General features: G+C 34.4%; 40 protein-coding genes (1 of these 40 running past the window's edge). 16 read left to right on the top strand and 24 right to left on the bottom strand.

Annotation, left to right across the window (positions count from 1 at the left end; all coding sequences use genetic code 11):
* The 6 genes from rplA to AC1Q5Z_RS18585 all read left to right on the top strand — a co-directional run.
* A protein-coding gene (gene rplA, locus AC1Q5Z_RS18610) for a 50S ribosomal protein L1 (RefSeq protein WP_025572415.1) crosses the window boundary here: on the top strand, positions 1 to 638 show its 3' portion. The gene continues 52 nt to the left of window position 1, outside the view; 638 of the gene's 690 nt are visible here — the last part of the coding sequence; the start codon falls outside the window, past its left edge; the stop codon is at positions 636 to 638.
* A gap of 22 nt (positions 639 to 660) precedes the next feature.
* Positions 661 to 1,164, top strand: a complete 504-nt coding sequence (rplJ, locus tag AC1Q5Z_RS18605; RefSeq protein ID WP_091492767.1) for a 50S ribosomal protein L10 — start codon at positions 661 to 663, stop codon at positions 1,162 to 1,164.
* 92 nt (positions 1,165 to 1,256) lie between these two features.
* Positions 1,257 to 1,628, top strand: coding sequence for a 50S ribosomal protein L7/L12 (rplL, locus tag AC1Q5Z_RS18600; RefSeq protein WP_008466917.1), 372 nt, complete (start codon positions 1,257 to 1,259; stop codon positions 1,626 to 1,628).
* A 265-nt stretch (positions 1,629 to 1,893) separates the two neighbouring features.
* Positions 1,894 to 5,706, top strand: a complete 3,813-nt coding sequence (rpoB, locus tag AC1Q5Z_RS18595; protein ID WP_177210640.1) for a DNA-directed RNA polymerase subunit beta — start codon at positions 1,894 to 1,896, stop codon at positions 5,704 to 5,706.
* 259 nt (positions 5,707 to 5,965) lie between these two features.
* Positions 5,966 to 10,276 (top strand): DNA-directed RNA polymerase subunit beta', encoded by a 4,311-nt coding sequence (gene rpoC / locus AC1Q5Z_RS18590; RefSeq protein WP_345157485.1) that lies wholly within the window; start codon positions 5,966 to 5,968, stop codon positions 10,274 to 10,276.
* An 11-nt stretch (positions 10,277 to 10,287) separates the two neighbouring features.
* Positions 10,288 to 10,599 carry a DUF3467 domain-containing protein gene (locus tag AC1Q5Z_RS18585; protein ID WP_012024017.1) on the top strand — a complete coding sequence of 104 codons (312 nt, stop codon included), beginning with the start codon at positions 10,288 to 10,290 and terminating at the stop codon, positions 10,597 to 10,599.
* 318 nt (positions 10,600 to 10,917) lie between these two features.
* Here the strand turns inward: AC1Q5Z_RS18585 and AC1Q5Z_RS18580 are convergent, their stop codons facing one another.
* A complete protein-coding gene (locus tag AC1Q5Z_RS18580; protein WP_160781177.1) occupies positions 10,918 to 12,510 on the bottom strand; it encodes a peptide chain release factor 3 in 1,593 nt (530 codons plus the stop codon).
* 149 nt (positions 12,511 to 12,659) lie between these two features.
* The gene (locus AC1Q5Z_RS18575; protein WP_492446324.1) at positions 12,660 to 14,102 is read right to left on the bottom strand and encodes an alpha-amylase; all 1,443 of its coding nucleotides are present in this window, start codon (positions 14,100 to 14,102) and stop codon (positions 12,660 to 12,662) included.
* A gap of 488 nt (positions 14,103 to 14,590) precedes the next feature.
* Here AC1Q5Z_RS18575 and AC1Q5Z_RS18570 point away from each other — a divergent pair, with 488 nt between their 5' ends.
* The 4 genes from AC1Q5Z_RS18570 to AC1Q5Z_RS18555 all read left to right on the top strand — a co-directional run bounded on the left by AC1Q5Z_RS18570 (position 14,591) and on the right by AC1Q5Z_RS18555 (position 22,596).
* Positions 14,591 to 16,021: a peptidylprolyl isomerase gene (locus tag AC1Q5Z_RS18570; RefSeq protein ID WP_492446322.1), complete on the top strand. Its 1,431-nt coding sequence runs from the start codon at positions 14,591 to 14,593 to the stop codon at positions 16,019 to 16,021.
* Positions 16,022 to 16,099: 78 nt separating this feature from the next.
* Positions 16,100 to 17,053, top strand: a complete 954-nt coding sequence (locus AC1Q5Z_RS18565; RefSeq protein ID WP_177210634.1) for an AAA family ATPase — start codon at positions 16,100 to 16,102, stop codon at positions 17,051 to 17,053.
* A 379-nt stretch (positions 17,054 to 17,432) separates the two neighbouring features.
* Complete coding sequence (locus AC1Q5Z_RS18560; RefSeq protein ID WP_343589001.1) at positions 17,433 to 20,204, top strand: bifunctional aconitate hydratase 2/2-methylisocitrate dehydratase; 2,772 nt, start codon at positions 17,433 to 17,435, stop codon at positions 20,202 to 20,204.
* A 127-nt stretch (positions 20,205 to 20,331) separates the two neighbouring features.
* Positions 20,332 to 22,596 carry an aconitate hydratase gene (locus AC1Q5Z_RS18555; protein WP_488755127.1) on the top strand — a complete coding sequence of 755 codons (2,265 nt, stop codon included), beginning with the start codon at positions 20,332 to 20,334 and terminating at the stop codon, positions 22,594 to 22,596.
* A gap of 77 nt (positions 22,597 to 22,673) precedes the next feature.
* On the opposite strand, the gene AC1Q5Z_RS18550 is transcribed toward AC1Q5Z_RS18555, so the two are convergent.
* Both AC1Q5Z_RS18550 and AC1Q5Z_RS18545 read right to left on the bottom strand, forming a co-directional pair.
* The gene (locus AC1Q5Z_RS18550) at positions 22,674 to 24,074 is read right to left on the bottom strand and encodes a Kelch repeat-containing protein (RefSeq protein ID WP_492446320.1); all 1,401 of its coding nucleotides are present in this window, start codon (positions 24,072 to 24,074) and stop codon (positions 22,674 to 22,676) included.
* Positions 24,075 to 24,362: 288 nt separating this feature from the next.
* Positions 24,363 to 25,742, bottom strand: coding sequence for a Kelch repeat-containing protein (locus tag AC1Q5Z_RS18545; RefSeq protein WP_492446318.1), 1,380 nt, complete (start codon positions 25,740 to 25,742; stop codon positions 24,363 to 24,365).
* A gap of 245 nt (positions 25,743 to 25,987) precedes the next feature.
* Between AC1Q5Z_RS18545 and AC1Q5Z_RS18540 the strand changes: the two genes are divergently transcribed.
* Complete coding sequence (locus tag AC1Q5Z_RS18540; RefSeq protein ID WP_492446316.1) at positions 25,988 to 27,160, top strand: C40 family peptidase; 1,173 nt, start codon at positions 25,988 to 25,990, stop codon at positions 27,158 to 27,160.
* Here the strand turns inward: AC1Q5Z_RS18540 and AC1Q5Z_RS18535 are convergent.
* The 4 genes from AC1Q5Z_RS18535 to AC1Q5Z_RS18520 form a co-directional block, all read right to left on the bottom strand.
* Entirely contained in the window at positions 27,157 to 27,546 is a 390-nt protein-coding gene (locus tag AC1Q5Z_RS18535) for a response regulator (protein WP_278022584.1), read from the bottom strand. The two genes, AC1Q5Z_RS18540 and AC1Q5Z_RS18535, sit on opposite strands and share 4 nt — an antisense overlap.
* Positions 27,536 to 28,960, bottom strand: coding sequence for a sensor histidine kinase (locus AC1Q5Z_RS18530; protein WP_278022583.1), 1,425 nt, complete (start codon positions 28,958 to 28,960; stop codon positions 27,536 to 27,538). Before AC1Q5Z_RS18530 ends, AC1Q5Z_RS18535 begins: the two co-directional genes overlap by 11 nt.
* Positions 28,961 to 29,377: 417 nt before the next feature.
* Positions 29,378 to 30,136 carry a methyltransferase domain-containing protein gene (locus AC1Q5Z_RS18525; RefSeq protein ID WP_343589006.1) on the bottom strand — a complete coding sequence of 253 codons (759 nt, stop codon included), beginning with the start codon at positions 30,134 to 30,136 and terminating at the stop codon, positions 29,378 to 29,380.
* 180 nt (positions 30,137 to 30,316) lie between these two features.
* Positions 30,317 to 31,123 carry a hypothetical protein gene (locus tag AC1Q5Z_RS18520; RefSeq protein ID WP_198857511.1) on the bottom strand — a complete coding sequence of 269 codons (807 nt, stop codon included), beginning with the start codon at positions 31,121 to 31,123 and terminating at the stop codon, positions 30,317 to 30,319.
* A 407-nt stretch (positions 31,124 to 31,530) separates the two neighbouring features.
* On the opposite strand from AC1Q5Z_RS18520, the gene AC1Q5Z_RS18515 reads away from it, so the two are divergent.
* Entirely contained in the window at positions 31,531 to 32,940 is a 1,410-nt protein-coding gene (locus AC1Q5Z_RS18515; RefSeq protein WP_492446313.1) for an APC family permease, read from the top strand.
* Between the two features lie 75 nt (positions 32,941 to 33,015).
* On the opposite strand, the gene AC1Q5Z_RS18510 is transcribed toward AC1Q5Z_RS18515, so the two are convergent.
* From AC1Q5Z_RS18510 to dinB, 6 genes are all read right to left on the bottom strand, one after another.
* The gene (locus AC1Q5Z_RS18510; RefSeq protein WP_343589008.1) at positions 33,016 to 33,420 is read right to left on the bottom strand and encodes an MFS transporter; all 405 of its coding nucleotides are present in this window, start codon (positions 33,418 to 33,420) and stop codon (positions 33,016 to 33,018) included.
* A 156-nt stretch (positions 33,421 to 33,576) separates the two neighbouring features.
* A complete protein-coding gene (locus AC1Q5Z_RS18505; protein WP_198857508.1) occupies positions 33,577 to 34,038 on the bottom strand; it encodes a DUF1810 domain-containing protein in 462 nt (153 codons plus the stop codon).
* 161 nt (positions 34,039 to 34,199) lie between these two features.
* Positions 34,200 to 34,826: an alpha-ketoglutarate-dependent dioxygenase AlkB family protein gene (locus tag AC1Q5Z_RS18500; RefSeq protein ID WP_198857507.1), complete on the bottom strand. Its 627-nt coding sequence runs from the start codon at positions 34,824 to 34,826 to the stop codon at positions 34,200 to 34,202.
* 44 nt (positions 34,827 to 34,870) lie between these two features.
* On the bottom strand, positions 34,871 to 36,253 hold the full coding sequence (locus AC1Q5Z_RS18495) for an exonuclease domain-containing protein (RefSeq protein WP_343589009.1): 1,383 nt from the start codon (positions 36,251 to 36,253) through the stop codon (positions 34,871 to 34,873).
* 118 nt (positions 36,254 to 36,371) lie between these two features.
* Positions 36,372 to 39,425 (bottom strand): DNA polymerase III subunit alpha, encoded by a 3,054-nt coding sequence (locus AC1Q5Z_RS18490; RefSeq protein ID WP_492446310.1) that lies wholly within the window; start codon positions 39,423 to 39,425, stop codon positions 36,372 to 36,374.
* On the bottom strand, positions 39,425 to 40,606 hold the full coding sequence (gene dinB / locus AC1Q5Z_RS18485) for a DNA polymerase IV (protein ID WP_492446309.1): 1,182 nt from the start codon (positions 40,604 to 40,606) through the stop codon (positions 39,425 to 39,427). The genes AC1Q5Z_RS18490 and dinB overlap by 1 nt, the downstream gene beginning before the upstream one ends.
* A 90-nt stretch (positions 40,607 to 40,696) precedes the next feature.
* Here dinB and AC1Q5Z_RS18480 point away from each other — a divergent pair, with 90 nt between their 5' ends.
* Positions 40,697 to 41,470 carry an XRE family transcriptional regulator gene (locus AC1Q5Z_RS18480; RefSeq protein ID WP_026730406.1) on the top strand — a complete coding sequence of 258 codons (774 nt, stop codon included), beginning with the start codon at positions 40,697 to 40,699 and terminating at the stop codon, positions 41,468 to 41,470.
* A 215-nt stretch (positions 41,471 to 41,685) separates the two neighbouring features.
* On the opposite strand, the gene AC1Q5Z_RS18475 is transcribed toward AC1Q5Z_RS18480, so the two are convergent.
* The 6 genes from AC1Q5Z_RS18475 to kdpB form a co-directional block, all read right to left on the bottom strand.
* Positions 41,686 to 42,447: a phosphatase PAP2 family protein gene (locus tag AC1Q5Z_RS18475; protein WP_492446620.1), complete on the bottom strand. Its 762-nt coding sequence runs from the start codon at positions 42,445 to 42,447 to the stop codon at positions 41,686 to 41,688.
* Between the two features lie 137 nt (positions 42,448 to 42,584).
* Complete coding sequence (locus tag AC1Q5Z_RS18470) at positions 42,585 to 44,300, bottom strand: sensor histidine kinase (RefSeq protein WP_343589012.1); 1,716 nt, start codon at positions 44,298 to 44,300, stop codon at positions 42,585 to 42,587.
* Between the two features lie 88 nt (positions 44,301 to 44,388).
* Positions 44,389 to 45,513, bottom strand: coding sequence for a sensor protein KdpD (locus AC1Q5Z_RS18465; RefSeq protein WP_492446306.1), 1,125 nt, complete (start codon positions 45,511 to 45,513; stop codon positions 44,389 to 44,391).
* Positions 45,514 to 45,725: 212 nt separating this feature from the next.
* A complete protein-coding gene (locus AC1Q5Z_RS18460; protein WP_492446304.1) occupies positions 45,726 to 46,805 on the bottom strand; it encodes a porin in 1,080 nt (359 codons plus the stop codon).
* A 421-nt stretch (positions 46,806 to 47,226) separates the two neighbouring features.
* Positions 47,227 to 47,778, bottom strand: a complete 552-nt coding sequence (locus tag AC1Q5Z_RS18455; protein WP_492446303.1) for a K(+)-transporting ATPase subunit C — start codon at positions 47,776 to 47,778, stop codon at positions 47,227 to 47,229.
* Positions 47,779 to 47,872: 94 nt separating this feature from the next.
* Positions 47,873 to 49,930: a potassium-transporting ATPase subunit KdpB gene (gene kdpB / locus AC1Q5Z_RS18450; RefSeq protein WP_492446301.1), complete on the bottom strand. Its 2,058-nt coding sequence runs from the start codon at positions 49,928 to 49,930 to the stop codon at positions 47,873 to 47,875.
* Positions 49,931 to 49,999: 69 nt separating this feature from the next.
* Between kdpB and AC1Q5Z_RS18445 the strand changes: the two genes are divergently transcribed.
* Positions 50,000 to 50,359, top strand: coding sequence for a four helix bundle protein (locus AC1Q5Z_RS18445; protein WP_492446300.1), 360 nt, complete (start codon positions 50,000 to 50,002; stop codon positions 50,357 to 50,359).
* A gap of 101 nt (positions 50,360 to 50,460) precedes the next feature.
* Here the strand turns inward: AC1Q5Z_RS18445 and kdpA are convergent, their stop codons facing one another.
* The 4 genes from kdpA to AC1Q5Z_RS18425 form a co-directional block, all read right to left on the bottom strand.
* Positions 50,461 to 52,179, bottom strand: coding sequence for a potassium-transporting ATPase subunit KdpA (gene kdpA, locus AC1Q5Z_RS18440; protein WP_492446298.1), 1,719 nt, complete (start codon positions 52,177 to 52,179; stop codon positions 50,461 to 50,463).
* Positions 52,180 to 52,284: 105 nt separating this feature from the next.
* Positions 52,285 to 52,362, bottom strand: coding sequence for a K(+)-transporting ATPase subunit F (kdpF, locus tag AC1Q5Z_RS18435; RefSeq protein WP_073099479.1), 78 nt, complete (start codon positions 52,360 to 52,362; stop codon positions 52,285 to 52,287).
* 120 nt (positions 52,363 to 52,482) lie between these two features.
* Complete coding sequence (locus AC1Q5Z_RS18430) at positions 52,483 to 52,764, bottom strand: DUF7674 family protein (protein WP_008466868.1); 282 nt, start codon at positions 52,762 to 52,764, stop codon at positions 52,483 to 52,485.
* A gap of 201 nt (positions 52,765 to 52,965) precedes the next feature.
* Positions 52,966 to 54,312 (bottom strand): sigma-54-dependent transcriptional regulator, encoded by a 1,347-nt coding sequence (locus tag AC1Q5Z_RS18425; protein ID WP_343589019.1) that lies wholly within the window; start codon positions 54,310 to 54,312, stop codon positions 52,966 to 52,968.
* Positions 54,313 to 54,478: 166 nt separating this feature from the next.
* On the opposite strand from AC1Q5Z_RS18425, the gene AC1Q5Z_RS18420 reads away from it, so the two are divergent.
* The gene (locus AC1Q5Z_RS18420) at positions 54,479 to 55,693 is read left to right on the top strand and encodes a polysaccharide deacetylase family protein (RefSeq protein WP_343589020.1); all 1,215 of its coding nucleotides are present in this window, start codon (positions 54,479 to 54,481) and stop codon (positions 55,691 to 55,693) included.
* A gap of 93 nt (positions 55,694 to 55,786) precedes the next feature.
* The gene (locus AC1Q5Z_RS18415; protein WP_492446295.1) at positions 55,787 to 56,791 is read left to right on the top strand and encodes an LLM class flavin-dependent oxidoreductase; all 1,005 of its coding nucleotides are present in this window, start codon (positions 55,787 to 55,789) and stop codon (positions 56,789 to 56,791) included.
* Positions 56,792 to 57,671: the final 880 nt, after the last annotated feature.

Here is a 57,671-nt window from a genome sequence, read left to right as displayed (position 1 = left end):
ACAAATTATACTCTTTAAAAGATGCTGCTGCATTAATTAAAGTTGTTGCTTCTGCAAAATTTGATGAGTCTGTTGATATCGCAGTTCGTTTGGGTGTTGATCCAAGAAAAGCGAATCAAATGGTTAGAGGTGTAGTTACTTTACCTCACGGAACAGGAAAAGACGTTAAAGTATTAGCATTGGTTACTCCAGATAAAGAAGCGGAAGCTAGAGAAGCTGGAGCAGATCACGTTGGTCTTGACGATTACTTACAAAAAATTAAAGACGGTTGGACAGATGTTGATGTGATCATTACTATGCCTGCTGTTATGGGTAAATTAGGTCCATTAGGTCGTATTTTAGGACCTAGAGGTTTAATGCCAAACCCTAAAACAGGTACTGTAACTATGGATGTTGCTAAAGCTGTTCAAGAAGTTAAAGCTGGTAAAATCGACTTTAAAGTTGATAAAACTGGTATCGTACACGCAGGAATCGGTAAAGTTTCTTTTGGAGCTGAGCAGATTGTTGACAACGCACACGAAATTATTCAAACATTAATAAAACTTAAGCCAACTGCTGCTAAAGGTACATACATCAAAGGTATTCACCTTACAAGCACAATGAGTCCTGCTATCGCATTAGACCCAAAAGCAGTATAATTGGTAGTTAAAAATTTTTAGTATGACTAGAGAAGAAAAATCAATCGCGATTGAAAATTTAACTGCGCAGTTAGCTGGTACAAATATCATTTACATTTCTGATATTTCTGGTTTAAACGCAGAGACAACTTCAAACTTACGTAGAGCTTGTTTCAAAGCAGGTATCAAATTAGAAGTTGTAAAGAACACTTTGCTTGCAAAAGCAATGGAAGCTTCTGATAATGATTATGGTGATTTACCTACAGTTTTATCAGGTAACAGTGCTATCTTTATTTCTGATGTTGCTAACGCACCTGGAAAAATTATCAAAGATTTCCGTAAGAAATCTGATAAACCAGTTTTAAAAGGAGCTTACATCAATTCTGAAGTATATATTGGAGATAACCAATTAGATGCATTAGCTACAATTAAATCTAAAGAAGAGCTTATCGGAGAAATCATTGGATTATTACAATCTCCAGCTCAAAGAATTATTTCTGCTTTACAAAACAAATTCGCTGGAAGCGAAGAAGAAGGAGCAGAGTAATTATCGTAAGGGAGTTTACTTCCTTACTGCTTAATTAGCGCACAATAATTAAATTATATTTTTTACACAAATCATTTTAAACGATAGAAAAAATGGCAGATTTGAAACAATTCGCAGAACAATTAGTTAACTTAACAGTTAAAGAAGTTAACGAATTAGCAACAATATTAAAAGATGAGTACGGAATCGAGCCTGCTGCTGCTGCTGTAGTAGTTGCTGCTGGTGGAGGAGACGGTGCTGCTGAAGAAGCACAAACTGAATTTACAGTTGTATTGAAAGATGCAGGAGCTTCTAAATTAGCTGTTGTAAAATTAGTTAAAGAATTAACTGGTTTAGGTCTTAAAGAAGCTAAAGATGTAGTTGACGGTGCACCAAGCAACGTTAAAGAAGGTGTTTCTAAAGAAGAGGCTGAAGGTCTTAAAAAATCTTTAGAAGAGGCTGGAGCTACTGTTGAGCTTAAATAATTAAACTCAGTTTAAGAACTAGGTTTAGGTCTTGAGTTAACACTCAAAGGCCTAAACCATTTTTCGTATAATAAAATATATTAAGTTTTATTATCCCATAGTTTAAAATACGAAAAAGTTTTTGATCAATACGAAGAAAGAAAATTAGACTTAGTTTATAGAATTAATTTTTAAAGATGTATTGATTATAATAAGAAAGTATAGATTAAACAGTGTGTTTACACAAACAAAAATTACTTTTTTTTAATCAAAATTTTGTCCATTGATGATAACAAATCAGACTGAAAGATTGAATTTTGCCTCTACAAAAAATATCCCTGACTATCCAGATTTCTTAGATGTTCAGGTTAAATCTTTTAAAGATTTCTTTCAATTAGAAACGAAATCTGACGAAAGAGGCAACGAAGGGTTATACAATACCTTCATGGAAAACTTCCCAATTACAGATACAAGAAACAACTTTGTATTGGAATTCCTAGATTATTTTGTTGATCCTCCACGTTATACAATTCAAGAATGTATAGAGAGAGGTCTTACTTATAGTGTGCCTTTAAAAGCTAGGTTAAAACTATACTGTACAGATCCAGAACACGAAGATTTTGAAACTATTGTACAAGATGTTTATCTTGGAACAATTCCTTACATGACTCCTAGTGGTACTTTTGTTATTAATGGTGCCGAGCGTGTTGTAGTATCTCAATTACACCGTTCTCCAGGGGTTTTCTTTGGACAGTCATTCCACGCAAATGGAACTAAACTTTATTCTGCGAGAGTAATTCCTTTTAAAGGTTCTTGGATAGAATTCTCTACAGATATCAACAGCGTAATGTACGCTTATATCGATAGAAAGAAAAAATTACCTGTAACGACTTTATTCCGTGCTATCGGTTTCGAAAGAGATAAGGATATCCTTGAAATTTTCGACTTAGCTGAAGAAATTAAAGTTTCTAAAACTGGTATTAAGAAATATATTGGAAGAAGACTTGCTGCACGTGTATTGAATACATGGCACGAGGATTTCGTAGATGAGGATACTGGAGAAGTAGTTTCTATCGAGCGTAACGAAATCATCCTTGATCGTGATACAATTATCGACAAAGATAATGTTGAAGAGATCATCGATTCTAACGTTAAATCTATTTTGTTACACAAAGAGGATAATAACCAAGCAGATTATGCTATTATCCACAACACGTTACAAAAAGATCCAACAAACTCTGAAAAAGAAGCTGTAGAGCACATTTACCGTCAGTTGCGTAACGCTGAACCGCCTGATGAGGAAACTGCTCGTGGTATTATAGATAAATTGTTCTTCTCTGATCAACGTTATAACTTAGGTGAAGTTGGTCGTTACAGAATGAACAAAAAATTAGATTTAGATATCCCTATGGATAAGCAAGTGCTTACTAAAGAGGATATCATTACTATCGTTAAATATTTGATCGAATTGATCAACTCTAAAGCAGAGATTGATGATATCGACCACTTATCAAACCGTCGTGTTAGAACAGTTGGTGAACAATTGTCTCAACAATTCGGTGTTGGTTTAGCACGTATGGCTAGAACTATTCGTGAGAGAATGAACGTTAGAGATAACGAGGTGTTTACACCAATTGATTTGATTAATGCTAAAACATTATCATCAGTTATCAACTCTTTCTTTGGTACTAACCAGTTATCTCAATTTATGGATCAAACGAATCCATTAGCTGAGATTACACACAAAAGAAGACTTTCTGCACTTGGACCAGGTGGACTTTCTAGAGAGAGAGCTGGTTTCGAGGTTCGTGACGTTCACTATACTCACTATGGTCGTTTATGTCCGATTGAAACTCCTGAGGGACCAAACATTGGTTTGATTTCATCTCTTGGGGTTTATGCAAAAGTTAACGGAATGGGATTCATAGAAACTCCATATCGTAAAGTAACAAATGGTGTAGTTGATTTAGAAAGTACTCCAGTTTACTTAAGTGCTGAAGAAGAAGAAGGAAAAATGATTGCTCAGGCAAACATTGAAATGGATGAAACTGGTAAAATTACAGCTAGCAATGTAATTGCTCGTGAGGAAGGTGACTTCCCAGTTGTTGAACCATCTGTAGTTCATTATACAGACGTTGCTCCTAACCAGATCGCTTCGATTTCTGCATCTTTGATTCCTTTCTTGGAGCATGATGATGCGAACCGTGCGTTGATGGGATCTAACATGATGCGTCAGGCAGTTCCTTTGATCCGTCCTGAAGCACCGATTGTTGGTACAGGTTTAGAGCGTCAGGTAGCTTCTGATTCAAGAGTATTAATCAATGCTGAAGGGCATGGTACTGTTGAATACGTAGATGCTAACATCATTACTATTAAATACGATCGTACAGAAGACGAAAGAATGGTAAGTTTTGATGCTGATGAGAAAACGTACAACTTAATTAAATTTAGAAAAACCAATCAAGGTACAAGTATCAACTTGAAACCAATCGTAAGAAGAGGTGATAGAGTTGTTCCTGGTCAAGTATTGTCTGAAGGATATGCTACTCAAAATGGAGAATTAGCTTTAGGTAGAAACTTAAAAGTTGCGTTCATGCCATGGAAAGGGTATAACTTCGAGGATGCGATTGTAATTTCTGAAAAAGTAGTTCGTGATGATATTTTTACATCTATCCACGTTGATGATTATTCATTAGAGGTTAGAGATACTAAGTTAGGAAACGAAGAATTAACGAACGATATTCCTAACGTTTCTGAAGAAGCTACTAAAGATTTAGATGAAAACGGTATGATTAGAATTGGAGCAGAGGTTAAACCTGGCGACATTTTGATCGGAAAAATTACACCAAAAGGTGAATCAGATCCTACTCCAGAGGAGAAATTGCTTCGTGCAATCTTTGGAGACAAAGCAGGTGATGTAAAAGATGCTTCATTAAAAGCTTCTCCATCTTTACATGGTGTAGTTCTTGACAAAAAATTATTTGCAAGAGCCGTAAAAGATAAACGTAAACGTACTCAAGATAAAGATGCTTTAGGAGCTTTAGAAATGGAGTTTGAAACTAAATTTGTTGAATTAAAAGACAGATTAGTTGAGAAATTATTCTTGATCGTTAACGGAAAAACATCTCAAGGTGTAATGAACGATTTGGGTGAAGAAGTTTTACCAAAAGGTAAAAAATATACTCAAAAAATGCTTTACGCAGTAGAAGATTTTGCTCACTTAAGTAAAGGTCAATGGGTTGCTGATGATGCTACAAATAAAATGGTTAATGATTTAATTCATAACTATAAAATTAAGCTGAACGACTTACAAGGAGCTTTAAGAAGAGAGAAATTCACTATTACAGTTGGAGATGAATTGCCATCTGGAATCTTGAAATTGGCTAAAATCTATATCGCTAAAAAACGTAAGTTAAAAGTGGGTGATAAAATGGCGGGACGTCACGGTAACAAAGGTATTGTTGCTAGAATCGTTCGTCATGAAGATATGCCTTTCTTAGAAGATGGAACACCAGTAGATATCGTATTGAATCCACTTGGGGTACCTTCACGTATGAACATTGGTCAGATTTATGAGACTGTTCTTGGATGGGCGGGTATGAACTTGGGTAGAAAATTTGCTACTCCAATTTTCGACGGTGCTTCTCTTGACGAGATCAATGCTTTGACTGATGAAGCTAACGTACCACGTTTCGGACATACTTATCTTTATGATGGTGGAACTGGAGAGCGTTTTGCACAAAAAGCAACTGTGGGTGTAATTTACATGCTTAAATTAGGACACATGGTTGATGATAAGATGCACGCACGTTCTATCGGACCATACTCATTGATTACGCAACAGCCACTTGGAGGTAAGGCTCAATTTGGAGGTCAGCGTTTTGGAGAGATGGAGGTTTGGGCACTTGAGGCTTATGGAGCTTCTAGTACACTACGTGAAATCTTAACTGTTAAGTCTGATGACGTTATTGGTAGAGCTAAAACTTACGAGGCTATCGTTAAGGGTGAAACTATGCCAGAACCAGGTTTACCAGAATCATTCAATGTATTAATGCACGAATTGAAAGGTCTAGGTTTAGATCTTCGTTTGGAAGAATAATAAAAGTTTTGGAATCAGTCTCATTTTTTAATGGGACTGATTACTCATTTATAATAAGTTTTTAAAGATTTATACCCGTAACCCGTTCCGATTTTTTATAATAATGCAAGGCATTTTATAACTAGCGCTTCAAATAAGAATTTGAGGTTTAGAGAAGTAACCCGAGGTAGTAGCTGAATGATTAACTCTTATCTTTTTAAGAGTAGATTATAAATCTAAATTCAATTTTTTAATTGCAAATAAATCAATAGTAAAAACTATGATGAATAACAGAAACAATAATAAAGATAAGAATCCAGTAAAAAGATTTAACAAAATTTCTATTGGATTGGCTTCACCAGAATCTATCTTGAAAGAATCAAGAGGAGAGGTTTTAAAGCCAGAAACTATTAACTATAGAACTCACAAGCCAGAGCGTGATGGACTTTTCTGCGAAAGAATCTTCGGACCAGTAAAAGATTTCGAATGTGCTTGTGGTAAGTATAAAAGAATTCGTTACAAAGGTATCATCTGTGACCGTTGTGGTGTTGAAGTTACTGAGAAAAAAGTACGTCGTGATAGAGTAGGACACATCAACCTTGTTGTGCCAATTGCTCATATCTGGTACTTCCGTTCTCTTCCAAACAAAATTGGTTATATCCTTGGCCTTCCATCTAAGAAATTAGATATGATCATTTACTACGAAAGATACGTAGTAATCCAAGCTGGTATTGCTAAAAATGCAGATGGAGAATCTTTACAAAGATTAGATTTCTTAACTGAAGAAGAATACCTAAACATTTTAGATACTCTTCCGCAAGAAAATCAATATTTAGATGATTTAGATCCTAATAAATTTGTTGCCAAAATGGGAGCAGAGTGTATTATGGATTTATTAGCTCGTATTGACTTAGATGCTTTATCTTATGAATTAAGACACAGCGCTAACAACGAGACTTCTAAACAAAGAAAAACTGAGGCTTTAAAAAGATTACAAGTAGTTGAGTCTTTCCGTGAGTCTAACGAAAACCGCGAAAACCGTCCAGAATGGATGATTATGAAAGTGGTTCCAGTTATCCCGCCAGAATTACGTCCGCTTGTGCCACTTGATGGAGGTCGTTTTGCAACTTCAGATTTGAACGACTTATACCGTCGTGTAATCATCCGTAACAACCGTTTGAAAAGATTAATGGAGATTAAAGCTCCAGAAGTTATCTTAAGAAACGAGAAACGTATGTTACAAGAATCTGTAGATTCATTATTTGATAACACTCGTAAAGCTTCTGCTGTTAAAACAGAATCAAACAGACCATTAAAATCATTATCTGACTCATTAAAAGGTAAGCAAGGGCGTTTCCGTCAAAACTTACTTGGTAAACGTGTGGATTATTCTGCTCGTTCAGTAATTGTTGTTGGTCCAGAGTTAAAATTATATGAGTGCGGATTGCCAAAAGATATGGCTTCTGAATTATACAAACCTTTCGTTATTCGTAAATTGATTGAAAGAGGTATTGTAAAAACAGTAAAATCTGCTAAGAAAATCATTGACAAAAAAGAGCCAGTAGTTTGGGATATTTTAGAAAACGTAATTAAAGGACACCCAGTATTACTGAACCGTGCTCCTACTTTGCACAGACTTGGTATCCAAGCTTTCCAGCCAAAATTAATTGAAGGAAAAGCGATCCAGTTACACCCATTAGTATGTACGGCTTTCAACGCCGATTTCGATGGTGACCAGATGGCGGTTCACTTACCATTAGGACCAGAGGCTATTTTAGAAGCTCAATTATTAATGTTGGCTTCTCATAATATCTTGAACCCTGCAAATGGTGCTCCAATTACTGTACCTTCTCAGGACATGGTCTTGGGTCTATACTATATGACCAAAGAGCGTATTTCTACAGAAGATCACATTATTTTAGGTCAAGATTTGACTTTCTATTCTGCTGAAGAAGTAAACATTGCATTAAACGAAGGAAGATTGGAATTGAATGCTCGTGTGAAAATTAGAGCAAAAGATTTTAATGACGCTGGAGAATTAGTGTACAAAATTATTCAAACAACTGCAGGACGTGTATTATTTAACGAAGTAGTACCTGAAGCAGCTGGATATATCAATGACGTATTGACTAAGAAAAACCTTAGAGATATTATCGGACACATTTTAAGTGTGACTGATGTACCTACAACGGCAGCTTTCTTGGATAATATGAAAGATATGGGTTATAAATTCGCATTTAGAGGAGGTTTATCATTCTCTTTAGGTGATATTAGAATTCCAGAACAAAAAACGAAGTTAATTGCAGATGCTAGAGAGCAAGTTGAAGGTATCTCAACTAACTATAACATGGGTCTTATCACAAATAACGAGCGTTACAACCAAGTTATTGACGTATGGACTTCAGCAAATGCTCAGTTAACAGAGTTAGCAATGAAAAATATTAGAGAAGACCAACAAGGTTTCAACTCTGTATATATGATGCTTGACTCTGGGGCGAGGGGTTCTAAGGAACAGATTCGTCAGTTAACTGGTATGCGTGGTTTGATGGCTAAGCCTAAAAAATCTACTGCTGGTGGTGGTGAGATTATTGAAAACCCGATTCTTTCTAACTTTAAGGAAGGTCTTTCGATCCTTGAGTACTTCATTTCTACTCACGGTGCTCGTAAAGGTCTTGCGGATACGGCTCTTAAAACGGCCGATGCTGGTTACTTGACAAGAAGGCTTCATGACGTTTCTCAAGATGTTATTGTTAACATCGAAGATTGTGGAACTTTAAGAGGTGTTGAAGTTGCTGCATTGAAGAAAAATGAGGAAATCGTTGAATCTTTAGGAGAGAGAATTTTAGGACGTGTTGCATTACAAGACGTTATTAACCCTCTTACTAACGAAGTAATGGTTAAATCTGGAGAGCAAATCACTGAATCAATTATGAGAACTATCGAAGCTTCTCCAATTGAGAAAGTAGAAGTTAGATCTCCATTAACTTGTGAAGCTTTGAAAGGTATTTGTGCGAAATGTTACGGTAGAAACTTAGCTACTGGTAAGATGACACAAAGAGGAGAAGCTGTCGGAGTTATTGCAGCTCAGTCTATTGGAGAGCCAGGTACACAGTTGACACTTCGTACGTTCCACGTTGGAGGGGTTGCTGGAGGTATCTCTGAAGAGTCTAGTATTATTACAAGATTCGCAGGTAGACTTGAAATTGAAGATCTAAAAACAGTTAAAGGAGAAGATGGGGAAGGAAACTCTGTTGATATCGTAGTTTCACGTTCAACTGAGTTGAAATTGGTTGACGAGAAAACTGGAATTGTTTTAAATACACATAACATTCCTTACGGATCTAGTATTTTTGTTAACGATGGAGATACTGTTGCTAAAGGAACTGTAATCTGTAAATGGGATCCATATAACGGTGTAATTGTTTCTGAGTTTACTGGTAAGATTGCTTACGAGGATTTAGAGCAAGGACAATCGTTCATGGTTGAGATCGATGAGCAGACTGGTTTCCAAGAAAAAGTAATTTCTGAGGCTAGAAACAAAAAATTAATCCCAACTTTATTAGTTTATGGTAAAGAAGGTGAATTGATTCGTTCTTACAACTTACCAGTAGGTGCACACTTAATGGTTGAAAACGGTGAGAAAATTAAAGCAGGTAAAGTATTAGTGAAAATCCCACGTCGTTCTTCTAAAGCGGGCGATATCACGGGAGGTTTACCAAGAATTACTGAGTTGCTTGAGGCTCGTAACCCTTCAAACCCAGCAGTTGTATCTGAAATTGATGGTGTTGTATCTTTCGGAAAAATTAAAAGAGGTAACCGTGAGATCGTTATCGAATCTAAATTTGGTGAGATTAAAAAGTATTTAGTTAAACTTTCTAGCCAAATCTTAGTACAAGAAAATGACTTCGTAAGAGCGGGAGTTCCATTGTCTGACGGTGCAATTACACCAGACGATATCTTAAGAATTCAAGGTCCAGCTGCTGTTCAACAGTACTTGGTAAATGAGATTCAAGAGGTTTACCGTTTACAAGGGGTAAAAATTAATGACAAGCACTTTGAGGTAGTTATTCGTCAAATGATGCGTAAAGTAAGAGTTCAGGATCCAGGTGATACTTTATTCTTAGAAGATCAATTAATTCACACTAAAGATTTCATCGTTCAAAACGATAAATTATACGGTATGAAAGTGGTTGAAGATGCTGGAGATTCTTCAGTATTGAAACCAGGTCAGATTATTACACCTCGTGAATTGCGTGATGAAAATTCATTATTGAAACGAAATGATAAAAATCTTGTTGTAGCAAGAGACGTAATTACTGCAACTGCAACGCCAGTTCTTCAAGGTATTACAAGAGCTTCGTTACAGACTAAATCATTCATTTCTGCGGCTTCATTCCAGGAGACAACGAAAGTACTTAATGAAGCTGCAGTAGCTGGTAAAGTAGATGATCTAGAAGGACTAAAAGAAAATGTAATTGTTGGACACAGAATTCCTGCGGGAACTGGTATGAGAGAATACGATAACACTATCGTAGGATCTAAAGACGATTACAATGAAATGATGGCTAATAAAGAAGAATACATTTATTAATTAGGGAAACTATGAGTAATCCGAAACAACAACAAGAGCAAATTAACATTGAGTTAGACGAAACAATTGCAGAAGGAATTTATTCTAATCTTGCGATTATCAATCACTCATCATCAGAGTTTGTTTTAGATTTTGTAAGCATTATGCCGGGTATTCCTAAAGCCAAGGTAAAGTCAAGAATTGTCTTGACACCACAACATGCTAAAAGATTGTTAAGAGCAATAGGTGAAAACATCCACAGATTTGAAGCAGCTCATGGCGAAATCAAAGAAACGGAACAAGCGCCAATTCCGCTTAATTTTGGTCCTGCTGGACAAGCATAAATTTTAAAGCCCCTTTTTTAAGGGGCTTTTTTATTGGAATACAGAAATAAAAATGCAGTTTGTCTGATTTAATTTACTTTGGTCGACTAAATTTCGTTTCAACCGTGTTTTATCTTAATTTGGGATAGCCTAAAAAAGATTAAATTTTGAAATATAATGACTTAGTAAGGTTGATTTAATTCAAATTATAAAAAAGCGCTGATTTTAGAATTAGCGCTTTTTTTATGTAAACTTTTTTACTGGTATGAAAGAGAAGCTAAATAAAAAAGGCTGTTTAAAATTTTAAACAGCCTTTTTGTATTTATTTAAAGTTTAGATTTAATCAAACTCTGATGTAAAGTATAGTTTTACAGATGGATATTTGCTTTGCGTCATTTGAATTGTAAAATCAGAATCTGCTAAGAATACCAATTGACCATACTTATCGTGAGCAAGGAATTTTTGTTTGATACGTTTAAACTCTTTAAATTCTTCATTTTTAGCATCGTCAGGTTTTACCCAGCATGCTTTGTGTACAGGGAAGTTCTCGTAAGTACATTTTGCTCCGTATTCGTGCTCCAAACGGTATTGAATTACCTCATACTGAAGTGCACCAACAGTTCCGATAACTTTACGGTTGTTCATTTCTAAAGTAAACAACTGAGCGACTCCTTCATCCATTAACTGGTCAACTCCTTTTTCCAATTGTTTTGCTTTCATTGGATCAGCATTATTGATGTATCTAAAGTGTTCTGGAGAGAAACTAGGAATACCTTTAAAGCTCATGATTTCGCCTTCAGTTAGAGTATCTCCAATTTTAAAGTTTCCAGTATCGTGCAAACCTACAATATCACCTGGATAAGAAATATCAACGATTTCTTTTTTCTCTGCGAAAAAGGCATTTGGACTTGAGAATTTTAAATTTTTCTTTTGGCGAACGTGGTAATATGGTTTGTTTCTTTCGAAAGTTCCAGAAACGATTTTGATAAAAGCTAAACGGTCACGGTGTTTTGGATCCATATTAGCGTGGATTTTGAAAACAAATCCAGTCATTTTTTCTTCAGTAGGTTCAACTGTACGAGTTTCAGAATCTTTTGCTCTCGGAGATGGAGCAATTGTAATAAAACAATCTAACAACTCGCGAACTCCAAAATTATTTAAAGCAGAACCAAAGAATACGGGCTGGATTTTTCCATCCAAGTAATCTTGACGTTCAAATTTTGGATAAACCTCATCAATCAATTCCAATTCTTCACGAAGTTTATTTGCCGCTTTTTCACCAACAATTTTATCTAATTCTGGATTGTTTTGCACATCAGAAAAAGCAATTGTTTCTTCGATATTTTTACGACTGTCTCCGCTGAAAAGGTTAATGTTTTCTTCCCATAAGTTGTAAATTCCTTGGAAATCATAACCCATTCCAATTGGGAAACTTAAAGGAGTTACTTTTAAGCCTAATTTTTGTTCTACTTCATCCATTAGATCGAAAGCATCTTTACCTTCACGGTCTAATTTATTGATAAAAACAATCATTGGAATGTTACGCATTCTACAAACAGCAACTAATTTTTCTGTCTGCTCCTCAACCCCTTTTGCAACGTCAATCACAACGATTACGCTATCAACAGCAGTTAAAGTTCTAAATGTATCTTCAGCAAAATCCTTGTGTCCAGGAGTATCAAGGATGTTGATTTTTTTATCTTTATAATTAAAAGCAAGCACAGAAGTTGAAACCGAGATACCTCTTTGGCGTTCGATTTCCATAAAGTCACTAGTTGCGCCTTTTTTAATTTTGTTATTTTTTACAGCTCCTGCTTCTTGAATTGCACCTCCAAATAAAAGTAATTTCTCTGTTAATGTCGTTTTACCGGCATCGGGATGCGATATAATTCCAAATGTTCTTCTGCGTTGTATTTCTTTTAAAAAGCTCATATTTCGTATAAATAGGTTGCAAAAGTACTATTAAATTACGGCTTTATAAAAATATTCAGTTCTTAAATTTGGAAGTCTTTCTTCTAACTGGATTTTAAAACAAAAAAATAAGGCTGTTTTGCAACAGCCTTAAATAGTCATTTTTAAAATTACTGATTAATTGACCAAATTGAATATCCTTTTGGAGGACATTGTATTTTTACCCATTTGTCAGCCTGAGTAGTTGGATACCAAGTTGAGTTTCCTGTGAAATCTTTAATTTGAGTGTTTGCCCAGTTAGTCTGAATCCATCTTTCTTGCCAAACATCAGAGTTGTTAATGTAAACTACCAATCCCGGATTTCCGTTGTATCCATTTCTTCTTGCAACATATTCGTCATTATCAGAATATAAAATAGAGGTTGTTCCAGTTGCTTTATTGTTATGAATCCAAATTAAGTTGTTTAGTTTGTTTTTGTCTAGCCATTCCTCATAATCTCTGTAGAAAATAGTTGGATAACCTTCATGAGTTAAGATGTAAGAATAGGCTAGTAATTTGTTCCAAATTTCATCAGTATCGTGGTTGGTTACAAAAGTTACTGCTTTATACGGATTACGTTTCCACATCATATCATCATTCAATAAAGCCAAATTGTTTCCATCAAAGGCATCATTCATTTTATAGTAACAAGCAAAATCAAACACAGAACTGTTTGCATTATTAGCCCACCATTCAAGCGTATTTACGTTAGAATCCCAATATTCTCCAACAGAAAATCCACCTACGTTTGCATTCCAAGCATTTACAACCCAAGGGCCAAAACCTTTTACGTAGTCAAATCGCCATCCGTCAAATTTCATAGTGTTTTTATAATACTTACCAACACCATCAGCTCTAAGCCAAAGCCAATTTTGAACATTTGGTGCAGCGTGGCACAAATCTGGAAAACCTCCAAAAGATCCTTCGTCATTGCTTCCATAACTATTTTTGTAAAAATCATTATAGTTACGAGGAAATTTACCCGATGCTACTCCTGTAAAATTGGTCCAAGTATTTGTTCCAGTAAAAGGATTAGCTTCAGATTGCCCTCCACTATTATGATTGATTACGATATCGGCATACACTTTTATATTTTCATTGTGAGCTGCCGTAATTAAGCTTACTAACTCAGCTTTAGATCCGAATCTTGTTTCAGTGCTTCCATTTTGGTTGTAATCTCCAAAATCAAAATAATCTGTTGGGTCATACCCCATAGAAAAAGCTCCGTTTTGCGCTTTAGAAGCGGGTGGAAGCCAAATTGAGCCAATTCCAGCATTTCCCCATGCAGTTACTTTGCTGCTTACGGTATTCCACCAATTTCCTCCAGATGGAACATCCCAATAGAAAGCCTGCATCATAACGCCTCCGCCAGGATTGTCAACATATTTTCCTGTTGCAGAAGTACTCGAAACTCCTGTGCTAAAAGGTTTTCCGTCATGATGTGTAACATCAATTACTTTAAATTTTTGACTTTCAGCTTTTGCATCCGATTCATTGATTTCATTTTGAGAACACGAATACAATAGTCCGCTAAATGCCATAATAAGGCATAATTTTAAAATAGGTTTTTTCATAATAGATGTGGTTAAGTTAAATAGTGAGCTTTGTGATTCTTTAATTTGAAGCTCTAAAAAAGTAGATATTACTATTTTTAGACGCTCTAAATTGATAATTACGCATCTAAAGTAAATGTTTTTTGATTTAATTTTAATTTGTAAGAAAATAGTTCTTTACGAAAACGTTGTAGTGTTGAGAACTTTTTTTATAATGCTTATAATAAGCAGTTTATTTGCTGTTTAAAATCAAGATTTAAAGTCAATTAGAAAAATCCCTGTAAGTGAATTGAAAAAGCTGAAATAGATGATTTTGCAGATTGAAATCGAACTATCCTATAATTTTTTGTTAATAGTATATCCGATAGTTGGATTATGTAATTGAATTGTTATTTTTGTTCGTTATAAGTTACGAAAGAACTATACTTTAATTATTTATGTTTAACGAACATATATAGTTTCTGGGGGATTATCTAAAAAAGGCTTACATTCAAATAAAATTTAAAATAATGCTATTAAAAAAATTACAGCTAAAAACAATTGATTACAGGTTTGCACTAACAATTTGTTTTTTTCTTTTTTTTACTTCAGTCATCACAGCGCAAGAAGTTATTCCTGATGTTGTTGCTCAAAAGCCACTTGAAACTCCTTCTGGCGGAAAAATGAAAATTGACGGAATTATCGCTACAGTAGGAGATTATATCGTTTTAGATTCTGATATCGACAAAGGATTTTTAGAAATTACTGCACAAGGTGGATCTGTAAAGGATATTACAAGATGCCAGATGCTTGGTAAACTTTTGGAAGATAAATTATATGCTCACCAAGCAATTCAGGATAGTATTATTGTAAGCGATGCTGAAGTTAGAAGTATGATGGAGGAACGTCTTAATTATATGACACAGCAAGTTGGAGATATAAATAAAGTAGTAGAATACTATAAAAAAGGTTCTGTTGAAGAATTTAAAACTTATTTTGCTGATATCTTAAAAGAGCAGAAATTGGCTAGTGAGATGAGGGATAAGATTGTAAAAGATGTTGAGATTACTCCAGAGGAAGTACGTAATTTCTTTAAGAAAATCCCAAAAGATGAATTGCCAACTTTTGGAGCAGAAATGGAAGTTGCTCAGATCGTTGTTGAGCCAAAAGTTTCTAAAGAAGATAAGCAAAAAGTAATAGATAGATTAAATGCCATAAGACAAGATGTTCTTGAAGGTTCTAGTTTTGCTACAAAAGCAGTTTTATATTCTCAAGATCCTGGATCTGCTCCAAATGGAGGATATTACAAAATGACAAGAAAAACTCCTTTTGTGAAAGAATTTAAAGATGTTGCTTTTAGTTTACAGGCAGGAGAAATTTCGCAACCATTTGAAACAATTTACGGATTTCATATTATTATGGTAGAAAAAATTAAAGGGCAAGAAGTAGAGCTTCGTCATATATTGATTTCTCCAACTGTTTCAGAAGCAGCTTTAAAAGAAGCTAAAGAAAGAATTACAAATATTAGAAATAAAATTGTCAATAAAGAGGTGACTTTTGCCGAAGCTGCAAGAACAGAATCTGATGAAAAAGAAACTAGAGCAAACGGAGGAACATTGGTAAATCCAACAACACAAGATACTCGTTTTGAGTTGACAAAAATGGATCCAACTTTATATAGCCAAGTTTCAAATTTGAAAGGAGACGAAGTTTCTCAACCACTTTTAAATACAGATGATAAAGGTAAAAAGACGTATAAGTTAATTACGGTTACAAATAGAATTGACGAGCATACAGCTGATTACGCGAAGGATTATACTAAAATTAAAGAATTGGCATTAAAAGAAAAACAAATCAATGCAATCGCAAAATGGTTTGATGCTAAAATTAAAGACACGTATATCAAAATTATTGGAGAATATAAAGACTGTACGTTTGCAAACAATTGGTTGAAAAAATAAGTTTTAATAAATAAATAAAAAGAGTTAGTTTTATGAATTCATAGAATTAACTCTTTTTAATTTTAAATACATTTATAAATGTCTGACGTAGCAGCAATTCACAATTTAGTTCAAAAAAGAAACGAATTAAAAAAAGAAATAGCGAAAATTATTGTAGGGCAAGACGCCGTTGTAGATCAAATTTTACTTTGTATATTTTCTGGGGGACACGCACTTTTAATTGGAGTTCCAGGTTTGGCAAAAACCTTAATGATAAATACTTTATCTCAGGCTTTAGGGCTAGATTTTAAAAGAATTCAGTTTACGCCAGATTTGATGCCTTCTGATATTTTAGGAAGTGAGATTTTGGATGAAAATAGAAACTTCAAATTCATTAAAGGACCAATTTTTTCTAATATTATTTTGGCGGATGAGATAAACAGAACACCTCCAAAAACACAGGCTGCTTTGCTTGAAGCCATGCAGGAAAGATCGGTTACAATTGCAGGACAGCATCACAAATTAGATTTGCCTTATTTTGTTTTGGCAACTCAAAATCCTATTGAGCAGGAAGGAACTTATCCTTTGCCGGAAGCTCAATTGGACCGTTTTATGTTTGCTATTAAATTAGAATATCCAACTTTTGAAGAAGAAGTTCAAGTTGTGAAACGAACGACTTCTGATGTTAAAACAGAAATTAATCCGTTGTTTACTGCGCAGGAAATTATCGATTTTCAGCATTTAATTCGTAGAATTCCAGTTGCAGACAATGTTATTGAATATGCCGTAACTTTGGTGAGTAAAACGCGTCCTGATAATTCTTTGACAAACGATTTTGTAAAGAATTATTTAGACTGGGGGGCAGGACCAAGGGCTTCGCAAAATTTAATTCTTGCTGCAAAAGCACACGCAGCTTTTAATGGAAAGTTTTCGCCAGATATTGAAGACGTTCAAGCTGTGGCAACGGGTATTTTGAGGCATAGAATTATTAAAAATTATAAAGCTGATGCTGAAGGTATAACAGAAGAGGTAATTATTAAAAAACTAATGTAAAATCTAAAATTTGCATTTATAGAAATCCTGACAATTTATTGTCAGGATTTTTGTTTTCAGAGACTCTAAAAAGGTCTTCAAGATGACGTTTTAAATCCCAACTATAACGTTGTAATTACTTATTTAGAAAGATTCTTTGCGAAAATAGATGTAAAAACTTACTTGCTTTATAACATTGAATTTCGACTTTGTTAAAGAAAAGATTTTTAAATATTAATAATTCATTATTTTAATATTAAATTGATTTTTTAGCAAAAACAAGCACTGAAAATCGTTTTTTAACAATAATAATTTTTGAAAAGGCTTGTTCTATTAAATTTTTTTTAATTATCGTCTTTAATGCTTAAATTTGCCTCAAAAAAATAAATCCGCTTTTATTATGAATATTTATCAGGATTACATTCAAGAAATTGAAGAAAGAAAAAATCAAGGGTTGCACCCTAAACCAATCGATGGAGCTGAATTATTAAGCGAAATCATTTCCCAAATTAAAGATGCAGATAACGCACATCGCGAAGACTCTCTTAAGTTTTTTATTTACAATACATTACCTGGTACTACAAGTGCTGCAGGTGAAAAAGCAAAGTTTTTAAAAGAAATTATTCTTGGTCAATCAGTAGTAAAAGAAATCACTCCGGCTTTTGCTTTTGAGTTGCTTTCACACATGAAAGGTGGACCATCTATCGAAGTATTATTAGATTTGGCTTTAGGTAATGACGCTGCAATTGCAAAAGAAGCGGCGAAAGTACTAAAAACACAAGTTTTCCTTTACGAAGCAGATACAGATCGTTTGGTAGAGGCATTCAAAAATGATAATGCAATTGCAAAAGAAATCCTTGAGAGTTATGCTCAAGCAGAGTTCTTTACAAAACTTCCAGAAGTAGCAGACGAAATTAAAGTGGTTACTTTTATTGCTGGTGAAGGTGATATTTCAACAGATTTACTTTCTCCAGGAAATCAAGCTCACTCTCGTTCAGATCGTGAACTTCATGGTCAGTGCATGATTACTCCTCAAGCGCAACAAGAAATTAAAGCGTTACAAGCACAACATCCTGATAAAAGCGTAATGTTAATCGCTGAAAAAGGAACAATGGGAGTTGGTTCTTCTAGAATGTCAGGTGTAAATAACGTGGCGCTTTGGACAGGAAAACAAGCAAGCCCTTATATTCCATTCGTAAATATTGCTCCAATTGTTGGTGGAACAAACGGAATTTCTCCAATTTTCCTAACAACTGTTGACGTTACTGGTGGTATTGGTTTAGACCTTAAAAACTGGGTTAAAAAAGTTGATGCGGAAGGAAATGTTATTCGTAATGAAAATGACGAACCAATTCTTGAGCAAACTTATTCTGTTGCTACAGGAACTGTTTTAACTATCAATATTAAAGAGAAAAAACTTTATAACGGAGATCAGGAATTGATCGACATTTCTAAAGCATTTACTCCTCAAAAAATGGAGTTTATCAAAGCGGGTGGTTCTTATGCTATCGTATTTGGTAAAAAACTTCAAACATTAGCAGCTAAAGTTTTAGATATTGAGGCTCCGCTTGTATATGCTCCTTCAAAAGAAGTTTCTCACGAAGGACAAGGTCTTACAGCAGTTGAGAAAATCTTCAATAAAAATGCTGTTGGAATTGCGCCAGGTAAAGTATTACACGCTGGTTCTGATGTTCGCGTTGAAGTTAACATTGTAGGGTCTCAAGATACTACTGGTCTTATGACTGCTCAGGAATTAGAATCTATGGCAGCTACTGTGATTTCACCAATCGTTGATGGTGCTTACCAATCAGGTTGTCATACTGCTTCAGTTTGGGATAAAAAAGCGCAAGCAAACATTCCTAAATTGATGAAATTCATGAACGATTTTGGTTTGATCACAGCTCGTGACCCAAAAGGTGTTTATCATGCAATGACTGACGTTATCCACAAAGTACTTAACGATATTACTATTGACGAGTGGGCAATCATTATTGGTGGTGACTCTCATACAAGAATGTCAAAAGGTGTTGCTTTTGGTGCTGACTCAGGAACTGTTGCTCTTGCATTGGCTACTGGAGAAGCTTCAATGCCAATTCCAGAATCTGTAAAAGTTACTTTCAAAGGAGATATGAAAGGGTATATGGACTTCCGTGATGTTGTTCATGCTACTCAAGCTCAAATGCTTCACCAATTTGGAGGAGAAAATGTATTCCAAGGAAGAATCATTGAGGTTCACATTGGAACATTAACTGCTGACCAAGCATTTACATTTACAGACTGGACTGCAGAGATGAAAGCTAAAGCTTCTATCTGTATTTCTGAAGACGATACTTTAATCGAATCATTGGAAATTGCAAAAGGTAGAATCCAGATCATGATCGACAAAGGAATGGATAACGACAAACACGTTCTTCAAGGATTGATCAACAAAGCTGATAAGAGAATTGCTGAAATTAAATCGGCAGAGAAACCAGCTTTAACTCCAGATGCAAATGCTAAATATTATGCTGAAGTTGTAGTTGATTTGGATCAAATTGCTGAGCCAATGATCGCCGATCCAGACGTAAACAATGCTGACGTTTCTAAAAGATATACGCACGATACTATCAGACCATTATCTTTCTATGGTGGAGAGAAAAAAGTAGATCTTGGATTTATTGGTTCTTGTATGGTTCATAAAGGAGATATGAAAATCCTTGCTCAAATGTTGAAAAACGTAGAGGCACAAACAGGAAAAGTAGAATTTAATGCTCCTCTTGTAGTTGCTCCTCCAACTTATAACATTGTTGATGAGTTGAAAGCAGAAGGTGACTGGGAAGTTTTACAAAGATACTCTGGTTTCGAATTCGACGATAATGCTCCAAAAGGTGCTGCACGTACAGAATACGAAAATATGTTGTATTTAGAGCGCCCAGGATGTAACCTTTGTATGGGTAACCAAGAAAAAGCAGCTAAAGGAGATACTGTAATGGCAACTTCAACTCGTCTTTTCCAAGGTAGAGTTGTAGAAGATAAAGAAGGTAAAAAAGGAGAATCATTGCTTTCTTCTACACCAGTTGTAGTTTTGTCTACAATTTTAGGAAGAACTCCAACATTAGCGGAATATACAACTGCGGTTGAAGGTATTAACTTGACTAAATTTGCACCTTCTAATAAATCGTTAGTAATGTAATCTTACGATTATTAATATATCAAAAGCCCGAGCGATAAACTCGGGCTTTTTCTTTTTTAACTCTCCTATTTTTTGTAACTTGTCATGTTCAAAATAAAATAAAAAAACAAAAAATAATATAGAACTTATGGCTTTTGATATCGAAATGATTAAAAAAGTGTACGAAAACATGCCAAATCGTGTTGATAAAGCACGAGAGATTGTTGGACGTCCACTTACGTTGACAGAGAAAATTTTATACAACCACCTTTGGGACGGAAATCCGACAAAGGCTTTTGGAAGAGGAGTTGATTATGTTGATTTTGCACCAGACCGCGTAGCTTGTCAAGATGCAACTGCTCAGATGGCATTATTGCAGTTTATGCATGCTGGAAAATCTAAAGTGGCAGTTCCTACAACGGTTCACTGTGATCACTTGATTCAGGCAAAAGTAGATGCTGTGACTGATTTGGCTAGAGCAAAAACACAAAGTAATGAGGTTTTCGACTTCTTGTCTTCTGTGTCTAATAAATACGGAATAGGTTTCTGGAAACCAGGAGCTGGAATTATTCATCAAGTTGTACTTGAAAATTATGCTTTCCCAGGTGGAATGATGATTGGTACCGATTCTCATACTGTAAATGCAGGTGGATTAGGAATGGTGGCAATTGGTGTTGGTGGAGCAGATGCTGTAGATGTTATGTCTGGAATGGCTTGGGAGCTTAAATTTCCTAAGCTTATTGGAGTTAAGTTAACAGGTAAATTATCTGGTTGGACTGCTCCTAAAGATGTTATTCTTAAAGTTGCAGGTATTCTTACTGTAAAAGGAGGTACTGGGGCAATCGTTGAATATTTTGGAGAAGGTGCTACCGCTATGTCTTGTACAGGTAAAGGAACTATCTGTAATATGGGGGCCGAAATTGGAGCGACAACTTCAACTTTTGGTTACGATGATTCAATGAGCCGTTACCTTCGTTCGACAAATAGAGCAGAAGTGGCTGATGCTGCGGATAAAATTGCTCCTTACTTAACTGGAGATCCAGAAGTGTACGCTAATCCAGAAAAGTACTTTGATCAAGTTATTGAGATTAACTTATCTACATTAGAACCACACTTAAATGGTCCTTTTACTCCAGATTTGGCTACTCCTATTTCTAAAATGAAAGATGAAGCAGTTAAAAATAATTGGCCTTTACAAATTCAAGTGGGTCTAATTGGTTCTTGTACAAACTCTTCTTATGAAGATATTTCTCGTGCGGCTTCATTGGCAAGACAAGTTGCTGATAAAAATTTAAAAACAAAATCGCAGTTTACAATCACTCCAGGTTCTGAAGTTGTCCGTTCTACCATCGAAAGAGATGGTTTTATTGACACTTTCCATAAAATTGGGGCAACTGTTTTTGCTAATGCCTGCGGACCATGTATTGGTATGTGGGATAGAGAAGGAGCAGAAAAAGAAGAAAGAAATACAATTGTTCACTCTTTCAACCGTAACTTCTCAAAACGTGCAGATGGCAATCCAAATACGTTAGCCTTTGTAGGGTCTCCAGAGTTGGTTACAGCTTTGGCTATCGCGGGCGATTTAAGTTTTAATCCATTGACAGATAAATTGATCAATGAAGATGGAGAAGAGGTAATGCTTGATGAACCAACAGGAGATGAACTTCCTGCTAAGGGTTTCTATGCTGAAGATCCAGGTTTTCAAGCTCCAGCAGAGGATGGTTCAAACGTTCAGGTAGTAGTTAATCCAGCTTCAGAGCGCTTGCAGTTATTAGCTCCATTTGATGCTTGGGATGGTAAAAATATTACAGGTGCTAAATTATTAATCAAAGCCTTTGGAAAATGTACCACAGATCATATTTCTATGGCCGGACCTTGGTTGCGTTTCCGTGGACACTTAGATAATATTTCAAACAATATGTTGATCGGAGCTGTAAATGCTTACAATCAAAAAACGAACTCAGTTAAAAACCAATTAACTGGTGAATATGATGCTGTTCCTGCAGTAGCTCGTGCGTACAAAGCAGCAGGAGTTCCGTCTATTGTAGTTGGAGATCATAACTATGGAGAAGGCTCTTCTCGTGAGCACGCTGCTATGGAACCTCGTTTCTTAGGAGTTAAAGCGGTATTGGTAAAATCTTTTGCTCGTATCCATGAAACCAACCTTAAAAAACAAGGTCTTTTGGGGTTGACTTTTGCAAATGAAGCAGATTATGATAAAATCCAAGAAGATGACACAATTAACTTCTTAGATTTAACAGAATTTGCTCCAGGAAAACCATTAACTATTGAGTTTGTTCATGCAGATGGCACAAAAGATATTATCTTAGCGAACCATACATACAACGAAGGTCAAATAGGCTGGTTTGTTGCAGGTTCTGCATTAAATTTAATTGCTGCTGGAAAGGCTTAATATTTAGATTTTATATATTGAAAGCTCTGTGAAAACAGAGCTTTTTTTGTTTTGGTGCAAAATTTATATAGATAAAATTAATTCCTGTTTGCTAAATTATTTTCCGATAAAACCCTAACTCGGTAAGGTCGTGTAGTGTCAAACTCATTAATAGAGATGCTATACACTTTTGATGAAGGAGAGGTATAGTAATTGGTGAAATCATATCCTCCAATAATGTATAATTTGTCATTAGTAAAATGCATTGCGGCAGATTTTAGCTCAAGCTTAATATAGTACTCTTTGATTAGCTTCGATTTTATATTGTAAACGAACAGTTTTCCATCTTCAAACATATAAATAGTTTCATCATTGAATGTAACTGACGGATTTTCGAGTCGACAAAGCAAAGTTGCTTCACTTTTCCAGCTTTCATTTGTTAAATCAAAACTTTGGATCTCAGAAAAGCTTCTATTGTTGGCATTACCAATTGTAAATATTTTATCACCAATCAAAACTCCCTTTACTTCTTGGGCTACGGGCATTTTTTCTAGCTCATACCATAAACCAGAAGTTAAATTGTACAAATGTACTTTATCAGTAAAAGTTTTTATGCCGCTTTCAGTCGATCTTATTGAGCCACCCATAACAATGATGTTATCCTTATAAGTGAAAGAAGCAAAGTTTATAGCTTGATGTGGATTTGTTTTATCAATTGCAAGTATATTTGTGTTTAGATCAAAAACTTCAATTTCGTTATCTAAATATTCGCGTTTTTTAATGAGTGGCGTTTTTTTTCCTCCTAAAATATAAAGGGTATTGTTGTAAAAATTTACATTATGATAAGCCCTTTTTTTTAAGTTTTGATTTGATTTCTCCCACAAATCTGTTTTTGGATCATAAACAAATAGATTTCCCTTGAAGAAAATTCTTTCAGCAGGATCGCCTCCAAGTTCTAGAAGATATCTATTTCCAAAACCAGGGTCGCTAAATCTGGTAGGATCACCACCGATGTTTTTTCCTTTAATAGTAGTTAAAATATTCCATTGTTCGCTATTATCACCTCCAACAACATAGATCTTGCCATTTGCTAATACAGAACCAAAAGAATAAATGCCATACTCTAAAGATGATAGTTCTGTAAAGTCAAGTTTGGATTTTAATTTTGACCATTTGGTATTGTTGACATTTACATTCTTTAAGGTTTCAATATCTTCTTCAAGCAAAATAGTATAATTTGATTTTTTTAAATCTATAACTGAAATTTTTGTTGCAATGTATCCGATATGGGAAATTTGAAGAGTATCGTTTGCATTTATTTTTTTATTCAATGCAAATTCTCCTTTGTTGTTTGTTAAAGTTCCAATTTGAGTGCCCAATGCATATATATTGGTGTCTTCTATTGGTAAATTAGTGATTTTAGATCGAACAATTCCGCTTATTGTTTGCGCATTTGTAATAAAGGGTAATAACAAGATAATGTATAGTAGTTTTTTCACAATCGGATATAAATTTATTTTGTTTCAAAATCCTTTTAAAAATACAAAAAAATGGATTCAATTTTTCAGGTAAGAATATTTAATAGAGGTAATTTTAGTGTTAAAATATTTGAGTAAAATATAAAAGGTGCAGAATTTTTTACTTCACACGTTTTGTAAATGTTTCTTGTCTTTACGTTTTAATTGTGTCTTAAAAGATATAAAGATTCCTTATATTCAATAAAAAATGCCTTGTATTTCAAGGCATTTTTTATTTTGATATTTCACATTTGAATTATGTTGCTAAAACTAGTTTCTTTGTGCTACATTATTTTGTGATAAGATTCTAACGCGGCTTGGTCTTGTGGTTTCAAGCTGATCTATAGAAATGCTATATACTTTTTCTGATGGAGTTTTTATATATGTTGTAAATGTGTGGCCTCCGATAATGTATAATTTGTCATTTAAAAAATGCATTGTGGCTGATTTTAGCTCAAGCTGAACAAGATACTCTTTAATTTGCTTCGATTTTACATTGTAAGCCAATAATTTTCCATCCTCAAATAGATAAATTGTGTTGTTGTCAGAAGCGATTGCTGGATTTTCTAAACGTGAGAACAAAGTTGTTTCCTTTTTCCAAGTTTCGCTTGTTAAATCAAAACTCTGAATTTCAGAGAAACTTTTGCTGTCAGTATTGCCAATTGTGAAGATCTTATCCCCAATCAAAACTCCTTTTACTTCTTTTGCATCAGGCATTTTTGCAAGTTCATACCATAAACCAGAAGTGATATTATACATGTGGACTTGGTCAGTAAATATTTTTTGATTTTTTTCATTTGATTTTATTGAGCCACCGATCACAATAATGTTGTCTTTGTAAACGAAAGAAGCAAAATCTGCAGCCTTATGAGGATTGGTTTTGTCAATTGCAATGGTTTTTTTGTTAATATCAAACACTTCAATTTCATTATCTAAATATTCATTTTTTTTGTTTGTAGATAGTCTTTTACCTCCTAAGATATAAAGTGTGTTATCGTAATAATTTATATTGTGATAAGCTCTTTTTTTAAATTTTTCAGCCGATTTTACCCATGTATCTGTTTTTGGATCGTATATTAATAAATCGCCGTTGTAAAAGTTTTTACTGCCTTGAAAGCCTACTAATTGCAAGTATTTTTGTTCAAATTTAGGATCTTCGCTATCTATGCCTTTTTCTTTTAAAGTGTGTAACGCGTTTGATTCTTCACTGCTATCACCGCCGACCACATAAATCTTATCATTTATTACTGTAGAGCCAAAAGAATATATTCCTGTTTCTAAAGATGCAAGTTGGGTAAAATCAAGTTTCGATTTTAATTTCACTTTTCGACTTGTAATGTCTACATTACTTAAGGTTTCAATATCTTCTTCAAGCGAAATAGTATTGTTTGATTTCTTTAAATCTTTAACCGCAATTTTTATCGTGATGTAGCCAATATGAGAAACCTGAAGCGTATCGTTTGCTTTTATCTTATTATTTAATGAAAACTCCCCAATCTCATTCGTTAAAGTTCCAATTTGAGTGCGTAATGCATATATATTGGTATCTTCTATTGGCAAATTGGTGTTTTGAGATTTAACGATTCCGCTTATAGTTTGCGCATTTACAATAAAAGGCAGTAAAATGACAATGTAGAGTAGTTTTTTCACGATAATAAGTTTTTGGTAAGGTTAAATTTAATCAAAAAAACATGTCTTTTTTATAAAAAGCTGCTTTTCAAAAAGTTGGCTCAATTTCTATGCCGAGGCTGTTAATTTGAAGTAAAATAATTGTTAAAAATATCGATTTTTTTACTTTAATAAGTTAAATTCGCCTTTTAGGCAATATATTTGTCTTTTTTGAGTTGAGATTAATGTGAAATTTAAAGAAAGTGTAAAAACTTTAATAATAGAGTATGGTTTATCGGTTAATAATAGTATTGTTTTTTTTCAGTGTTGGAGCTTTTGCGCAGGATAATTTTATTAAGCACAAAATTTCAAAAGGAGAAAATCTTTCAGTTATTGCCAAAAAATATGGGGTGAAAGTAAAAGATATTGCAGATGCAAATCCAAATGCTCCTAAAATATTAAAATTAAATTCGACACTCTTAATTCCAAATAAAAACAAAAATACTACAAAGGCAAAACCTAAAAATGTTGAAGTTGCTGTAGCTGATAATTATAATGCTCCATCTAATACTTCAGGAATTCATGAAGTGGCATCTAAAGAAACGCTCTGGGGAATTGCTAAAAAATATAATCTTTCTGTTGATGATCTAAAGAAAGCAAATCCGCTTTTAGAAAAAGAAGGCTTAAAAATTGGCCAGCAAATTGCCATTCCTTCTAATAATGACGTGGCTTTGGCAGATGAAAAGCAACCTGAAACTTCTACTGAAGTCATTTCAACAGATGTGGAACTTGTGAGGGAAGTTAAGGCTAAAGAAACAAAATATGGTATTTCGAAGGAATATGGTATTACGGTTGCTGAGTTAGAACGCCAGAATCCTTCGGTCAAAAGAAAAATGCCAGTTGGATATCTATTAAAAATTCGTGTTCCAAAAGAAAAAGCAGATGCAATTCAGGCAACACAGACGCCACAAGAACCAAACGTTCAGACAGAAGTTGCTTCTAATCAAGTAGCAGAAACTCTTCCAGAGATAAAAAAGGATTCTTCTTTTGTTAGAACAATAGGAAATCATTCTGAGTTAATAGAACAGCTTATTGCTAATGCTACTGGAAATATCGGAACAAGATACAGATCGGGTGGTACAACTAAAGCTGGTTTTGATTGTTCAGGTTTAATGATTTGCACATTTAATAACTTTGATATTAAATTGCCAAGAAGTTCTATAGAACAATCACGTATAGGAACAAAAGTAAGTGCGGAAGAAGCTCAAAAAGGAGATTTGATTTTCTTTAGAACTAATGGTCGACGCCACATAAACCATGTGGGAATGATAGTAGAAGTAGCAGAAGGAGGCGAAATTAAATTTGTTCACTCATCAACACACGGTGGGGTAATTATTTCTTCTACAAAAGAACCATACTACACGAGAGCTTTTTCTCAAGTAAATCGTGTTTTAAATTAAACCTGAAGAAAAGTATTCGTCAATATTTCTAATCTAAAAGGTTTATTCCAGAAGTCAGACACATATTTGTTTGCTTTAACTTTTTTAATTTCATCAGTATCCAAAGTTGAAGAAAGCACGAAAATTTCAGTTCTTGCTTTTACATCTTCTGGTAATTTGTCAAATTCTTCCAAAAATTCAAAGCCATTCATAATAGGCATTTGAATGTCTAAAAGAATAATCAGCGGATTTGTGGTCTGATTCTTTATAAGCCAATCAATTCCTTCCTTTCCATTATTGGCAATACAGACAGGGTTAATATCGAGTCCTTTTTTAAGGAGTTTTTTAGTGACAAATTGGTCAATCAAATTGTCTTCTATGATTACAAATTGAGATCTATATGGCATATGAATTTGGTATTGTTACTATAAATTTACTTCCAACACTGCTTTCTGAGAAAACAAAAATATCTCCTCTAATATTTTCAACGGCTTCTTTTACAATATATAAGCCAAGTCCAGAACCTTTGTTTTTATTTGTTCCAAAATACATGTCGAAAATGTTAGCTTTATGATCGTCATGAATGCCTATTCCGTTATCTGTTACTTCAATTTTATTTAAACCTTCACTAAAATAAGTTTTTATTGTGATAAACATTTCTTGTTTGTTGCAATCCGCATATTTTATAGCATTGGAAAGCAGATTGTTGATAATGATTTTTAAGCGGAGACCATCACTTTCGATCTGATCAACCATAAGTTCTTGGGTAAATTTAATTCTGTTTGCGTTTTCAATATGCATTAACTGTAGAATAGCTTCATTGCATAGCTCTTTTAAACTTACTGGTTCCATGATCACTTCTTTTCTTTTATTTTTAGAGTAATCAATAATATCGCTAATAAACTGATCTTGTCTGGCAAGACTTTGATGCATCATTTGGAGGTAAGTTCGAACTTGCCGCACATCATCCTCCAATGCTGTAATTTCAATAAGTCCCTTTAATGAAGTTATCGGTGATCTCAAATCGTGCGAAGCACTGTAAACAAATCGGTCCAATTCGCGATTTACAATAATAAGATTTTCATTTTTCACGTCAGTTTCTTTCTTTGAAACCAATAATCTTTTGACCATAATCGAATAATACATGCAAACGCTACAAATGATAATCAAAATGAAAACGATGTTTGTAATAATTAAAAAGTCTTTTATTTTTCGAGTTCCTTCTCCTAATGTGTTTGAAAAATTGCGTTCATTAATAGTTAGTTGATCGCTTATTGCACTAATTTCTTTTAAGTATTTTTTTTGATCTTCAGGAGTTAATAAATTATGCTTGATTTTTGCGTTAATCTGTTGTCCAATGACAAACAAATTGAAAATTAACTTATCTCCTTGTCCCCATTCGTGTATAGCTTTAGATAAAAAGCTTACATTTTTGAAATTTTCAAATAGCCAAATAATATCGTCTAAGTCATCTTCTTTATTTCGTCCAATTAAAAAACCTTCTCTAGCAACTTTATTGTCTCCAGCTTTCAAAAGAGTAATTCTTGCAATGCCATCTCCTTGAGGTACTTTTAATTCCTCTAGATATAATTTCCATTGAGTGGGACTCTTGGTAAATAAATATGTAATTAAATGTCTTGATGCATCTTTTTGTCCTTTTGAATAATGAGATTCACCGTTTACATAAGCTCTATTGGCAGATAGGATTTTAATAGTAAAAAAATTGATACATATTAATAGGGCACATGATATAAAAACTATTAAAATAAGAATGAAAACATTTGGAAAACGAAAGTTTTTTAAAGCTTGCAATTTAGACATAATCTTAAAATTAGTAGGTTAATAAAAAAGTGCCTTATGCGTGTTTTTGTTAGCGAGAATAAATAATTATGGGCAAATTAATCTATTGCTAAAAATTAAACACTTGTTAAAATATTTTGCTTTTATAAATGCTATTGAAATCATTATCTCAAATATAATAAAAATTATCCTATAATTTTTGTAAAAAATAATCGTGAAAAAAAAATATTTTCTATTTATTCTTTATTTTGTTTAACTTATTGGTTTTTAGAAACTTGTCTTATTTTAATGGAATTTTTAACAATTTAAAAAATTAAAATAAGAGATTTTGCAATCAATTTTGAGTAGAAAAGGAGAATCAGAGAAGACTTAGGACAGAAAATAATAATGCTTTATTTTGTTTAAAGATTACGGATTGATTTTATCGTTTTTTTTTTGTTAGAATTTAGCATAAATAATCAATCTTCTAAAAGCATATATCGATGGGACAGTTGGGAAATATGTGTCTATTCTATTCTTAAATTCGGCTGTTAATAATGCAAACTCTTGTTCTTTTAATCTTTCTTGATAAACAGTTAATGCTGACCCTGAAATAAAATCGAAAAAGTCATCTTTTTTATTGGAAATTAAAGGATAAACTTTCTCATAAAGAGTCAAATCTTTGCCACCATTTTCGAAAAGGATTTTAGCATATTCATCTAAAGTAAGTACGGGAGAAGGACGTGTCCAGTTTTTAAGGTACGATGCAAAAGGCTCTTCTTGCACCAATTGAAAAAGTATTTTATTAAGAATGTTTTCATTTTGCTGTGGCATTTGGACCGCTAGTTGCCCGCCTGGATTGATCCGCGAAATAATTTTCGGAAAAAGGTCATTATGATTATCAATCCATTGCAATGCTGCATTCGAGAAAACTAAATCCCATTTGGTTTCGTCTTTAATTTGTTCCAGAATTGTGATTTCTTCAAATTTAAGATTTTCATGGGTTGGTGCTTTTGCCAACATTTCTGCAGAATTATCAATGCCAAGAACAGTTGGATTGGTGAGTTTTTGGAACAATTTTTTGGTAAGCTCGCCTGTTCCACAGCCTAAATCAATAACTTTAAGATTGGGTTTGTCAATAATATGACTTGTAAGATCATCAAAAGGTTTAGAACGTTCTTCTTTAAATTCGTTGTATTTTTTAGGATCCCAAGTCATGATGTTGTTTTTATTTAAAATTAAGTAAAAATTCTAATGCTTCAAAACAAATGATAAATGTAGTTTCTGGAAAGTTTTTATCTTTTCAAGTAAGTATTTTACTTACGAATTCAAGCGCTCAATTATATAAAAAAAAACTGCAAAAATATTTTGCAGTTTTTCAAATTCTATAAATTAAAATTATTCAGATGTTTCAAGTGGTCCTAGTGTAACTACAGTTGCTGTTGTAGTAGGACATCCGTTATTGAAATAAAATGTCGCTGAACACGCTATGTCTGGTGAACATTGTTGATTACGAAATGGTAAATTTATTTTGTTGTTAGTTAAAATATATGGGTATGTTAATGTGCCTTGACTTTGGTTGTATAAGCTACTTGGATTGGTAACCGTAAATTTAGTTCCGTCTGACAGGCTTAGGTCTATTTTAGTAATATGTTCCCAAGTAATTTTGCAATTATTAGCAGTAGGAAGTGCTATTTCAAGGCTTCCTCCAGCGCTTCCCGTGCCGCTTCCTCTACAAATATATGATGCAGAAAGAATTGGGGTACAGCAAGCCAATTTTGTCACATTTACAGTTGACTGGCAAAATGAAGCTCCAGGTCCAGTTCCTCCAGCGGTAATCTGCCCTCCTGTAAAATTATTTCCAAATTTAACCGTTATTGTTGATCCGGTATTTGAAAGTAATTGAATGTTTACTGGGTCGTTTGTACTCCATTGGATATCACTTGGAACTCCAGTAGTATTTGTATAAGTGTATGTTACTTGCGAACCTGCAAAAACTTCAGAAGTTCCTGCAACTGATATTGATGGACTTGTAATATCACAGGTAGTTTGTGCTGCTTTACTTGTTAGTGAATTAGTTTTGGACTCTTCTTTGGAAGTTTTAGCAGTTTGTTTCTCGTTCTCATCATTTGAGCAAGCAAGAAAAGTTGCGCTTGTTAGCAGTGAAATGAAAGCAATACTTAGATAAATTTTTAAATTTTTCATAATTTATTATTTCCCTTTTGTGACATAATTGCCTTTAACGACGAAAACTTTAGGTACTAGATTTGGGTTAAGTTGTTCCGCCTTCCAGATTTTAACTTTAGATTTTACAATCCGCTCAATAATTTATTTTCAGCTATATCAAAGTACCTGAAATTACTATTGAAACGTTAGGTTAAATTTCTGAATTTATTAATTGATTAAAGCTTATATTTTGTTTGTGATAGCTGAATATTTTGTAAAAATATACCTCTGTATGTCTCAAATTTATGTAAATTAAATATTACAACATTACGTAAAGCCGTAAAGAGTAAGTTTTTATATGGTTTTTTTATCTTTTTTAAAAAATTAGCAGTGAAGATTAAGATTTCAGAAAAAAGTATATCTTTAGCCAACCTAAACCAATAAAAATGCAAGAAAACGACCAAGAACATTTTAAAAGAGAACTCGGCCTCTTAGACGGAACCATGCTTGTGGTTGGCTCTATGATCGGATCCGGGATATTTATCGTAAGCGCAGATATTGCCCGACAAGTAGGATCGGCAGGATGGCTTACATTAATCTGGCTTTTGTCTGGATTTATTACTGTTGTAGCAGCAGTTAGTTACGGCGAATTAAGTGCTATGTTTCCTAAAGCAGGTGGGCAATATGTTTACCTGAAAGAAGCTTACAACAAACTAATAGCCTTTTTATACGGCTGGAGTTTTTTTGCTGTTATTCAGACAGGTACTATTGCAGCTGTCGGAGTAGCTTTTTCTAAATTTGCTGCTTATTTGTATGAGCCCTTAAGTGACGAAAATATTCTTTACGAATTGGGGGCTTTTAAGTTAAATGCGGCTCAGCTGGTTTCGATTTTTACAATTATTGTGCTAACTTTTATTAATAGCCGTGGTGTTAAAAACGGAAAAGTTTTGCAAACCGTTTTAACAATAATTAAAATTTTATCTCTTGTTGGATTAGTCATTTTTGGATTAACGCTTGCTGCGAAATCTTCTGTTTGGGATGCTAACTGGGCAGATGGATGGAGTACAAGAACATTTGATAAGGAAAGCAGTTCATGGCTTCCAATTAGCGGAACTGCTTTAATTTCTGGAATTTCAGCAGCAATGGTAGGATCATTATTCTCTAGTGATGCTTGGAATGGTGTAACTTTTATCGCTGGCGAAATTAAAAATCCGAAACGAAATGTAGGTCTTAGTCTGTTTCTAGGGACTTTTATTGTGACATCTCTGTATGTTGTGACAAATCTTATGTATTTGGCTGTAGTTCCGTTCGATGAGATTGCAACAGCAAAATTCGATCGTGTTGCAGTTGTAGCTTCAGATTATATTTTTGGAAATGTTGGAGCGTTGATTATCGCAATTATGATTATGATTTCTACTTTTGCCTGTAACAACGGATTAATTATGGCGGGTGCGAGAGTATATTATACTATGGCAAAAGATGGTTTGTTTTTCAAAAAAGCTGCTACTTTAAATAGTTCTAGTGTTCCGGCATGGGCACTTTGGGCACAATGTTTTTGGGCATCTGCTTTGTGTCTTACAGGAAAATATGGCGATCTGTTAGATTTTGTAATTATCATTGTATTGATTTTCTATATCTTGACGATTTACGGAATTTTTATTCTTAGAAAAAAGATGCCAGATTTAGAAAGGCCTTATAAAGCATTTGGGTATCCGTTTTTACCAATGCTATATATCATTGTAGCGACAGCAATTTGCGTATCGCTATTAATTACAAAATTCTCAACTTGTGGATGGGGAGTATTAATTATGCTAACTGGAATTCCAGTTTACTATTTGACAAAGCCAAACGAATAATATTTTTAAGTTGAAAAAACTACTTAATAAAAAAGCATCTTGATTTTCAAGATGCTTTTTTATTTTGAGTATGATTTAATTATCAGAAAGATCATTAGTAATTCTTTCTTCTGTTGGTCTTAGGAAAAGAAGGTATACAATTAGAAAAATTCCGAATATTATAAAATCAGGGTTAAGAAATAAAATGATAAAAGCTGCGCCTTCTAAAACTGCCCATCGCATAATTGAGGCTGTTTGATAAATTGGTAGTTTATTTTCGAGTTTTAGTTTCGGATCAATTTGTTTTAATTGCGCCTTAAATAATATACTGCTCAAAACAAAGGCTAGAACTGGTATTGCAAGATAAATTATGGAAGCAGAATCAATAATAGGAAAGTGTAATTTTTCTAACGAAAGATCTCCAATAATGAAATAAGCGATAATTGTTCCTGCGCAAATACCAAAATGAATGATCTGTAAAGTTCTAATTTTTTCGGTCATGATGTGGTTAGATTTGAGGTTGATTATGCAAGTTAAGGCTAATTCTTTTTAAATAAATAAATTATGATTGCATTTTGTCGAATAGAATAATCTGTAAACAAAAAAAGACACTATAAATTAGTGTCTTTTGAATGTAAATAATCGTTGTAAACTTAGTTATATTGTAACCGGTTCATCAACAGATTTTATAGTTGAATTAATAATAGACAAAGTAATTGGATCAGTTTCTCCAGAGAAGAAAGCGTCCAAAATTTCTTGAAATATAGGATTTGCATTCTCAACTAAAGAAAACAAAGTCATGCATGAGCGTAATTTTCGAGCATCTAAATCTCCAAAAATCCCATCAGCTGATTTCATTTTAAAAGTTAATAATAATTCTGAAATCTCGATTAAATGCTTTCCTAAAATTGGATGTTCCAAATAATCTGTAGCTTCTTTTAAGTCATTAATGGCATAAAGATTTGCAGTATCGCTTTTTCCTAAGCCTTTTATTTGCGGGAAAATGAACCACATCCAGTGTGTTTCTTTTTTCCCTTTACTGATTTCAGAAAGAGCGGTAAGATAAAGTTTGTTCTGTGCGTCTAAGAAACGCGCTAAATCATTGTTCGAATAAGCCATTACGGTGTTGTATTTTAAAAAAGGTTGCAAAAATAGTAAAAAAGATAGGTTTTGCCTAGTAAAAGGTTCATATAGTGCATGTTTTAACTTTTTAAAGAAGGAATATCTTACGTTGTTTTGAAGAAAAAATACTTCTTTTTAAAGATTCAATGCAATAAAAATCAAAGATTTCGATTGGTTCTTCTAAAGGTAAGATTGATCCTTGGCAAAACATCGCGAGCTGTTTTCGGAACTTGATGCTGCCAAAAACTATTAGTAGTTCCAGCCATAAGTAAGAAAGATCCATGATGGAGCGGAATCTCAATTGGCGGAATTTCTTTCCTGAATTTATGGCGAAGTTTAAACATTCTTGTTTCCCCAAAAGTAACAGAAGCAATAACAGGATTTGGTCCCGTATTATGTTCTCGGTCGCTATGCCAGCCTACGCCATCATTTCCGTTTCGATATAAATTGAGCAGGACGGCATTAAAATCAAGTTGTGTTTCTTTTTCCACACGTCCTCTAATTTTTAATAATTCATAAGTCCAATCTGGACCTTTTGGATCTGCGCCTTCATTATCTTTGTCTTCGTACCATGCAATCATTCTAGGAACTGTATAAGTTTTATCGTAAACCTCCATTTCATGTTCTCTCCATTTGGTCTTGCGAAGTATTCTCTCATAAAAAGAATCAGATTCTTCTTTGGTGAAGAAGTTATCGATTAAAATTAATTCAGAATCTGGAATGTCAAATATTTTTTTTCCTCCCAAACCTGTAGTAAATAATTCGGTGTCGCTAAATAGTGTCATAATTTAGATCTTAGTTTTACAGCTCTATTTTATTTGTATTCGGTTTAGGAAATAAAAAGTTGTTTATTAAAGAATACTTTACGAGGATATTTTTCGGCGTAAGCAAAAATTAACTGATCAATATATTGATTGCTTTTATAAGGTGTAACGTAATTTTTAACTTCATCAGAATCGTTGATGGCTACATCTCTTGAAATATATCCCATTCCGTAAAAATGACCGTTTTCTATCCAGATACAACTTCTTTCGTCTGCAGATCGTCCCTTGTCTATAATGGCAAAACTTGGTCTGTTATTCAATAAAAAAGTAATAGCATTATCGACTTGTTCATTGTGAAGCGAAACATCTGGCAATTCTTTTATTTCATTGTTATAGAAAAAATCACCTTCTTCAGGTCTTGAATATTTACAGAAGCGATGGTCAATTTCAAATTGTTCTGCAAGACTTCGCAAGAAATGAATACCAGTATGTTGGTTGTTGAATTCATGAATACAAGTCTGAAATTTGCTCATTTTCCCGATTGCCAGATATTTATAGCCATTTCTGGCTTCGTATTGATAAATGCCAAATTTGGCTTCAAAGCGTTTTAAAGCTCTATTATAAGTTGGCCAGAGTTTTTTGATTTCGGTGCATTCTAAAAGAAGTGCCATTAATTCGGTTGCACATACTTCAAAGGAAATTCCGTGAATATCTCTTAAAAAATGTTGCCTTTGCGGTTTAATGTTATTTCCTGTAAAATGTGAAGTGACACGTTTTTTTAAGTTAATTGCTTTTCCAACATAAATTACTTTTTTAGCCTGATTATAAAAATAGTAGACACCAGGTTTATCAGGTAAATTATTAAAATCGTCTGCAGGAAGATTTGGAGGCAATCGTTGATCTTCTGCTGTTTTTTTGATCATTTTATCAATTTCTCCGGCATCATCCCATTCTAATAAAAGCGAAAAAAGCAAAGCAGTAGCATCGGCATCTCCACCGGCGCGGTGTCTATTTTCTAAATTGATATTTAAAGAGTTACAAAGATTTCCCAAACTATAAGAACCCAATCCCGGTTTGATTTTTCGCGCAGCGCGAACGGTACAAAGCTTTTTAGCCGACCATTTAAAACCAGCTTGTTCCAATTGATGATGCACAAACGAATAATCGAAATTGACATTATGAGCAACGAATATACGATCTGTAAGCATTTCGAGTACTTTCTCAGAAATGTCATCAAAGATTGGCGCATTGGCAACCATTTCGTTATTGATTCCCGTTAATCCAAAAATAGAAGGAGGTATGTCCTGTTGAGGGTTTACAAGAGTTTCATAACGATCTAGCACATTTTTACCATCATGAATAATGATCGCAATTTCTGTAATGCGGCTGCCACTGGCATTTCCGCCTGTGGTTTCAATATCGACTATAGCATATTCCGTATTTTTCATCTTTATATAACGTAAGTTGTTCTTTAGTTATTTAAAATTTAACACATAGGTTAAAGTTAAATTGGCATCTCTACAAGCTAGTAAACTATTTTTCTATGTGTTAAATCATTGTACTCATTTAAAATTTCATTCGGTGTCTCGGCAGATTAATTTCATGTCCTTGCGGATAAGGCGCACGATGCGTCAAACTCACATCTTCTTTTATTTGATTTTGTGTTCTGTATTGATCTTTTGAATCCATATAACGCGGATCTGGAATAAAAGGCATTTTTGCCATTTTGGTTATTGTAATAGTCGGAAAATGATAATCAACTTCTACAGTTCCTAATAATAAATAACAGCCTCCGCCCTGAAAAGGATATTTTCCTAAACTATCCGGAAAATGTGCCGTATCAAAATAAGTTCCTTCGTGATCGATCCAAGTTCCGAAATACATGGTTCCTTTTTTTGTTGGGACATGTTTTCTGGAAATGAGATACGCCAGCATTCTAACTTGTTTTTTATGATATTGAACCAAATCTTTCGCCATGATATCTCCACGGTGTTTGGTTTGGAGAAGGTCAAAAACAGTACACGAAACGGGGAAACTCAATAATTCGATTTCGTCAAAAGCATCTTCAAAAACGGAACGCTCTAATTTTGGAAGCTTGTATTCTTTAACGGGTTCTTGTAATAATTTCAGATCTCTATTTTCAGGTTTAAAATTATTCAACAGCAGACTGGCAGTTACCAAAAGCTGATTTTTTGTTTTTCCTGTAAAACGAAAAGCATCAATAAAAATCAGGGTTTTAATGCCTTCAATTCCAATTGGAATTCGATTGATAAAATTTTCGAGAGAATTAAAATCTCCTTTTTTATTTCGATCTTCCTCAATTAAATGCGCGATTTTCGATTCTAAACTTTGAATGTGCATAAAACCTAAATAAATATCGGTACCATATAAAGTAGTTTGATATTCGCTTTTATTCACACACGGATTATGAATCGTTCCGCCAGACATTCTTGCTTCATGTACATACACTTCGGTTCTGTAAAATCCGCCTTGATTGTTGATTACCGCTGTCATAAATTCCACAGGATAATTGACTTTCAAGTATAAACTCTGATAACTTTCAACAGCATAAGAAGCTGAGTGTGCCTTGCAGAAAGAATATCCTGCGAAAGATTCAATTTGACGATAAATTTCCTGACTTAAAGTTTCGGGATGTCCTTTTTGTGCACAGCTCGCAAAGAAATTATCTTTTACTTTTTGCAACGCTTCCAAAGATCTTCCTTTTCCCGACATAGCACGACGAAGAATATCACCATCAGGAGCGGGAAGTCCGCCGTAATGCTGGGCAATTTTAATGACATCTTCCTGATAAACCATAATGCCATAAGTCTCGCCAAGCTGTTCCCTAAAAACTTCATGGAAATATTCAAATTGAGTTGGATTATTATGGCGGAAAATATACTCCTTCATCATTCCTGATTGTGCTACTCCGGGACGAATAATAGATGACGCGGCGACAAGAATTTTATAATTATCACAATTTAAACGGCGCAGTAAACCACGCATAGCAGGGCTTTCGATATAAAAGCAGCCAATAGTATGTCCTTTTGCTAAATAAGAATTGCAAACAGCCTCGTCTTTAGAAATGGAAGTGTCGCGAATATTAACTTTTATGCCTCGGTTTTTGGCAATCAGTTTTACGCTGTCGTCAATATGACCAATACCACGCTGACTTAGAATATCAAACTTGTCAAAACCAATTTCTTCGGCAATATGCATATCAAAAAGTACGATTGGAAAACCTTTTGGAGGCATTTCCAAAGGCGTGTAATTGGTAATCGGTTCTTCAGAAATTAGAATTCCACACGCATGCATGCTTCGTTGATTGGGATATTTTCCCATCATTTTCCCATATTCCTGAACCAATTTTACAATTTTATTGGTTGGATGAAGTTCTTCAGGATTTTTTGCCAAAAGATCTAATTCTTCTTTAGGAAGCCCGAAAACTTTTCCAACTTCTCTAAAAATAGATCTGTATTTAAATTCGACATTCGTTCCACAAAAAGCAACGTGATCTTTACCGTATTTTCTGAAGATATATTCTAAAATTGTGTTACGTTCCTGCCGGCTCCAGTCAATATCAAAATCAGGCGGAGTTTTACGGTTGAGGTTTAAAAAACGTTCAAAATAGAGATCGAGTTCAATAGGGCAGATATCGGTAATTCCGAGACAATAGGCAATGATGCTGTTGGCACCGCTTCCGCGACCAATATGCATAAAACCTTGGCTATTGCTATATTGAATAATATCCCAAGTAATTAAAAAATAACCGCTGAATTCTAATTCGTCAATAACTTTTAATTCTTTTTCTACGCGAGCTTTTGCTTCAATATTATCGTTTCCATAACGTTTTTCAAATCCTTCCCAAGCCAATTCGGTCAGTTTTTCTAAATCTTTTTGACGGTTTTCGGTATAGAATTTTTTATTTCTTTTAGCTGAAAAATCATATTGAAAATTGCAATCGTCAATGATACGTTGTGTATTCAAAATGATTTCAGGATATTTTTCATAGAATGGAAGAATCGATTCTACAGGTTTCATTACATCAGAAACTTTACAGTAATCAGCTTCCGAAAGTTTCGATAAAATAATATTCGTATCAATAGCACGAAGCACTTTATGCAGATTGTATTCTTTTTTACTTCTAAAGGTTACAGGTTGTAAAATCACCATTTTGGAGATTTTATTTTTATGTTTTGAAGTCAGAAGACTCGAAACTTCTTCAGGACGAACTCCGATAAATTCATTTTCAAAAAGTGTTTCAGGAGCATTCTCTAAAGTATAGATCACAAAAACCGATTCGAATTTTGGAGCACGCAAAGGCAAAGTTTCTCCGCTGAAATTATAATCCGTTAAAAAGCGATTCATTTCAGCTAAACCTTCAGCATTTTTAGCGAGGCCAATATATCGGAATTCATGATTGTATCGAAATTCCATTCCAATCAAAGGTTTTATTTCTTTTTCCTGACACGCTTTTATAAAAGCGTAAATTCCGGTAACGGTATTAATATCTGTTAATGCCATTGCTTTTATACCATGCAAAACGGCTTCGGCAATCAAATCCTTAAGCGGAATTGTGCCGTAGCGTAGAGAATGATAAGAATGGCAATTAAGATACATTATTTCTTGCGTTTTAAGATTTCGTCTTTAGTATTAGGTTTAAAGTGCGCTCCGGCACAGCGCATTACGGCATCAAAACCATAACGGCTTTTCATTTTGTCCATCGCTTCATAAAGTGAAAGCATTTCCTGAGTATCTTCAAAAAGATCAATTTGATAAGTGCCGCGTACCAATCCGCTAAAGCGAACGCCAATCAAGCGTAGACGCATACGACGCTGATAGACTTTTTCAAAAAGCTCTATTACATTTTTGGTCAAAATATGATCGGCCGAAGTATAAGCTACTCGACATTGTTTGGTTTCGGTATCAAAATTGGCGTAACGTATTTTAACGGTAACAGTCGAAGTTAGCCATTGTTCTGCACGAAGCTGAAATGCCAGTTTTTCGACCATTCCTAATAATATTCTTCTCAGTTTTGCAAGATCGATAGTATCTTGAGAGAAAGTCGTTTCGGTCGAAATTGATTTTCTTTCGGTATAAGGTTCAACAGGAGTATGATCGATTCCGTGTGCTTTTTTCCAAAGTTCGAGGCCATTTTTACCAATCATTTGTTGTAAAACTTCGGCTGGCATTTCGGCCAAAGTCTGAATTTTTCGAACACCAATTCGGGACAAAAGCTGAAAAGTAACCGCTCCAACCATTGGGATTTTCTGAATCGAAAGCGGATTTAAAAAGTCTTGTACTTTTTGTTCCGGAATTTCAAGTTTCCCTACAGGTTTCCCTTCGCCAGTTGCAATTTTAGAAACGGTTTTATTGATGGATAATGAAAAACTGATAGGCAGTCCGGTTTCTTTAATCACCTTTTGAGCCAATTCATTTGTCCATTTATAACTGCCGTGAAATTTGTCCATTCCAGTAATGTCCATATAAAATTCATCGATACTTGCTTTTTCTAAAACAGGCGCTTTTTCCTGAAGAATTTCGGTTACATCATGAGAAAGTTGCGAATACAATTCCATGTCGCCTTTCATCACTTTTGCGTCTGGACAAAGTTTTAACGCCATACGAATCGGCATAGCAGAGCGCACTCCAAATTTACGAGCTTCATACGAACAAGAGGCCACAACGCCACGGTCTCCGCCACCTATAATAAGCGGAATTCCATTGAGTTCAGAGTTGGTGCGTCTTTCGCAGGATACAAAAAAGGTATCCAAATCCATATGTACAATTGCCCGTGCCATTTTTTCCTTTTGTTTTTGTATGGAACAAAATTAGCACAGGTGATAACATTTTTTTGTATATTTGCTGTTCCAAATTATAACAAATTAATTATGTCCTTATTTTCAGACAACATCAGAGCACTAAGGGTTAAGCATAAAATATCACAAGAAAAATTAGCTGAAAACCTAAGTATTACAAGAGGAAGATACGTGAAATACGAAGATGGAACTTCGGAAGCACCGTATGACATTTTAAAGAAGATTGCATTATATTTTCATATGAGTATCGACTTGATATTATCTGTCGATATCCGTAAAATTGATGTGCAAAATTTGATAAAACTGGAAGGCAACCGACTTATTTTACCCATTCAAGTGGATAGTTTTGGAGAAAATTTTATTGAAATTGTATCTCAAAAAGCAAAAGCAGGTTATCTAAACGGATATGCTGATCCAGAATATATTGAAAGTTTACAGCAGATTACACTTCCTTTTTTGGGACCAGGAAAACACCGCGGATTTCCCGTTGAAGGCGATTCAATGCCTCCACACGAAGATGGTTCGATTATTATTGGCCGTTATGTAGAAAAGCTGGGAGAGGTGATGGATGGGAAAACCTATATTCTGATTACCAAAAATGAAGGAATGGTGTACAAACGTCTCAATAAAAACAAAAAGAACGCTCTCGTTTTGGAATCAGACAATAGTTTTTACCCGAATTATGAAGTGAAAGCTTCTGATATTCTGGAAATATGGGAATACGAATGCAATATCGGCCGTTCGGATAAGAAGCAGGAAACAACGGAAACTGGAGAAATGAAAGATTTGCTTTTAGAATTGAAACGTGAAGTTCGAGAGATTAAGAATAATACTTCGAATACATAAAAAGAGTTTTGCCACAGATTAAAAGGATTATTTTTTTTTCGCCACGAATTGCACAAATTTTCACAAATTTTTTAGTCAAAATATAATCAACATAATTCGTGAAAATTTGTGCAATTCGTGGCAAACAAACTATACAAAGTAGTAAAAAATCCTTTTAATCTGTGAAATATGTGGCTTAAAAAACTTTGTGTCTTAGCGCCTTTGTGGCAAAAAAACTAAAAAACTTTCGCAAATCCTAATCCATATTGCTGCCCGTTATAAAAAGGCATTATCATAGAAGTAGATTTATTTTCGGCTGATGATTTGAATAGCTTTTTAGTAATATACGGATTAATCCAATATGCAATTTTGGTGCTTAAAATTCCGATTCCAGCTCCAGCAGCAACATCAGTTAACCAATGGCGATTGTTGTAAATTCTAAATAATCCCGTTCCTGTTGCAACGGCATAACCAGCAATTCCGTACCAAATCGATTTATCTTTATATTCTTGATATAAAAATTCGGCACCCATAAATGCAGTTGCAGTATGTCCAGAAGGGAAGGAGTTATTTGAGCTTCCGTCTGGTCTTTCTTCATGTACAATCGATTTTAAACTCAAAACCGTTGTAGACATAATTGCATACGAAGTTATAAGTATTACAGAACGGTCGCGCATATTGTTCTTACCCTTTACGCCAAAAGCATTCAAGGCATAAACCGATGCTGCAGGCGCATATTGTGAAAAGTCATCAATGGTAATTTTGTTATCAATATCTTCGGTGACCTCATTTTTGATTTGTGAATTGAAACTCAGCAACTGATCACTTTCTAGTCCAATAACACCATAGCCAATTAATACACCCGGAATGATCAATTGTTTGTAATTGAATTTTAGCTGATGTGAAGTACTGTCAATTTTTGTAATCGAATCGTTTTGCTGTGCATTTGCAGAAAATAATCCGAATAAAGACACTAGGAAAATCGTTTTGTGGAACATTGTTGTAGTCATTATGTTTTGCAATATTAACGAATGTTCGACCTTGGTATTTTGGGCTTAATTGAACCTTAAGCGAATATTAATCAAGGGAATAGAAATTAAGAAATCAATGACAATTTCAATAAGAAAAAATAACTTTAAACTTTCAATGTAAACCAAAAAGTACTTCCTAATCCCAAATTGCTTTCAACGCCAACATTTCCATTTTGAGCTTCAATGAATTCTTTGCTAATTGCTAAACCTAAACCAGTTCCAGATTTCTGACTTCCTGGAATTTGGAAATATTTATCGAAAACTTTGTCTTTGTATCGAGGTTCAATTCCTTTTCCAGTATCAATAACCTGAAAAACCATCTGATTATTTTCTTCTTTTAATTTAATAAGAATTGTACTTTTTTCAGATGAATACCGAATTGCATTTGATAAATAATTAATTAAAACCCAGCCTGTTTTTTCTGCATCTGCTTTTACGTTTTTGAGATTTTCATTGGCATCAACAATCAATTGAATCTGTTTTTGATCGGCTTGAACTTTTACAGCTTCAACAGCATATTTCACAATTTCATGCGGATTGCTTTTGCCAATATTCAACTGAATATTTCCTGTTTCCAATTGTGACAAATTGAGCAATTCGCCCGTAATTTTCAACAAACGCTGACTGTCATCTTTAATGCTTTCTACTAACTGTTTTTGATCATCGTTCATATCGCCCGTTTTAGTATTTTCAAGCAATTGAAGACTCAATTTTATAGAAGCAATCGGAGTTTTTAATTCGTGCGAAACGGTGGCAATAAAATTGGTTTTGGCAAAATCCAATTCTTTAAAAAGGGTAATATTTCGCAGAATAATCACATCGCCAATATTAATTTCTTTTTCTTCGCCAGTTGGTGTTATGGTAATATTATGTATTTCTTTTTCGAAATAACTTTCTTTTCCGTGAGCAAAAATTTTGAGAGGCTGTTTTTTTGGAGTTTTGTTTTCTTTTAAAATTAAAGAACGGATTAAGTCATTAGAAATAGCTAATTGAGATGTAGGTTTTCCTATTATATCTTCCGATTTTAGACCAATAATTTTCAGCGCTTCATCATTCACAAACAATACAATTCCCTCATTATCCAAACCAATAATTGGATCGTTCATATTATTGATAAGCGTTTCTAATCGTTTTTTCTCAAAAAGAAGTTTATAGACATTGCTGTCATGATATTCTTCAAGCTTTTGCGCCATGGTATTAAACGATTTGGCAAGATCTCCAAATTCGCTGTGACTTGTAAAATGAACACGTTCTGAATAATTTTTATTGGCAATTTCTTTAATACTCAGCGTTAACTCTTTAATTGGATTGGCAATATTATTGGGCAGATTAACCAATAAGTTAAAAGCAATTAAAAAACATAAAGTTCCAACAATCGCAATCGACAGATTAGCTGTTTCAGCAGAATGTTTAGCGATGTCGCTTTTCTGTTTTATAGCGTCGAGATTCAACTTCATAATAGCAAAAATATCCTGACGAATTTGTGCTTTTATATTTTCATCAGCGTTATTTTTCTCTAAAAGAGCAAAACTTTCTTTCAGTTTTTCGGTTGCTTGTTTTTCACCTGGTTCTGTTATGTTTTGGGTTTGTTTTTCGAGATTTTTCTCAAAATCCTGAATCGTTTCTTTTGAATCCGATTTCATTTCGTCCAAAGCAAAAATCATATTTCTAGAATATTCCAACGTATTGTAATTGGATTTCAGAATATTCTCGGTGTCCTGCTTAATCAGAAAAACAGAATAAGCACTTACTAACGAGAGAATGATGATCATCAAAAATAACAATCCAACACCCAGATTCAATTTGGTTTTAATTCTCATATTTTGTTTTTTGTGTAAAATGTTGTTTGTAAGATGTGAAACGTAAAATGTAAAAGAAAATCACATTTTACAAAAAACATCTCACATTTTACGATAATATTACAAGATCAACATTTGACAAAGACAGTTTGTTTAGCAAACGTCTAAAAATTGTTGTAGACAAAATTACTTTAAACAAATTAAAATGTGGTTTCCCAATACACACAGTTGTAATTTGTTTTTGTTCTACCGTTGTTAAAATAGCATCTGTAATATTTGAATTTTCCAGTTTAATAACTTCCGCGCCTAATTGCACAGCGAGTTTAAAGTTATTAATTAAATGTCTTTGTTTATCAAGTGCAATCCTATTGCTGCTTTCTTGTGGAGTTTCTACATACAAAACATACCAAGAACCATTATAATAACTGGCTAATCTTGCTGCTTTTCTAATTATAATTTTGGCTGTTTTTTCATTACTGCTTATACACGCCAGTAATTTTTCATGTCGTAAAGCATGCAGATTTGGAACTTCATTTTCAACTTTTCGAACCACCTGACTCGCTACTTCTTTCAAAGCCAATTCTCGAAGCTGTAAAATCTGTTCCGATTTAAAAAAGTTCGCTAAAGCGGTCGGAATTTTATCTGCCGTATAAATTTTTCCTTCTTTCAGACGCGCAATCAAATCTTCTGATGTCAAATCGATATTTACAACCTCATCAGCCAATCGCAAAACATTGTCGGGAATGCGTTCCTGAACATCAATATTGGTAATTCTTTTTACGTCTTCATTTAAACTTTCAATATGCTGAATATTAACCGCCGAAATCACATTAATTCCCGCCTCCAAAATCTCTAAAACATCCTGCCAGCGTTTTTCGTTTTTGCTTCCTTCAACGTTCGTATGCGCCAATTCATCAACAATAACCACTTCTGGTCTAAGGTTGATGATGGCCTGAACATCGAGTTCTTCGAGTTCTTTTCCTTTATAGAAAATAGTCCGTCTCGGAATTATAGGCAAACCCGCTAATAATTCATGCGTCTCCTTTCGCATGTGCGTTTCGATGTAGCCAATTTTGACATCGATTCCGTTTTTCAATAACGAATGCGCTTCCTGAAGCATACGAAAAGTTTTGCCCACACCGGCGCTCATTCCAATGTAGATTTTAAACTTTCCCTTTCGTGATTTCTGAATTAAATCGAGAAAGTGCTGCGCGTTATTATTTTCGTTTTCCATATTTTTTGCCACGAAGGCGCTAAGTCACAAAGTTTTTTTTTAAAGCCACAGATTACACAGATTAGAAGGATTATCTTTTTTTAGCCACGAATTACACAAATTTTTATTTAAATACAATTCGTGGAAATTTGTGTAATTCGTGGCAAATAAATCTACACAAAGACATTAAAAAATCCTTTTAATCTGTGTAATCTGTGGCAAGAAATATTCCCTTAAAAACTAATCGCCAGCGAAGTTGTCACGAACGTATTTGTATCCGTTGGAAGATTGTCTTTATTGGTGAAGATTTCGTCTTTACTGGAAAGATTTCTGGCTTCAATTCTAAACATAACATTATCAGTAACTAAGTAATCAAAGTTAGCTGAAAATCCGTAAGTTTTAAATCCGTTTGGCGTTTCTGTTGCAATGATTACACCTTTTTCATCGCTGTAATATTCTCCACGTGCTGCAAGCTGAATTTTATCAGTTAGTTTGTATTGTAGAATTAAAACAGGAGAGAACCAAACATCATATTTATTGCTTCCTTTAGCCGATTGTTGAGATCCAATATCAAAACCAGCCGTAATATTTGTCTTTTCCGTTACCTTAAACTGTCCGTAAAAGTTGTTGAAATAACGCCACTTTTTGTCAATATCCGGCTGTTCATTTCCAACATACGTACTCCAGTTCAAAGCAACCCGATCAGATGGTTTGTATGTAACCTGAGTTCCAAAAGCAGGCGTTTGATTTCCTTCTACTTTCTCGATTCTCTGCCAGCCATTCAAGTACATACCCGCAAAATACCATTCTCCAGATTCAGACGTATAACCAATTTTTACACCCGTTTCATAATAAGGTGAATTTTCAGCCAGAATACTTCGGGTTAAAGTCTGACAGTCTTTTCCAATCGCACTTTCAAAACCAATATGCGAAGGCATAATTCCCGCATCAATCCATAAATTATGGTTTTTCGAAATTTTTACCCCAACATTCGCTTCGTAAACATTTTTCAACAAACCTTGTTCAGCAGACATATTATACTCGGCATAAGTTCCCGCCATCAAAGCAAAATTTCCTCGAATATTTTCTTTAGAATAATTCACTTTTGCCATTCCCAAATTCAGGTTAACTTCATTGCTTTTATTATAACTGTAAAAAAAGTTTGGCCGAGTATGATTTTCAGGTTTCCCGAAATCATAACTATAGTAAGCGTCTACATATCCTGAAAACGTAAACGGACTTTTTGATTCTTCTTGTGCTTGTAAATTGCCGTAACCAAAAGCGATTAAGGCAGTAAGTATTATTTTTTTCATTTTTGTGGTATTCTATTATTTATTAGTAGATTTTTTAGGAGCTAATCCCTCTATCCGTTTCAATCTTTTCCTGGCTAAAGAAGCCAGAAAAAGGATTTCCACTACTATCGGGGCTAGGGTATTTGGGGTAAAAAGGCGTTTCCGTTTCCTGCAAGGTTTTCAAAACCTTGTAGGTATTTAATTTTAAGTTCACGTTCTGTTTGTCATCCTGAGGAACGAAGGATCACACGAGAAACTCCGTCCGCATGATCGTCAATCTTTGTCGAGCTCCTAGTGTGATCCTTCGTTCCTCAGGATGACAAACTACGCGGTTACTTTTTATGATAATATTTGATGTAAATTTTTCATACCTACAAGGTTTTAAAAACCTTGCAGGAGAAAAACCTTAGAACCTTAGCGACTCAGAACCTCAGAACCTTTTCTAGCGAAGCTGATCCAGCGCCACATTCAATTCCAAAACATTAACCGTTTTTGGACCAACAACAGCCGAATTAATTTTAGATTCCACCAAAGATTTTACTTTCGCTTCGTCCAGTTTTCTTTCTTTAGCAATTCGTTTCACCTGAATCAAAGCGCCTTGCGGAGAAACATTCGGATCTAAACCGCTTCCTGAAGCCGTAACCATATCAGCAGGAATATCAGATTTTTTCAAGTACGGATGAACCAATAAAAGTGTATCAATTCTTTTTTGAACCAATGCTAGATATTCAGCATTGCTTGCGCCTTTGTTGCTTCCGGCACTTCCGGCCGCATTATAATCAACAGCCGAAGGTCTTCCCCAGAAATAATTCGACTTATCGAATTTCTGACCAATTTTTTGGTAACCCACCACTTTTCCGTTAACCGAAATCGTTTCTCCTTTTCCTTGATTTGGAGCAATTTGTGCAATTCCGTAAATCGCTAAAGGATAAATAACTGCGAACAAGATTAATGTAGCGACAGTAAGTTTTATGTGTGAAAATATAGATTTCATTTTTTTTATTTTTAAGATTCTGAGTTGCTAAGTTTCTAAGATGCTAAGAAAAAAACTTAGAGTCTTAGCAGCTTAGCGTCTTAGTAACTTCTATTTACATAAATAAGGCAACAACTAAATCGATTATTTTTATTCCGATAAAAGGAACAATCAAACCACCTAAGCCATATATCAAAAGATTACGTTTTAAAATGGCACTTGCCCCAATCGGACGATATTCAACACCTCTCAATGCGAGCGGAATTAAAATCGGAATGATAATCGCATTGAAAATTACAGCCGATAAAATCGCACTTTCGGGACTATGCAAATGCATAATATTCAAACCTTGAAGCGCAGGAATCGCAGTAATAAAAAGAGCAGGAACAATAGCAAAATATTTAGCAACGTCATTCGCAATTGAGAACGTAGTCAATGTTCCTCGAGTCATTAAAAGCTGTTTTCCAATTTCTACAATCTCGATTAGTTTTGTTGGATCATTGTCAAGATCGACCATATTTCCAGCTTCTTTAGCGGCTTGAGTTCCGCTGTTCATGGCAACACCAACATTGGCTTGCGCAAGTGCAGGAGCATCATTTGTCCCGTCTCCCATCATGGCAACCAGTCTTCCTTCGGCTTGTTCTTTTCTAATGTAATTCATTTTATCCTCAGGTTTAGCTTCGGCAATAAAATCATCAACACCAGCTGCTTCGGCAATAAATTTAGCCGTAAGCGGGTTATCACCTGTAACCATAACCGTTTTGATCCCCATTCTGCGCAAACGCTCAAAACGTTCTTTCATTCCAGTTTTGATAATATCCTGCAATTCAATAACTCCTTGAATTTCATTGTTTTTGATTACTACTAATGGTGTTCCTCCATTAGAAGAAATAGAAACAACTTGTTGCAAAGTATCTTCGGGGAAAGTGTTACCTGCTTGTTCTGCGATTTTTTTAGCAGCATCTTGTGCTCCCTTTCTAATATTGGTTCCATCTTTTAAAATCACACCCGAAGTTCTAGTTTCAGCAGTAAATTTGATTGTGTGTGAGATGTCAGAAGTTGTTTGTAAAAAGCTAGCTTTTGTTTCACTTTTTACATCAATCATTTCACTTAATTCTAAAATACTTTTCCCTTCTGGGGTATCATCAGCAAGCGAACTCAAAACAGCCGATTTCACAAAGTCATCAAAAGAAATTCCTTTTGTAGGATAAAAATTGGTTGCTTTTCTGTTTCCAATGGTAATGGTTCCGGTTTTATCCAAAAGCAATACGTCAATATCTCCAGCAGTTTCAACCGCTTTACCTGATTTTGTAATTACGTTAGCTCGTAACGCTCTGTCCATTCCTGCAATACCAATCGCCGAAAGCAATCCTCCAATTGTAGTTGGAATCAAACATACGAACAAAGCAATGAAAGCCGCGATCGTGATGGGTGCGTTTGCATAGTCGGCAAACGGTTTTAGCGTAACGCACACAATCACGAAAATTAAAGTAAATGCGGCTAATAAAATGGTTAAGGCAATTTCGTTTGGTGTTTTCTGACGGCTTGCACCTTCAACCAAAGCAATCATTTTATCTAAAAAGCTTTCGCCAGGTTCAGAAGTTACTTTTACTTTAATTTTGTCAGATAATACTTTTGTCCCTCCGGTTACAGAAGATTTGTCACCGCCAGCTTCCCTGATTACAGGAGCACTTTCTCCGGTAATAGCGCTTTCGTCTATTGTTGCCAAACCTTCGATAATTTCACCATCGGCAGCAATTAAATCGCCAGCTTCGCAAACGAAAATATCGTCTTTTTTCAATGCTGAAGAGCTGATATTTTTGATTTCTCCGTTTGGCAGAATCTGTCTTGCAGGAGTTTCTTCTCTTGTTTTTCTTAAACTGTCGGCTTGTGCTTTTCCTCTTGCTTCGGCAATGGCTTCGGCGAAATTGGCAAATAAAAGTGTTGCCAGTAATATTAGAAAAACAATCAAATTGTAAATAAAACTTCCCTGATCGCTTGCGCCCATTAAGATAGAAATGCAAACGGCAAACATAATTGCAGTTCCAATTTCTACAGTAAACATTACCGGATTTTTGATCATCATTTTTGGGTTCAGCTTGACAAAAGACTGCACTAAGGCTTCTTTTACCTGTTTACTTTCAAACAATGATGTGGATTTATTAGTTGTCATTTTTTCTTTGTGTAAAATGTTAAATGTAAAATATGAAATTTCCTACTTTTGCAAATAATTATTTTAAATATGAAACCTCACAAAAAATTGAATTCATGGATTAAAAGTTTTGAATTCGTTAAAGAAATTTATTTAGCTACAAGACAATTCCCTTCTGAGGAAAAGTTTGGAATTACTTCCCAAATCCGCAGAGCTTCTGTTTCTGTACCTGCTAATATTGCGGAAGGTGCAGCAAGAAAAGGAACAAAAGAGTTTATCCATTTTTTACATATTTCTTTAGGTTCTTTATCAGAACTTGATACTTTAATTTTATTAAGCAAGGAGTTAGATTTTTTCAATGAAAAAGAATCTGAACAATTGATTGGAAAATTAGATATCATAGGAAAACTTATTTATGGATTAATCAAGAATCTTGAGACACGCTTATGATTTGTTATTTGTGAAAAGGTAAAATGTGAAATGTGAGTTGTAAGATGTTGTTTGACTTTGGGAATCACTTTTTTACATCTCACATTTTACTTATTCACATTTTACATTCCAAAATATTCTGCCAATGGACCTAAAGCCAACGCTGGGAAGAATGATAAAGCAGCGATAATTGCGATTACGGCAAAAGTCATGATTCCGAAGATTGATGTATCTGTTTTTAAAGTTCCTGCACTCTCTGGAATGTATTTTTTACCTGCTAGTAAACCTGCAATTGCCAATGGTCCAATTATCGGAATAAAACGACTCAACAGTAATACAATTCCGGTTGTGATATTCCAGAACGGATTATTATCTCCCAAACCTTCAAAACCAGAACCGTTATTGGCAGCGCTCGAAGTATATTCGTATAACATTTCAGAGAATCCGTGATTGCCAGGATTGTTTAACCAACCTGTTGCATTTCCGCTGAACCAATAACCCATTGCAGTATCATGTGCAGCAAAATAAGAAGCCAAAGCTGTTCCTGCTAAAATCAATAATGGGTGAAGAATCGCAATAAAAGCAGCAATTTTTACTTCTCGTGCTTCAATTTTCTTTCCTAAAAACTCAGGTGTTCGGCCGACCATTAATCCGGAGATAAATACAGCCAGAATAATAAAAATATAGTAGTTCAAAATACCAACACCACATCCGCCGTAAAAGGCATTTACCATCATCGATAATAATTGCATAGCCCCAGAAATAGGCATAGAACTATCATGCATACTGTTTACAGAACCTGTAGAAATTACCGTTGTGGCAATACTCCAGAAACCTGAAATTGCTGGACCAAACCGAACTTCTTTTCCTTCCATCGCTCCAGTTGTCTGTGCGATGCCCATTTTTTCGATAGCGGGATTTCCGTTGATTTCACTCATAACTGTTGGAACAACCAGAAGTAAAAATCCAACCGTCATTACACCAAAAATAATATTTGAAAGTTTTCTTTTGTTGAGGTAAAATCCAAGAGCAAAAATCATTGCAAACGGAATAATCATCTGCGCCCAAAGTTCAACTCCATTCGTAAAATAAGTTGGATTTTCTAATGGATGCGCTGAGTTGGCTCCAAAAAATCCGCCTCCATTTGTACCAATATGTTTAATAGCAATAAAGGCAGCAGCTGGTCCGCGCGAAACTTCTACATGATCGCCTTGAAGTGTTGTAATTGTATCTTTACCTTCAAAAGTCATTGGAGTTCCGCTAAATACTAGTGCTACAGCTACAATTGCTGAAAGCGGTAATAAAATGCGAGTACAGCTTTTGATGAAATAATTATAAAAATTGCCCAATTTTTCTGTAGTTCTTTCTTTCATTGCTGTAAAAATCATAGCGGCAGCAGCCATCCCGATACCGGCAGAAACAAATTGAAGGAACATCAAGACGATTTGCGAAAGGTAAGAAACCCCGCTTTCGCCTGAATAATGCTGTAAATTACAATTGACTAAAAATGAAATAGCAGTGTTAAATGCCAAATCTGGTGACATTGAGGGATTATTATCTGGATTAAGAGGTAAAGATCCCTGAAACAATAAAACGAAAAAGCAAAGAAAGAACCAAACCATGTTGATACTTAAAAGTGCTTTTAAGTGCTGTTTCCAGTTCATTTCTTCGGCAGGATTTATACCGCTGATTTTAAAAATAAATTTTTCAATTGGATTGAAAATTGGGTCAAGAAGTGTTTTATCTCCCAAATAAACTTTAGCAATATATTTTCCTAAAGGAATCGCTAAAACAATAGTTAGGATAAAAATACCAATGACGCCAAGTAACTCTGTGTTCATAATTTATATTTTTTTGTGAGATGTGAAATGTATAAAGTGAGATGTGATTCGTAAATAAGGATTGACGCATAACATTTTACTTCTTACTTATAACTTTTCACTAGATTAAAATTTTTCGGGTTTGATTAGTACATAAATCAAATACACGAAAACGGCGATTGAAATAATAAATAGTGCGGTCATGATTTAGATTTTTTCAAAGAATTCAACTGACAGAAAACAAATGGCAAACAGTAAAACTGCTAAAGAGAGAAGGAGGATTGTGACCATGATTATTTTAGATTTAAGACTGTAGACTTTAAATTATACTCCTGAAGCATTAACTTGCTTGATATATTCTGCTTTAAGCGTTTGAGGAAAAAGATGTGAAATATTGCAGTGACGCATTTCCATAAAAGACGAAACCGAAAAAACGTATACGTTAGAAATGGCATTTTTGGTTTCGATACTTCCGTTTATAAATAACCGTTCAGCAAGCGCTAAGCATTTTTTTGCTCGAACGATATTACCGCAGATAATATTTTTTTTAGTAATCTCAGCAAATCGTTCTGCTTGTTTATAGATTGAGGTAACTTGATTTTTCATTTGGAATGAATTTTTAATGTTCTCTCTCCTTATGCCAAAAGATGTTCCGAAAAAATCAAGTTGAGTGTAAAGTGTTGTCAATAAAAGGAATGTAGTTGTGTGCCAAAAATTAGGCATAAAAAAAGCCTATCATTTTGATAAGCTTTTATTGAAATGATAGGTTTGTTCCGATTTCTGAAAGGTTTTGAAAACCTTCCAGGATTACAGCTGAATATTGTACTCTTCCAATTTTCTATATAAAGTAGCAATTCCAATTTCTAATAATCGAGCCGTTTCAGCTTTATTTCCTTTAGTATAATTTAAAACTTTCTGAATATGCAGTTTTTCAATACTTTGCATGGAGAAAGCCGACATTGGTTTTGAATTATTTTCAGGTTGATGCTGCATTTCATAAGGAAGAACATCTGCTGTCAAAATATTTCCATTGCTCAAAATAACCGATCTTTCAATAACATTTTTGAGTTCACGGATATTTCCTGGCCAAGAGTAATTTTCTAATTTCTGTAAAAAGTCATCTCCAACCTGTAAATCTTTTTTATTCGTTTTTTCTGAAAATTGCTTCACGTAATAATTGGCCAATAGCGGAATATCTTTAATTCTTTCTCTTAAGGAAGGCAATTTAATTTCGAAAATGTTCAAACGGAAATACAGATCGGAACGAAAACGATGTTCATCACTTTCTGATTTTAAGTCTCGATTTGTTGCTGCAATTAACCTAAAATTTGATTTTTTTGGAGTGGTATCGCCAACAGGAATATATTCAGAAGTTTCTAAAACACGTAATAATTTCGCTTGAAGATCAATTGGCATTTCACCAATTTCATCCAAAAATAAAGTTCCGCCATTGGCTTCTTCGATAAAACCTTTTTTATCTTTTACAGCTCCTGTAAATGCACCTTGTTTATGACCAAAAAGTTCACTCTCTAAAATTTCCTTGCTGAAAGTACTGCAGTTTAAAGCCACAAAAGATTTTCCTGCACGATTACTATTTTCATGAATTGCCTGTGCAAAAACTTCTTTTCCCGTTCCCGTTTCACCAGTCAATAAAACAGTCGAATCGGTTTTGGCTACTTTTTGAGCTAAATCAATAACTTGCTCAATTCCTTTTGATTTTCCGATTATGGTATTGAAAGAATATTTATCGCCAATGCGTTTTTCAAGCTGTTTTACTTTTTTCTGCAAATGTACTTTTTCGACTGCTTTATAAAGAAGCGGAATGATCTTGTCGTTATCATCACCTTTTACAATATAATCGAAAGCACCATTTTTCATCGCTTGAACACCGTCGGGAATATTTCCGAAAGCCGTCAGCAGAATAACTTCTGTTAAAGAAAAACTGCTTTTTATGTTTTGAACAAAATCAACGCCGTTTCCGTCAGGTAATTTTACATCACACAAAACAACATCAATATCGGTTTGTTCCAGTTTTTTAAAACCAGATTTTAAATCTTTCGCTTCAAAAACTTCAAATCCTTCCGATTTAATAATACGAACCAACAGACTTCTCAGTTTTTCCTCGTCGTCTATAATTAAAATTTTGTGTGTCATTTGCAGAGATGCTAAATCAAATTTTGGTATTTGATCTACAAATTTAGGTTTTAAATTTGTTCGCTTTTTTGAATCGACAGAAATTATTTTAGTACTAGAATCAGTTTTAAAATATTTTTTTGAAAAAGAAATGTAATTTTAATTCGAAAATGAACCACTAAATTTTATGTCTAAACAAATTCTTCTAATAGTAACTGCTTTATTTTTTAGCAATTTCAATTGTTTTTCAAACGGAATTATCGAAAAGGATTCTTCAAAACCGAAAACCATTTCATTCAAAATAAAACTAAAATCGGCCGATAAAATAAAAATTGCTGTTGCTCCTTTAAAATACAACAAACATTTAGCCTATAGTTTTACGCTCGACGATGGTTACAGATCTGCTTACTTAACAGCTTTTCCATTATTGAATGGAGGAAAGATCAGCAATTCATCAATTAACGAATGGAAAATTGATCAAGGTGGAGACGGAACAACTTCGGAAGGACTTTTCTATTCTGATGGAATGGGAAATAAAATTCCGTTTAAATTGGCATTAGCGATTAATGGAGCTTCGATTCGTGAATTACCAGAAAATCGCGGACATCTTTCTTGGGCTGAGGTAAAGGAAATGTACAATGCAGGCTGGGACATTTTGAATCACGGTTTTCATCATGCCACAAAACATGGAACGAATTATTTTGCAGAAGTGACCGAAAATAAAACTTCAATAAAGCAGAATCTAGATTTTACAATGTCTCATTTTGTAGTTCCTGGCGGAGAAGGTGATGAAAAATATTATTTAGAATATGAAAAAGAGGCACTTAATAACGGACATTTTTCTGTAGCATCTTATTATGGTGTCGGCCCAGTTTTAAAAGTTGACTCAAAAGTAAATTTAGATAAAATGATTTCTGCTAGAACTTTTGTGCAGAGTTCAAAAGATACGATCACATTTAAAACTATGGATCGTTATCTAAAAACGTTAGATTCGATTACGAAACAGCCCAATACCATTTGGTTTAATGAATTCACACACGGAACAGGAAATACAAATTTGTGGAATCTAAGCATACGTTTTCCTGAATTCAAATATTATATGACTACGCTTGCTAACAAATATGGTTTAAAAGGAAATGACTCAATCTGGATGGCGCCGTGGCAGGAAGTTTACGAATACATTTGGTTACGAGATAGAATAAAAGTCGATTTTCAGCAGAAAAATAAAGAAGTAAGCGTAACCATTCGGCTTCCAGAAATTCCAGAAACTTTTAGAAATCATGATATATCTCTGAATATAGAAACTGTATCAAAATTTGAAATCGAATCTAATAAAGATTTAAAAATAAAAGATGATGGAAAAACAACTCACAAGCAGATTTTTATTCAGTTGGAGAAATAATATTTGTAGCTACAAATATTATAATTCTATTAACATTAGAAAACAAAGGCATTCGTATAAATGACTTAATTTTGCATTTTAGCCTTAATTAATATGAAAAACCCAATTTCAGTCTCAATATTAGAGCTTGCAATTATCACTCAAGATAGTAACGCAACAGAAACATTTCAAAAAACAAAAGACATTGCACAATTAGCCGATAAAATTGGATACAAAAGAATCTGGTTGGCAGAGCACCATAATATGGCACACGTTGCAAGTACAGCAACGGTTGTTTTAATTGGTTATGTGGCAAGTCAAACTGAAAAGATCCGTGTAGGTTCTGGAGGAATCATGCTTCCAAATCATTCTCCTTTAGTAGTAGCAGAACAATTCGGAACTCTAGAAACGCTTTATCCAAATAGAATCGATTTAGGTTTAGGAAGAGCCCCTGGAACAGATCAGCCAACTGCCGAAGCAATTCGAAAAGACTTTTTTGAGCAAGCACAACGATTCCCGCAAAACGTGAGCAAACTTCAGGAATATTTTTCAGCAGAAAACGCAACAGGAAAAGTTCGTGCATTTCCTGCAGAAGGTCTTAATGTGCCAATCTGGATTTTAGGGTCAAGTATGGACAGTGCAGCTTTGGCGGCAGCTTATGGTTTGCCTTATGCTTTCGCTGGTCATTTTGCGCCAAAATTGATGATTCAGGCATTTGAGTTTTATAGAGAAAATTTCCAGACATCACAGTATTTGGATAAACCAAAAACAATGGCATGTGTCAATATTATAGCAGCAGACACAAATGAAGAAGCAGAATTATTGTCTACTAGTTTGTATCAAATGTTCCTAAACCTAATTAGGAATGACCGCAAAGGATTGCAACCACCAGTTCCTTCATTAGATGATATCATGAACGAAGCAGAACGTTTTCATGTAAACCAAATGACAGCAGGAACCTTTACAGGAAACAAAGAACAATTAGTAACCGATTTGAAAAAGTTCATTGATTATGCAAGAATCGACGAACTAATGGTAACAAGTCCAATCTTCGATCATCAAGCAAAACTAAAAAGCATTCAAATTACCAAAGAAGTAATAGACACTTTGAATCAGTAATACTTACTTATATAGTATAGCTTTTGTTTCCTACTTATATATAAGAGTAATTTTTATTTCAAACCCGGCAGTTTTTTGAAAACCTGTCGGGTTTGCTTTTTATATGCATATAATATAAGTATGGAATATAATGCTGGGCAGATGCGAAGCTTTAAGCTTTAATGATAAATGTGGGCCGTTTGCGGCTATGGGCTGCAAAAGATTGCACCCGAACCCCTGCCCAAAAAGGATTTCCGCTTGCATCGGGGCCATGGAGGAGCTTTTCTGGAAGGCATTTTTACGTAAAGCGCCCCTTTAAGGATATAAGGAGCCGCGCAAAAAGGGCGCCAAATGGCGGAGACCCCGCAAAAGCGGCATTGCAAAACCCCGATAAAACGGCAAAACCGCACCGCAGTTCAGAAAAACCCCACAAGCATCAAAAAAAAAGCAGAGCGTAAAGGGACTGCTTCCAGACAGTTAAGAAAAAGATTGAAAAAAGATTGAAAAAAGCGGACAAAAAAGCTTGGAAAAGCGGAAAAAGGTTCTACTTTTGCACCCGCAACAGCGAAACGCTCATCGAAATGCCGGCAAGGGAATAAGAATTAAAAGGGAAGAAATTTTCTAAAAAAAAGATTCGAAAAAGCTTGCGAGATTTGAAAAAGCGATTTACATTTGCACCCCGCAAAACACGGAAAGCTCTTTGATAGACTGGGAAGGAAAAAAGAAAAATGAGGCGAAAATAAAGCTTCAAAATTTTTCAAATTTTTTCTTGCAGGTTTAAAAAATTAGTTTTAGTTTTGCACCCGCTTTGAAACACAAGCGACGAAGAAATAAAGACACGTTCGTAGACATATTGAATTGACAGCCGTTCTGGAAGAGATTTCAGAACATAAAGAATAAG

The organism is Flavobacterium sp. GW823-FHT06G12 (assembly GCF_058794775.1).
The sequence above is the reverse complement of the archived record's forward strand: the minus strand, read 5'-3'. Positions and strand labels throughout refer to the sequence as shown.

What these genes read in the sequence shown, in the direction of transcription:
- AC1Q5Z_RS18460 (WP_492446304.1), bottom strand. Translation starts at nt 46,805, where the DNA reads ATGAAAAAAATAATACTTACTGCCTTAATCGCTTTTGGTTACGGCAAT.
- AC1Q5Z_RS18525 (WP_343589006.1), bottom strand. Translation starts at nt 30,136, where the DNA reads ATGACTTGGGATCCTAAAAAATACAACGAATTTAAAGAAGAACGTTCT.
- AC1Q5Z_RS18430 (WP_008466868.1), bottom strand. Translation starts at nt 52,764, where the DNA reads ATGAAAAATCAAGTTACCTCAATCTATAAACAAGCAGAACGATTTGCT.
- AC1Q5Z_RS18580 (WP_160781177.1), bottom strand. Translation starts at nt 12,510, where the DNA reads ATGAGCTTTTTAAAAGAAATACAACGCAGAAGAACATTTGGAATTATA.
- AC1Q5Z_RS18425 (WP_343589019.1), bottom strand. Translation starts at nt 54,312, where the DNA reads ATGACACACAAAATTTTAATTATAGACGACGAGGAAAAACTGAGAAGT.
- AC1Q5Z_RS18575 (WP_492446324.1), bottom strand. Translation starts at nt 14,102, where the DNA reads ATGAAAAAACCTATTTTAAAATTATGCCTTATTATGGCATTTAGCGGA.
- AC1Q5Z_RS18560 (WP_343589001.1), top strand. Translation starts at nt 17,433, where the DNA reads ATGAATATTTATCAGGATTACATTCAAGAAATTGAAGAAAGAAAAAAT.
- kdpA (WP_492446298.1), bottom strand. Translation starts at nt 52,179, where the DNA reads ATGAACACAGAGTTACTTGGCGTCATTGGTATTTTTATCCTAACTATT.
- AC1Q5Z_RS18455 (WP_492446303.1), bottom strand. Translation starts at nt 47,778, where the DNA reads ATGAAATCTATATTTTCACACATAAAACTTACTGTCGCTACATTAATC.
- AC1Q5Z_RS18470 (WP_343589012.1), bottom strand. Translation starts at nt 44,300, where the DNA reads ATGAGAATTAAAACCAAATTGAATCTGGGTGTTGGATTGTTATTTTTG.
- rpoC (WP_345157485.1), top strand. Translation starts at nt 5,966, where the DNA reads ATGATGAATAACAGAAACAATAATAAAGATAAGAATCCAGTAAAAAGA.
- kdpF (WP_073099479.1), bottom strand. Translation starts at nt 52,362, where the DNA reads ATGACCGCACTATTTATTATTTCAATCGCCGTTTTCGTGTATTTGATT.
- AC1Q5Z_RS18555 (WP_488755127.1), top strand. Translation starts at nt 20,332, where the DNA reads ATGGCTTTTGATATCGAAATGATTAAAAAAGTGTACGAAAACATGCCA.
- AC1Q5Z_RS18535 (WP_278022584.1), bottom strand. Translation starts at nt 27,546, where the DNA reads ATGCCATATAGATCTCAATTTGTAATCATAGAAGACAATTTGATTGAC.
- kdpB (WP_492446301.1), bottom strand. Translation starts at nt 49,930, where the DNA reads ATGACAACTAATAAATCCACATCATTGTTTGAAAGTAAACAGGTAAAA.
- AC1Q5Z_RS18540 (WP_492446316.1), top strand. Translation starts at nt 25,988, where the DNA reads ATGGTTTATCGGTTAATAATAGTATTGTTTTTTTTCAGTGTTGGAGCT.
- AC1Q5Z_RS18520 (WP_198857511.1), bottom strand. Translation starts at nt 31,123, where the DNA reads ATGAAAAATTTAAAAATTTATCTAAGTATTGCTTTCATTTCACTGCTA.
- AC1Q5Z_RS18475 (WP_492446620.1), bottom strand. Translation starts at nt 42,447, where the DNA reads ATGTTCCACAAAACGATTTTCCTAGTGTCTTTATTCGGATTATTTTCT.
- rpoB (WP_177210640.1), top strand. Translation starts at nt 1,894, where the DNA reads ATGATAACAAATCAGACTGAAAGATTGAATTTTGCCTCTACAAAAAAT.
- AC1Q5Z_RS18510 (WP_343589008.1), bottom strand. Translation starts at nt 33,420, where the DNA reads ATGACCGAAAAAATTAGAACTTTACAGATCATTCATTTTGGTATTTGC.
- AC1Q5Z_RS18490 (WP_492446310.1), bottom strand. Translation starts at nt 39,425, where the DNA reads ATGTATCTTAATTGCCATTCTTATCATTCTCTACGCTACGGCACAATT.
- rplJ (WP_091492767.1), top strand. Translation starts at nt 661, where the DNA reads ATGACTAGAGAAGAAAAATCAATCGCGATTGAAAATTTAACTGCGCAG.
- AC1Q5Z_RS18570 (WP_492446322.1), top strand. Translation starts at nt 14,591, where the DNA reads ATGCTATTAAAAAAATTACAGCTAAAAACAATTGATTACAGGTTTGCA.
- AC1Q5Z_RS18445 (WP_492446300.1), top strand. Translation starts at nt 50,000, where the DNA reads ATGAAACCTCACAAAAAATTGAATTCATGGATTAAAAGTTTTGAATTC.
- AC1Q5Z_RS18565 (WP_177210634.1), top strand. Translation starts at nt 16,100, where the DNA reads ATGTCTGACGTAGCAGCAATTCACAATTTAGTTCAAAAAAGAAACGAA.
- AC1Q5Z_RS18505 (WP_198857508.1), bottom strand. Translation starts at nt 34,038, where the DNA reads ATGGCTTATTCGAACAATGATTTAGCGCGTTTCTTAGACGCACAGAAC.
- AC1Q5Z_RS18515 (WP_492446313.1), top strand. Translation starts at nt 31,531, where the DNA reads ATGCAAGAAAACGACCAAGAACATTTTAAAAGAGAACTCGGCCTCTTA.
- AC1Q5Z_RS18415 (WP_492446295.1), top strand. Translation starts at nt 55,787, where the DNA reads ATGAAAAACCCAATTTCAGTCTCAATATTAGAGCTTGCAATTATCACT.
- dinB (WP_492446309.1), bottom strand. Translation starts at nt 40,606, where the DNA reads ATGGCACGGGCAATTGTACATATGGATTTGGATACCTTTTTTGTATCC.
- AC1Q5Z_RS18530 (WP_278022583.1), bottom strand. Translation starts at nt 28,960, where the DNA reads ATGTCTAAATTGCAAGCTTTAAAAAACTTTCGTTTTCCAAATGTTTTC.
- AC1Q5Z_RS18500 (WP_198857507.1), bottom strand. Translation starts at nt 34,826, where the DNA reads ATGACACTATTTAGCGACACCGAATTATTTACTACAGGTTTGGGAGGA.
- AC1Q5Z_RS18480 (WP_026730406.1), top strand. Translation starts at nt 40,697, where the DNA reads ATGTCCTTATTTTCAGACAACATCAGAGCACTAAGGGTTAAGCATAAA.
- AC1Q5Z_RS18495 (WP_343589009.1), bottom strand. Translation starts at nt 36,253, where the DNA reads ATGAAAAATACGGAATATGCTATAGTCGATATTGAAACCACAGGCGGA.
- rplL (WP_008466917.1), top strand. Translation starts at nt 1,257, where the DNA reads ATGGCAGATTTGAAACAATTCGCAGAACAATTAGTTAACTTAACAGTT.
- AC1Q5Z_RS18585 (WP_012024017.1), top strand. Translation starts at nt 10,288, where the DNA reads ATGAGTAATCCGAAACAACAACAAGAGCAAATTAACATTGAGTTAGAC.
- AC1Q5Z_RS18420 (WP_343589020.1), top strand. Translation starts at nt 54,479, where the DNA reads ATGTCTAAACAAATTCTTCTAATAGTAACTGCTTTATTTTTTAGCAAT.
- AC1Q5Z_RS18465 (WP_492446306.1), bottom strand. Translation starts at nt 45,513, where the DNA reads ATGGAAAACGAAAATAATAACGCGCAGCACTTTCTCGATTTAATTCAG.